The sequence below is a fragment of the Alloprevotella sp. Lung230 genome, from assembly GCF_014385435.1.
Lineage (GTDB): Bacteria > Bacteroidota > Bacteroidia > Bacteroidales > Bacteroidaceae > Alloprevotella.
The window spans coordinates 173015-230685 of record NZ_JACSUD010000001.1; the positions used below are offsets into that span (position 1 = coordinate 173015).

The window sequence follows — 57671 nt, forward strand, 5'->3', positions numbered from 1 at the left end:
GGCCTTGCAGCGCAGCTCCTTCGGTAGCATTGAAGGGACGACCCATACTGTAAAGGTCGGCACTTTCATTGGTTTTGACCACGTCGAAATTCAAACCAAGTTTTTGCGTAAGTAGTTCCGAGGCATCGGGAATCATACCGAAGATACCGATGGAGCCGGTCAGTGTGGCAGGTTCAGCAAAGATGTAGTTGGCCCCGCAGGCCATATAGTAACCGCCGGAAGCAGCCATTCCCCCCATCGAAACGACTACGGGCTTTTTCTTTTTCAGCAGTTGGACGGCACGCCACATTTGTTCACTGGCATAGGCGCTGCCGCCCCCCGAATTGATGCGCAGCACCACAGCCTTCACTTTTTTGTCGTTGGCCAAAGCATCCAGATCGCTCACCACCTTCGAACCGACAATCTCCTGCGAAGAGCCCATCATGGCGCCTGTGCCGGAGACATCGACAATCGACCCTTCGGCATAGTAGACGGCCACTTTGTCGTCGGCGCTCTTCGGTTGGGCCGTCAGGGCCAACTGGGTGGGCGTGACAAGTTTCGGAGCGACACCGCCCACGCGTTTACGCAGCACATCGCGCACTTGATCGACATAGAGCAAATCGTCCACCAAGCGTAGGCGCTTATAGTCCATAGCATCGGAGAAAGTGACATAACGGTCGGCATAAGCATTGAGGGAGTCGAGCGGCAAGCGACGAGATTGGCTCACTGCCGTGGCCACACCCTGCCAAATATCAGAGATAAAGGAGGATACCTGCGTGCGGTTGGCGTCGCTCATCCCTTTGAGGATGAAGGGTTCGACTGCACTCTTGTACGTGCCCACCTTAAACACCTGCATCTTCACACCGAGCTTTTCGAGAAGGCCCGTGTAGAAGATGGGCTGGCTCGCAATACCGTGCCAGTCGAGCATGCCCGCGGGGTTGAGATAGACCTTATCAGCCACGGAAGCCACATAATAACCGGCTTGCGTGTAGGAGTCGGCATAGGCCACGATGAACTTCTTCGATTTCTTAAACTCCACAAGGGCTTTGCGCAGCGCTTGGAGAGTTGCATAATCGGAGTCAAGCACACCGCTCTCTATATATATGCCATCGACATCGTCGTTGGTGGCCGCTTCGCGAATGGCGGTGAGGTAGTCGTCGAGGCCTTGCGAGGCGAGGGCGCTGTTGCCCATCAGTTCTGCGAGGGGATTTTCGGCATCGGCGCGGTCCTGAAGCGTACCGCTCAGATGGAGATGGAGCACACTGTGTGATTTGATGCTGCCGGGGTCGTCACTGAGCAGACCGACAGCCGTAATCATCACCATCGACATCACAAAAGTGAAAACACCGACCAACATTACGCCTACCATCGAGGCGAGGGTATATTTTATAAAGTCTTTCATATCAATCCTTGTCTTAATCTATGACCAATTCCACAGGGCAATGGTCGGAACCTAAAATTTCATTGTGAATGGCGGCCGAGCGCAGACGGTCGTTGAGGCGCTCTGAGGTTACAAAATAGTCGATGCGCCACCCTGTGTTGCGCTCGCGAGATTTGAAGCGGTAGCTCCACCAAGAGTAAGCGCCCTCCAAGTCGGGATGGAAAAAGCGGAACGTATCGGTAAATCCGCTTTGGAGCATCACCCCAAACTTCTCGCGCTCCTCGTCGGTAAATCCGGCGTTGCGGCGGTTGGTCTTGGGATTTTTTAAGTCGATTTCCTGATGCGCCACGTTCAGGTCGCCACAGAACACCACGGGCTTTCGGGCATCGAGGTCGAGGATGTAGCGGCGGAAGGCGTCGTCCCACGTCATGCGATAGTCCAAGCGCCGCAGTTCGTCCTGCGAGTTGGGGGTGTAGACGGTGACGAGATAAAGGTCGTCAAACTCAAGGGTGATGACGCGGCCTTCGTGGTCGTGCTCCTCCTGTCCAAGGCCGTAGGTCACGCTCAGCGGTCGAATGCGGGTGAAGATACAAGTGCCCGAATAGCCTTTCTTTTCGGCGTAATTCCAATAACTTTCGTAGCCGTCAAAGGCGATGTCTATTTGGCCTTCTTGCAACTTGGTTTCTTGCAGACAGAAGCAGTCGGCATCGAGCCGGGCAAAAGCTTCTTCAAAGCCTTTTTCGCGGCAAGCCCGCAAGCCGTTGACGTTCCAAGAGATGAATTTCATGCGATAGGGATAAAGGGAAAATCTATTTTTATTTTGTGCAAATATAGTGCTTTTCTCCGAAAGAAGGGCGGTTTTGCGCAAAAAGGTGCAGTTTTGCGCCCCTTCCGAAAGCAAAAAAGAGCGGACTACTTCTTGCGCGGCAGCAGGGCCGACTGCGGATTGCGCACACCGGCAGCACGATTCAGAAAAGCCTTGGCCGTGCCGAAACTCAGGTTCATGTCGAGGCGGATGGGCAGGTGGTTGGCATCGTCCGAGATGAAGAACTTCACGATTTCCTTCTCCTTGCCGTCCTCCTTTTCCATAAACGAGAAGACAAGGCAACGGTAGGTCTCACTCATCTTGTCGAGCTTCACGTTCTGCCGGCCGCGGAAGACGATGCTCTGGCGCGAAGTCCCGCCGCCGTCGGCAATGTTGAAATACTGCCGCGTACCGGGACGCCAGTCCGTCACGTCGTAGGAGCGCGCACGGAGCATCATCGACACCATGTCGTAGACACAGGTCGAGAAGGTGGCCTGCTTACGCTCGTTGCCGCGATAGTTCTTATTGACCGTCATGTCCACGGTGCACTTCCCACCGCTGTAGCTGTAGCGCACGTCGTCCACCCGATAGTACAACCCTTCGTGGGCGTGCTTGTTGAAAGCCAGCGGCACAAGCCCCGTGGTCGTATAGGCCGTGAGGGTGTCGCGCATCACGAAAAACTTGTCCGCGCGCCGATTGGTCGAGGTGATGAGATAAGTCCGATAGGCCGGTTTGCCGGCATAGGTCGTTTGCTTCACTTCCCACTTGGCCGTGCCCACCTTCACCCACACGAAACTCCAATTGAAGTAGAGATCGAAGTCGAGCGTTTCGCCGTCGGAGAAGGCGGTGTTCGTACCGCCGCACTGCGCCGAGGCCGCATTCCAGCCCAGGCAGAGAAGAAGAAAAGTCAGAAGGATTTGTTTCATAAGAAAGAGGATGAGATATGAATAAAGTCGGATGCACTACCCCCGAGAAGCGGCAGCGCGGGAGAGTTGATAGCTGTTCCACAGGTTGTGCCAAACGCTGTAGAAACCGCCCGCGATACTGCTCACGGGGTCGAAAAAGGTGTAGCCCGCCCAGATGAGAAACACCGTGTTCTTCTGCCCCAGCGCCTGACCGCCCGCAATGGGGTTGCCGTGGCTGCGGCCGATGCTCCGCCCAAGGGCAAACTGCACAATGCACGCTCCCAGGCTCACGGCTCCGATGGCCAGCAGCGTGCCCACGGCCGCTCTCGTGGTCATCAGCGCATGGGTGCTCACGGTGATGGCCAGCGCCAGGCTCACCGCCCAAAGGTAGAAGGCGAAATCCTTCAGCTCGAGGATGCGGCGGTGCACCCCTTTGAAAAGAAAGCGCACCAGCAGCGCGGCAAAGAAAGGGAGGATGAGCATCGGGAAAATCCGCCCCATGATGAGGAAAAACGAGGTGAAAAAGTCCAACTCCGGATGCGGTGCCACCCACGGCACAACGGCCGGCACACTGAGCGCCACGGCAAGGTTGATGAGGATGGTGTAGGTCGTGAGTCCCTCGATGTCGCCCCCGAGTTTGCCGGTCACGACCACCGCTGCCGTGGCCGTGGGACAGATGAAGCAAAGCATCGCCGCTTCGACCACGGGCGCAGGAACAAGCGCAGGAAAGGCACGCAGCAACGCGGCCGATGCCACAAACGCGCCACACTGCACCACAAGATGCACCGCGTGCCAACGGCGCGGCACGAGATGATGAGGGTCGACCTTGCAAAAGGTCACGAAGAGCATCGTGAAGATGAGCACAGGCTGCACCGCCTTCACCGCCCCCAGTGCCGACGGCAGCAGACGCGCACCAAAAGGCATCGCCATCCAAGCAAAATAGAGCGCGGCGCCCACCACGATGGCGATGGCGAGCATCCAGGTGCGAAGAAATCGTTTCATAGGGTCGGAAAAGAAAAATAGGACAAAAGGGCGAATTCCCTCCAAAGGCATCGGCAATCGGAATGCGGTTTCCTCGCATTCCGGCTACTTCCCTCGTGCATTGTGAAGCGCGCCTAGGCAAAACTCCATGCGCATGGCGTTCAAACGCCAATAGTATGGCGTTGCATCGCCAATAGTATGAAGTTTTGTTGACGACAACAACCTCGGTGTACAAAGTACTTATCGAGAATAGTCGTAAGTATCTATTTCTTCATCGAAAGTGAGAGGAGCAGTGTAGCCTCGCTCGCGAAATAGGGCAACAAGGCCCTCTTGCTCCTCCGGAGTAAGCCATCGTTTGCAATGCGCTGTGCGATAGTAGCTGCCTTCGCTGCCAAGAAATGACAACACAGCATTGCGCAGCCCTTGCGCATCGCAGTGTTTCACCTCATCGTAGAGGTGCGAAAATCCGCGCGCCAGATGTACCACGCGCGGCTCCACAAAGTGAGCGCATTTGTCCTGCTTGCGCGCGGTGGGAAAGACGGCCATCCCCATCGTGGGCGGTGGCTCCTTGGGGTCGGCCTCGATGAGCATCTGCCCTGTGAGATGGCGCAGACATTGTTCGCGCTGTGGACATTCAGGGTCAAAGCAATGTCCCCACATTTTGGGGATTTGCTGAAATAAAGGTGTGGTAGGCATTAGTAGGCATTAGTAGGATATAGATGACATTAGGTTGAAAATCAATCGCCGGCTTTACCCTTTTCCTCCTTCGAGCTTCAACATCTCGTCGCGGAGCTGGGCCGCGGTGACGAAATCGAGTTCGGCCGCGGCAGCCTTCATCGCATTGCGGAGGGTCTCAATGCGCGCCAGGCGGTCGGCCTCATCGAGGACGGGCGAGGGAGCGGCTTTGCCTTCGAGCCGGGAGGGGTGAAGCCGCTTTCCGCCATAGCCGGCAGCCGCTTCGGCCGCTTGCAGCACTGCTTCGGCCTGCGGGGTGTAGCCGCTCTTGGCAGTGCGGGGCGCAAGGTCGGTGGTGCGCGCTTCCACGCGGTCCTTGCCCAACTGCCCGAGTTGGCTGGGCGCACTCGCCTTTCGGATTTGGGTGGGCGTGATGCCGTGCTGCGCATTGTAGTCCATCTGCTTGATGCGGCGGCGGTTGGTCTCGTCGATGGTGAGCTGCATGGAGCGCGTGATGCGCTTGGCATACATGATGACGCGGCCGTTGACATTGCGCGCCGCGCGGCCGGCGGTCTGCGTCATCGAGCGACGATCGCGGAGAAATCCCTCTTTGTCGGCATCGAGGATGGCCACCAGCGCCACTTCGGGGAGGTCGAGCCCCTCGCGAAGGAGATTGACGCCCACCAGCACCTGATAGACACCGGCACGGAGGTCTTCCATGATTTGCACCCGTTCAAGGGTGTCGATGTCAGAATGGATGTAGGCCGTGGCGATACCGAAGGAGAGAAGGTATTCCGACAGTTCTTCGGCCATGCGCTTGGTGAGCGTGGTGACGAGGGTGCGCTCATCATGGGCGATGGCGATGCGGATTTCTTCGAGCAGGTCGTCGACGGGGAAGTCGGTGTCGCGCACCTCGATGGGCGGATCGAGCAGGCCCGTGGGGCGGATGACTTGGTCGACAAAGGTGCCGCCAGCCTGCGCGAGTTCGTAGTCGTCGGGGGTGGCACTGACATAGATGACCTGCCGCGCCAAGGATTGGAACTCTTCAAACTTCAGCGGACGATTGTCCAGCGCTGCGGGCAGGCGGAAGCCATAGCCCACGAGGGCCTCCTTGCGCGAGCGGTCGCCGCCGTACATGGCACGGATTTGCGGGATGGAGACGTGGCTCTCGTCGATGACGATGAGAAAGTCGTCCGGAAAGAAATCGAGCAGGCAGTACGGACGTGTGCCGGGGGAGCGTCCGTCGAAATAGCGCGAATAGTTTTCGATGCCCGAACAGTGGCCGAGTTCGCGTATCATCTCTATGTCGTAGTTCACACGCTCTTCGAGACGTTGGGCTTCGAGGTCTTTGTGTTGCTCCTTGAACCACTGCACCTGCTCCACGAGGTCGTCCTGGATTTGGCGGATGGCGAGTTCCTGCGTTTCTTTGGAGGTGAGGAAGAGGTTGGCGGGGTAGACTTTATATTCGTCAAACGCACCGATACGTTGCCCCGAAAGACTGTCGACCTCTTCGATGCTGTCGATTTCGTCGCCCCAGAAATTGACGCGCAGCACATCGTCGGAGTAGGCGAGGAAGATGTCCACTGTGTCGCCCTTCACGCGGAAGTTGCCGCGTTGCGGTGCCACGTCGTTGCGGGAGTAGAGGCTGTCCACCAAGCGGCGCAGGAGGACATTCATCGCGATGCGTTGGCCGGTGCGCAGGAGGATGACGTTTTCGTAGAATGCCGAGGGGTTACCCATACCGTAGATGCAGCTCACCGACGACACCACCACCACATCTTTGCGCCCCGAGAGCAAAGCCGAAGTAGCCGCCAGGCGGAGCTTGTCAAGGTCGTCGTTGATGGCGAGGTCCTTTTCGATATAAGTGTCGGTCGAGGCGATGTAGGCTTCGGGCTGATAGTAGTCATAGTAGGAGACGTAGTATTCCACCGCGTTGTGGGGGAAGAAACCTTTCATCTCGGTGTAGAGTTGGGCCGCCAACGTTTTATTGTGGGAAAGGATGAGGGTAGGTTTTCCGGCGTTGGCAATGACGTTGGCGATGGTGAAGGTTTTTCCCGAGCCTGTCACGCCGAGGAGCACTTGCGCCGGTTCGCCGGCCTTCACGCCTTCCGTGAGTTGGCGTATGGCTTCGGGCTGGTCGCCCATCGGGCTGTAAGGGGAGGTGAGTTGAAAAGCTGCCATAATGTTCTGTTGTGGGGAGCGGGTGAAGTGGGTGTTCAAAATGAATTGATACTATATTTGTTTCATTTTTTCGATGGTGTCAAGGTAGAGAATACCTTATGCAGAAGATAGTTACGATTAACTTTGAAGACCTACTTAATAGCGACAAAGTTACGAAAAAAAACAACGCCGCCCCGTTTTGGCTATAAGAAAAGCGGCGGCAGGCGCTCATTTGCACCTGCCGCCGCGTAGGCAGAGATTGAAGATGCCTTGTCGCATCGGGGCAGCACAGCCGCCCTTGATCAAGGCCTACAACTTACGCTTAAACACGACGTTCATAAACGTCTTCTCCGTCACATCGGGGGCTGCCGAAACGAGCTTGTAACTCAGGATACCGGTAGCCGTCATGGCTACGTTGGTAAACACCGCCTTGTCATAGTACGTCACGTAATACTCCAAGTCCGTCTTCGCCACCACCGGCAGACCGGTAGCCCCCGGGCTCTGCACCGCTGGCGCTGGCGGAGTGGGAATGCTCGAGGGGTTGAACTGGTCGGTGTAGAGTTTGTACAGATCAATGGTGAAAGTCTGCGTTCCCGAATTATAACTCGGGTCGGTCGTTTCGACGGGAAGCAGCACGCTGGGCATGTAGAAGAACAAGGGCCAAGCCGCGTTCATCACGCCCAACACGCCTTGTTCATTGGTGACGACCACCTTGTTGGGGGCGAAGTTGGTGCTCTTTCCGGCATCGTAACTGCCTGAGGTGTTCGTCGTCACGCCCTCCCCCGTTTTGGGGAGGGTCTGGATACGGACGGAGCCTTGCACATCAAGTTCTTCAGTCGGAGTGCGCGTGTTCACACCGACGCGTTCTGTTTGAGCGACCAGGCCCAGAGAGAAGGTGAGAAGCCCCAAGACAAGGGCTGATTTTCTGAGTTTCATATCAGTTGCTATTTTTGTGGTTTGTATGTGGAATGTGTGCTCGTTTCACCTTAGTTCTTGACACGCAAGCGGAGGTGAGGGTTAATCATGGGTGTGGAGGAAGAGAAACGCACTCTTATGTTGGGACTCATCACTGAGCAGTTACCCATGATGACCTTGCGGCGATAGAAGACCTGCTTTTGCGACTTGGGGAAAGTCGTAGTTTCTTCAAACTGACGGTCGGTGCTGACCGGTGTCCACCCCGATACGCCATCGTCACTGCGTTCCCATTGGTAGGTCACCCCCGTGCTCGGAACTACGCGGCCGGTGGGAAGGGTAAACTTCTTACCATTCCGTGTGCTCAAGCCCAGTTCCTTTGTGGTGAAGGTCTGTATAGGCGTTTCTTTCACTTCAATGATATTGACCGGAGTCTCTTTCGAACAGTTCTTATAGCTGTCCACACGCTTGATGTGCATTCTTCCCACAGTGTTTGCGGGATAGGTGTAGCTATCTGTTGTTTCACCGGTGATTTTGGTAAAGTTGATTCCATCGCGGCTGTGATACCACTGGTAAGTCACTGCACCCGGAGTTCCATTGCTATCAGCAGAACCCGCTCCGGGCGAAAGGGGGACGGGCGTTCCCTTGCAGACAATGGAATTGACAGCCGGAGTGGTGATGGGGGCTACGTGGTCGACACTCAACTCAAAAGTCATCTGAATGTTGACGGAACAGTCATTGGGCGAAATGTCCAACGTGTAGGTTCCGGCATCCGATGGCTGAATGTTGTTGAGAGTGAGGATGCGGCTACTCTTTTCAGCAGGTGTCAACACACGGGGGCTTCCTGCCGGAAGCGTCCAGTTGTAGATAGCCACAGGGAAAGATTGTCCCAAGAAGGTGACGGCTTCTCCCGAACAGGTTGTGATGTCTTGTTTGAGTCGCTGCATCAGGTTGGTCATACTCAACACCGTGGTTTCCTGGCTAATGGTCACATTGCCACAGGCATCTTTGACGTCAATGCGATAGGTTTTGCCATCCTCGCCCCAGTCAAACATGGCACCGGTCATCGAAGTTTGGGGATTGGGCGAAGTCGCGGTGCTGGGAATGGGAGACGCCGTGGGTCCCGTACCATCGTAGAAGGTATAGGTATAGGGTGGCGTTCCATTTTTAGCCTCGACATAGTGCTTACCCATATGATTAGCCGTGCAATAGAAAGAGAGACTCTTGGCCTTATCTATCGTGTGCTCCATACGATTGGGTCGATACACCGAGGTGAAGCCACAAGGGAGACCCTTCAGGGTGATGCCGAATTTTTGTCCTATAGGCACTTTCAAAACAGCTCCATCAAGGGTAGAACTGGCATACTTCACATTAGTCACAGGATTGGTATATTCATATCCTGTCACGGTGACTTCTTGTTTCTTATCATTCACCGTGTAGTAGGCCTTGCTGGGCACCACCAAGTCCCATCCGTCGCAGGTTTGTGTCCAGCCATCTAGAAGTTCCACCTTAAAGATTTTGTTAGGCTGTGTCACTCCCTGAAAGGGCTTCTCCGGACCGTCACAGACAGAGTAAGTGCCACTGATGGTTTCACCAAACTTAAAGGTGGGGCCATGAGCTCCAGCGTTTGTCGTGTTGTACCTGATCACTTTCCAGGTCACAGGGGCGTAGGACCATTCACCGACCGCAGGAAGCCAATAGGTATAATAAGACTTATGTGCGTAATTTGGATGCAATGTACCGACATAGGTCTTGTCTCCTTTTACAATAGTGAAGGTGGTGGGGGGAAGATAATACATGTTGGTTCTGGGAGCCAAAGGTGGAACTTTGAAGGCCACGGTCTGCATTTTATACTCATCGTCAGCATCGGTGGTATTATAACCACAGGCATTATAAATGCCGAATTCCGTGATGTGCGTATATCCCCCCGAATTTCCGGTGCTACTATATATCAGAACATTGTTGTGGTCATAGGCCTCAAAGGTGTAATCTTGGAAAAGAGGTCCTGTATAACGAGCTCTGGTTTCTAATTCCTTCGATTCGTAGACAGGCTGTGCCTCTTTGGCCGCCCCTATGCCCTTATAGATTTTGAAGTAAGCCTTACCACAACCACCATAGATATAACAGGAAACTTGCCTTGTATCACAGATATCGCTTGCGGCACCCCATGTCACTGTTCCAAAATTCTTGGGAGTCATGGTTTCCGTCCACAACGTTTTGTTGTTTTGGTTGAGTATCGTGAAGCGGAATCTGCGATTGCCCTGAGCCTTGTAATAACCATAGAAAGGACCGCGATGAAGAATCTGAGAACCCACAGGCGCATCTAAGTCCTCGACAAGGAGTATGCGCTGCTCACACGCGGTACCTTCATCCCCTGTCACTTCCGTATAATCACATTCTTGTCTGGTACCATAAGAGACTCCAATGCTCCAAGACCTGTCAGCTGCAGGAATACTCGGACAAATAGAAGTCACTTTCGTCGTATGTTCTTGAGGCTCAAACGGCAGTACTTTCCCCGCAAACTCAGAGAAGGGAGCAGGAGGCATCGTAACGCCGGAAGCAGAAGTTACGGAAAGGCGAAATAGGTCATCCCAATAGATATAATCATCATTACTATTATTTAGAGAGGCACCACCACCATAGATTCTGTAAACTCCATCTGTTTCGCACTGATAGCTTATCGCACCGTAACGATATGGATTCTCATCCCTTTCCAATAAGGTGTACTCAAACTCTAAGGTCTTACAATCATTCTTCACCTTAAATTTGTACTTTCCTGCCGGGAAATTCATTCGTTGAGAGAGATTATTGGTATTGGTATAGTAGGGACTTGTCCATGTGGTATTGCCACGTACCAATTTCATCGGAACAGAGATGCCGGAACCTACCGGAGCCTCTACAATAGAGAACTCATACTCTTCCCCTATCGTTTTAGGAGTATATTCATCGTCATCGACAAATTTGAACGCGAAATAGCCGGTAGCACAGCCTTTGAGAGCCGGCCTTGTACGCTTCGGGTCGATAACGATGTTCATCATCGGGCTGGTACCAGTGAGGGTGATGGTCTGCGTTTGCACCAATGGTGCTCCTCCTCCCATCAACTGAGCCTCTGCCCTCAAGGTATATTCACCCGGGGCCAGGTCGGGGAAAGTCATCGGCACCGCCGGGGTTGTGGTATTTTGAGATTCATTGTAGCTGTTGGCCGGACTTGTCAGGGTATAGGTCAGCATCTGAATGCCGGCTGCATCGCGTACTTCGGCTGTAATTTTGGCATTCAATTCGCAGGTAGCGTTGACCGCTGAAGTCATCAGTACGAAAGGAGTACTGCTCGTCACTGTGACATTAGTATAGTAATACTCTGTCTTCGCACAAGTGCCGTTTGCATAAGAATAAGCAATGCGATAGGTTCCTTCCGGCAGGTTGTCAAACGTCACAGGAGTCAGAGGTGAAGACGCAGTTTTGGTATAGGTTTCCCCTGTTCCGCTGTGCGTCAACTCCCAAGTGTGTGTACCGCCAAAAGGCATCGCATAAGATTTATAATAACGTGAATTAGGCGGCAGTACAGCAGTCACTGTTCCGAGTTTATAATCCACATTATTGTATTTCTGTGTAGGGGTTGAGGTCGCAGTAAGGTCGTAAAGATGAATCTGACGAGGTTTCTCCACTTCTTCACGATACACCTCATATCCGTCCATTTCCACCACAGCTTCATACAAGCTGTAATCGGTTCCGGACAGCACCCCTGGGAAATAGGTCCAAGTCTTTCCGGCTGTTTCCGTTTTGGAAGCTACTTGCGTGAAAGTCGAAGCACCAGGAGCCGTACGTTTGTAGAGTTTGAAAGTAAAGACCTTTCCTTTGAAATCTGCGTTTGCGGTCTCCAGCGCTACACCTAAGCCCAAGGGGCTGTTGCTTCCACACTCCATGTCCGGATAGTTATAGCCTTTGAGTCCCGGAGACGGCATCAGAAAGGTGATGGTCTTCTCACAATTTCGGCCGACAAAAGAAGCCTTCGCGGTGTACGTGCCTGCCGGCAAATTATAGAATTGAAAACTACTTCCGGCTGGTACAATTCTAGAATACGTTTTCCCATCGGTAGAAGTCAACGTAAGGGTGATAAGGTCTTTAATCTTCTCCGAGTAATACAGTGCCTTCGACCTTAGCTCTATACTAGCTCTTCCTAAGCCATTGAGCGTTGTGGGAGGAATAGTACTCACTTCAAATTTATATGCTTCTGACAAATCGGAAGTGGCACCTACAGTGAAATCATAAGTCGCTTCCGGATAGTTACATTGACTATTCATCACATAAGTCAGCCTATATTCACCGGCCAGCAACTGCCTGTAAATAGAGCTGCCGGTAATATGATTCTTATAAACCACTTGGTTGTCGGACTTACGAGTGAGGACAACATCATAGCTTTTAATGTCTGTGGTCGGGCGGGGAAGTGAGATATACACATCACTGAGAAGACTACCACAAGCGGGTTGGATGCTGACAGAATTAGAGGTCAGAGTTGGAACTTCAAGTTTACCTTTGACTTCCAGTTCTGTCGAGATGGACATCTCGGGTGCACAAGTGATGAAGACATTCAACGTGTAGCGAGCCGGAGGTAGCTCAGCAATGGATAACTGTTGACCGTACGCTGTGATTTGCCCACTTCGATAAAGAACGCCATCTTTCATCAATTCGTAGGAAAAATACCCTTCAAGTGAAGATATCTTCTCTGGAAGAGCATAGCCTTCTGTCATTCGTATACTGATGCTTCCGGTAGGGATACATCCCGAAGAGTCATAGGCTTTGGCTTCATAGAAAGAAAGCACCGGCTTTTTAACCTTAATATTGGGTACGGTCAAGACAACGGAAGGAGTACAGCGAGAGCGAACCACCAAACGATAATCGTCGCCTTCCTCAGTAACGGGCAAACCGGCCTCCGGAATGTCAGAATAATTGCCGGAAGAGAGCAGCGTTGTTCCCTTGTAAAGTTCATAAGTACCCTGCTTCATTTCCTCCAACATATCAAGAGCCGGAGGATACCCCGAAGTAGCTCTCGGGAATTCCAAAATCGGTTCTATGCGCATCTGTTGGTCGACACAGTAGCTCGTCATTCTCGCATAAACACTAAGGTTCATAGCATAAAGTGTACGAGGTTTCAATACAAATTTTGTTTCGGGAGTTGTTCCACATCCAAAATTAAGCTTTGCCGTAATCTGGCCGGCTGGAACTCCTGTAATGGTGCTGGATATCCAATTCCCATCTACATTTTCGCTGTGTATCAACACATCATTAGCATACACTTCGAGTTGTCCCTGCAAATTGCCGAAATAATATGAACCGCTATAGTTTGTGACTGTTATCGTGCCATCTGCAACACAAATGCTGGAAGGCCCGGTTTGTTCTTGTATCCGAGTTTCGGGATAAGAGTTCGTACGGATTCCGGTGGTCTCCTTTTTCCTTAGAGAGCAAACTTGTGCCTCTACCGTGTAGGCATCGTTATTGTTGGCATCTTCGTAGACAAAGATATTTTCAAACTTGACCTGTTCTCCTCCCTTGGCCGTTTTTGTCGCAAGAACAGTGCCTTTATGAGAAAGCACATACGTCACATCTAAATCATTGGACACATTGTAAAGCATGGCCTCAATACTACCATCAGAACAACCAATGTGTCCATAATCTCGATTGTTAAGGTACAGGCTAGGAGTACCATTGTTACGCGCATAAGTCTCCTTGCTTGAAGAGACACCGCAGGTTTTGGCATTCACTTTGTAGTAGACATAGGAACTACCATTGTCCGGCAACACGATATTGTTGAAAGTCACTTTTGCCGATCCTTGGCCTGTCTTCGTTTGAACAAGCGTGTTGCTGTCACGCTCTATCAGTTCATAGGTGATCGTTACATCATCGGGAACTCCGTAGACTTGAGCCGTAATGACTCCGTCCGGGCAGCCAACATTAGCACGTCCAACAGCTGTAACAGTGGGGGGATTCAACCCACTCTTGGCAAGATTCAAGGAGGTTTTCACCTTATTGCCGCAGCTGTTGCTGATGCCTGTCACCTCGTAGTTTCCAGCCGGAAGCTTCACTTTTACTTCAAAATTAGTAGGAGTAGAACTGGTTACCGTCTTAAAAACGGCGGTTTCTCCACTTTTTCTAATCTCATAGGTCATCGCGGTGGCAGTTCCGGTACCATACGCCGCGAGAGTGGCCTCTCCTTCACAATCTCCCATCGCAGCAGCAGACGCATTCGCAGAGACAGACATTTCTCCAGCGAGGGAGACTTCCTGCATATTGTAAACGAATTTATTGCCGTCCCAATCACCATAGCCGGTGTAATCATTTTCTTTGGTAGGGTTGCTACAATCCAGCACGGCAATGGGCTTAACGTTGTAAACAGCAGGAGCTGCAACAGTTACCTTTTCACCCAGATAAGGATTGGTCAAGGTGTGTGTCGTCAGAAGAGTTCCATCCTCTTTGTAAATCTCATAAATCATCTCCCTGATACCGGTCAACGGAGCGGTCGGTAGGCTGATTTCGCCAACACCAGAGCACTCTCCACCCACCATAGCACCAGAGATGGTATTAGGGCTACTATATACTATATCTGTCCGACCTCCGCTATAATCAGTATGATATAATTCTACTTCTTCAGGAGTCGAGCCTCCATACTCCGCTTGAACTTTAATATGAATACCACGTGTTTCTGGTTCTTTTGCCTCGGTAAAAGGGATAAGCAAAGTCTTTCCTAAATCAGTCGTAGCGGCTTTGATCGTAACATTCTGGTTGGTTCTATAGTCATAGACTACAACTTCGTAAGAGAGCTTGGTGAACCCTGCGACACGATTGGCATAGGTAATGCTTAGGATTCCAGGGGTATCACAATTCTGATTACCTACGATAAATGAGACTCCAAAATCCTCCTCCTTTAATTCAGGGTGTCCCTGAGCAAAGGCCGAAAGCCCCAGGGTCGAGAGGACCATGGAGAGCAAGAACGTCACCAAGAAGCGAGGAGGACCCTGTCTATGGCAAAAAAGTAAAGAAACGGACATAATTATTGGGTTTGTTTAGCTTATATCACATAAAAACACGCTTTAGGCGTGCAAAAGGGTAGAACGAAGCGACTGCTCGTGCCACCAGGGCATGGGTAGTCAGTTTGTTCATTGTGAAATCATTCACCTTTCGCTCAATTCCCGAGCAACAATCGGCCACCACAGACCGGTGGCTTCAATAAAAGTCTTTGCATAGTGTGTGAGAGTAGAATAAAATGAATGAGTAATCCTATCGATGTTATGGAGAGCTCTTGAAAAGTATCTCCAAAGATATAACTATTTCAGCACCTGAACAAATTCGCCCTTTAATAACTCTACCAGAAAGTACCGAGCCCCTCATTCTTGACATCCAGAGATTACATAAGTGAGCGTAAAATCATTATCGTTCTATGCTTTCTTCCTGATGTGTAAATGACCTCGATTTTGCATAAAAGAACTTTTATGCTATCACATGCAAAGAAAATGGTTTAGCCGTGCAAAGAAAACAATTTAGCAGAGAAGTGGGAGAAAATCGCCCCCGGTGCGCCGCCCGCTGTCCCCCGTCCTCGAGATGACGACAGCCCTCTGTACTGCTTCTCCGAAATCCCAATTCAGTTTAACAAGAACCTGGGGCCGAACTCAGGTCACTAGTTTTTTATTCAACAAGCAAAGTAACAAAATAGGCTGAAATCCTCTTGCAGGATTTCAGCCTTATTTTTCACACTAAAAAACTTTTACTGGACAGCAATAGTTATCAGTAAAACTGATTTTATCGAATATGTTTCTGACCGGCAGCATCAATAACGACTCCATGCTGAGTCGAAGAGGTCACGCGTCCTGACAAATCATAAGTTCTTCCCAATGTATCATTCTTGACAGAGGGGCGAGACAAAGCCGTGGAGACAGCAGTAGGCTCAAGTTTCCAAATATTATTCCACTGAGTGAGCGATTGTAAGGTTACTTGAGACGTAGACGTAGGAGTCAACGGTAAAGACCAACCATAGTTTGAGGCATCAGCAATGAGCAAAAAGCCTTTGACCTCTCCTTGTTTATGAGAACGTATCGTCCACGAGTAGGGCATTTTACTTTCTATGACGCGTCCTCCATAGGTCGCACTTTGTACTGCGGCGTACTTCTTATCGGCTTTATTTAAGAGATTGAAAGTACCATTTTCTTGACGAATCAATTGCCACAGAATCGTAGGGTCGGCATCCAAAGAAATTGGAGATTCTACTGATGTAGGTACGACATAGCCATTTTTGAGTTGAGCCACATAGTCCGTCAAATTGGGATGTGCGGAACGAATCACATAGTAGCGATCGGAAGAAATCGCCTCTACGGCTGTAGTCTTTGGCGCTTTCACGAATTTCTGATAAGCCTTTACATAAATCTCATATTGCTCTTGTGAGACAGGAGACTGTTTCGCTATCAAATCTCGAGCAGGTAGAAGTTCTTTTTGCAATTGTTTTATGGCAACTTGCGTGTACTGTCCTTCTTCATTGGGCAGGACATCCTCGACAATACGATCACAGCGTTGCAAAAGAGCAATGAGCATCTGGCGGAAATCTGCTTCTACAATATGCCATGTTCCAGGGTGGCATAAGGTGGGATTGTCCCAAGCCACAACTTTGTTTTCTGCCGGCACATCGTTGTTCCGGTCTCCACCAAAAGTTTTGATGTAGAGTCGGCTCACACGTCCGGTTGCCGTTGTGCTATATCCATCTACTTTCGATAAAACTACCGCCCCTGGTACATAATCATATTGTTGGGCAGCGACAGAAGCACGATCTATCCGAAGGGGAGTACCATTATTTTTAGTGAAGCGCAAGGGTTGATCATAAGCCCCTATAGTAACCTGTTGATCATTGCTGAGAGCCTTCAATATCCATCCATTCTGTGCAGGAACAAACGTAAAGAGTTCTTCCGGTTCTTGCTGATCGGTATAGTGCACTCTGAGCGCCTTCTTTTCATCGGCATAAAGCGTTGCACCGGCATATTTTGCCTTATAATAAGTAGAAGCAGAGAACAGACGATATACCTTTCCTGCAACGGGTTGCGTGATGGGAGCAGCCTTGAAGACCTCAAGTGCTTTTTTCAACGTCTCTGCTTGTTGTGCTTCATCGCCACCCTTCTGTTTCTTCACCGCTTCCACGGTATTTGCCAAGACTTCGCAAGTACTTTTTGAGGCATAGCCTACTTTATCGGCATGCGTGCCGGCCAATAAGGCCTCAGCTTCCTCAGTGAGTCGCAGGAGTTCTGATTTATCCTCCGGAAGGAAGAAATGCTTCGCATAGGTCATATTCCGACTTTCAAAAACCGCACGATGAGCTTGCAGACGATAGAAGAAACTCAACCACTCTTTCTTGTCATGTGGCAACCAGGCAATCTCAGAGAGTGCAAGCAAACGTGGCAGAAGTTGGTATTCCAGTTCAGCGTTGTTATTGGTGGTTTCTGTCCACATGTTGCCTTGTACCCCAAGTCCATATTCCACCTTACCAGCTTTGCGCAAGCGTTCTAATGGGTCAAACTTGTAAATCTTCTCCACACTGTTCACATTATTATCTCCCCATCCGCCGCGATAACCTTCATTAACATCGGCTTGGTCAGGTCCTACCTGCATCCAGTCGAGATAGAGCACGTTGTAGGGTACGATGACACTATGGAAACCCTTTGAAGCCGCCAAGACATCGGTCCAGTTTGTCCATCGGCCACTTCCATCAAGCCCTAGATTCCATGCCATAATAAGAGGAGAGACCTCTCCTTTATGACGCTTCCAATAATTATCAGTTTTAGTTTCTATCAGTTCATCCCAGGCAACAATCTCTTTGTTATACTTCTTCTTCAAATAAACGGCCAATTGATGTACTAACCAAGGTTGCAACTCGCCAACTCCATTTAGATTATTATCTTTAATGCGTTGCTGACAAAGAGCATTCTCTTTCCAACGATCAGTTGGACATTCATCTCCTCCAAGATGAATATAGCGTCCTGGGAAAACTTTGGCTACATTGTCCAACACCGTTTTCAAGAAGTCGATGACCTTGTCATCTCCAATATTCAGTACATCTTTTGAAATACCAGAATTGATGCGCACCTGATAAGTCCGTTCTGGATGACAACTGAACTCCGGATATGCTGCAAGAGCAGCCACCATGTGTCCGGGCATATCAATCTCCGGAATAATTTCAATATTTCTCTCAGCGGCATAGGCTACAATCTCTCGCAAATCGTCAAGAGTGTAATACATGCCTCGGCCATATTCCGTATCATCGAAAAAGCCGGGAGAAGTACCATCGCTCACGAATGAGCCTTTACGGCGACTTCCCACCTGAGTGAGTCGTGGATATTCAGGAATCTCAATGCGCCATCCCTGGTCGTCGGTGAGATGCCAGTGTAAGCGATTCATTTTGTAGAACGACATAATGTCGAGAATGCGCTTTACCTCGGTCTTGTCAAAGAAATGACGCGCTACGTCCAACATGTAGCCGCGATAGGTCAACTGCGGCTTATCTTTGATGTCTAACGCAGGAATATTTAAGGCCGTTTCAGACGAAGATGCAGTATAGAAGGCCTTTGACATGAGCTGGCGCAACGTCTGAAGTGCATAGAAGAAACCTGCCTGATGAGAGGCTTTTATCACAATTTGCTTAGGGGTAACCGTGAGCATATAGGCCTCTGCCTCTGAAATACTCTGGTCCGCTATCAAGGAAATCGAACCATCAGCAGGGAGTAGAGGAGAAGGCCGCAGCGAAAGAGGCAAAGATAGATGCTTTTTTAATTCCTCTGCAAAGTCTTGTACCATTCCTTTCAAAGAATCGTCAGGAAAAGTAATGACCTGCAAACTACGCAAATCAAGTTGTTTTTCTTTGTGAAGTGAAATCTCCTGTGGATAGGGGATTAAGGGAGGGAGATTTTTGTAGGCTTCAAGCACAGTTGTCGTCTCAAAAACGATTGCATTATTTCCCTCCTTATCTTTACTCGATGTCCAGAGCCCAACGGGATGTCCCACTCCGGCTCCGCCCCATTGATTGAAAGCGACTAATGCATTCGCCTTGGGATGGATTTCAAACGATGAAGTAAAATTGGTCGTTTTACACGGCAAGATTGAAAACTTATTGTTCGCGTGTTGCTTTGCAGCTTGAACCATACCTTTTTCTTGGGTATCAGTGACAAAAAGTTGCAACCCCATCTTATTGGTCAGCGTATAACCTGCAGTAGCAGTTCCTTCCACTTTCCAGAGTTGTGCACCAACACCGGTCATTGCCGCTAAATGTGCACCGGTATTGGCTTTGTTGGCTTCCAGAACCAAACCACTGTTAGTAAATTTCAGAAAATACCAATAAGTTTCCTGCGAGGTACTTACCTGAGGAAAAGAGGGTACGGCACGGCTCATCATGGAAACCAGCAACACCCAACATAAAAATAAAAGTTTTCGATACATGATATGATAAGGTTTTAAGATGTTGAGGTTGCAAATGTAGTGTTTTTTTTGTATTTCCCAAAGAGATATCCTAAAATATAGATAATAAAGTATCATATATAAACCTTTGAGGAAGAGACGGGTCGATATCCTGCATAAATTTCCAACAGAATTCATCCCATTGTGACGGTTTATCGACAACTTAATATTTGAGGCGATGAGTGTCCTCAATAAAAAAGCAAACCGGCTTGCGATGATGCAAACCGGCTTGTTGGAGTATTTTTTCGGGGTGGTCGTGGGGCAGGGTTGTTGCCCTCGCGATTTAGAACTCGCAATTGTTGGGAGTACGGGGGAAGGGGATGACGTCGCGGATGTTCTGCATGCCTGTGACGAAGAGAATGAGACGTTCGAAACCGAGCCCAAAACCACCGTGAGGGCAACTGCCGAAGCGGCGCGTGTCGAGATACCAGTCCATCTCCTTGGGTTTGATACCGAAGCGCCCCATGCCTTCTACAAGTTTGTCATAGTCGGCCTCACGGATGGAGCCGCCGATGATTTCGCCAATCTGTGGAAAGAGGACATCAGTGCCTTGCACAGTTTTTCCATCTTCGTTGAGTTTCATGTAGAATGCCTTGATCTCCTTGGGGTAGTCGGTCATGATGACAGGCTTCTTGAAGTGTTCTTCAACGAGGTAGCGCTCGTGTTCGGAAGCCAAATCACAACCCCAGTAGACGGGGAATTCAAACTTCTTGCCTTGGGCAACAGCTTCTTCGAGCAAACGAATACCTTCTGTATAAGTGAGGCGTACGAAATCGGTCGAAACAACGGAATTAAGACGTTCGAGGAGTGTGGAATCGACCATTTTGTTGAGAAACTCCAAGTCGTCTTGACAGTTATTCAAAGCCCAGCGTACACAGTATTTGATAAAATCTTCCTCAAGGTCCATCAAATCAGCTAGTTCGATGAAGGCCACTTCGGGTTCAATCATCCAGAACTCTGCTAAGTGGCGTGGGGTGTTGGAGTTCTCGGCACGGAAAGTCGGGCCGAAAGTATAGATGGCACCGAGGGCCATGGCGCCGAGTTCGCCTTCGAGTTGCCCAGAGACAGTGAGGCTGGTGGTCTTGCCGAAGAAGTCGTCGCTGTAGTCGATTTTGCCGTCCGGGCCTTTCTTCAAGTCGTAGAGGTTTTTCGTGGTGACTTGGAACATCTGACCGGCGCCTTCGCAGTCGCTGGCAGTGATGAGTGGCGTGTGAAAATAGAAGAAGCCGTGCTCGTGGAAATAGTTGTGCACGGCCATGGCCATGTTGTGGCGGATGCGGAAGACCGCGCCGAAAGTGTTGGTGCGCAGACGCAGGTGGGCGTGTTGGCGCATGTATTCAAAGGTTTGGCCTTTCTTCTGCATGGGGAAGTCGCTGCCGCACTCACCGAGCACCTCGATGGTTGTGGCTTGGATTTCAGCGGCTTGGCCTGCGCCCTGGCTTTCGACGAGGACGCCTTCAACGCTCAAGCAGGCACCGGTGGTGATGAGTTTGAGCATGTCGGCATCAAACTTCTCCACATCGGCCACCACTTGCACGTTCTTGATGGTGGAGCCATCGTTGAGCGCGATGAAGTTGACACTCTTACTGCCGCGGCGCGTACGCACCCATCCCTTCACGCACACAGTGGCGCCAAAGTCGGTGCGGCGCAGAAGGTCGTTGATTTTTGTTCTTTCCATATTCTTGTTGTTTGCCTTTTTATTGTTGTTTGTCGTGGTGGCTTCGCAGTGGGAGCATACCATTCAGCCGCGAAATTACGATTTTCCCCCTATCTGTGCAACATTTAGGTGGAACAATGTGGCGTTTGCGCCGTTTCGCCGACCACATTGAAAAATCTCTATGTCATAAGTCGGTGTTCAGCTTCTGCCTTTTTCGTCAAGGTAAGAATCTTTGAAACCGAGGAAGTAGAGCACGCCGTCCAACCCCATGGTCGAGATGCTTTGGCGCGCATTGGCCACCACGCGGGGTTTGGCATGGAAGGCGATGCCCAACCCGGCAGCCGAGAGCATCGGTAGGTCGTTGGCGCCGTCGCCCACGGCGATGGTCTGGGCGAGGTCTACCTTCTCGACTTGCGCCAGCAGACGGAGGAGTTCGGCCTTTCGCGTGCCGTCCACCACATCACCCACGAAGCGGCCGGTGAGCCGTCCATCGTCCCCCACTTCGAGTTCATTGGCATAGACATAGTCGATGCCGAAGCAGCGCGCCAGATAGTTGCCAAAGAAAGTGAAACCACCGCTGAGGATGGCTATCTTGTAGCCGCAACGCTTGAGCACGTACATCAGGCGCTCCACGCCTTCAGTGATGGGGAGGTGTTCGGCAATGTCCTGCATGACCGACACATCGAGCCCGCGGAGCAAGGCCACACGCTGCGTGAAACTCTCGCGGAAGTCAAGTTCGCCCCGCATGGCACGTTCGGTGATGGCACGCACCTCATCGCCCACACCGGCACGATCGGCCAGTTCGTCGATACACTCGGTCTGGATGAGTGTGGAGTCCATGTCGAAACAGATGAGCCGCCGCATGCGCCGAAACATATCATCCTTCTGCAGCGAACTGTCCATCTCCATCTCGCTGCTCAAGCGGAGCAGGCGGGCTTGAAACTCCTCACGGCTGCGCGGGGTGCCACGGAGGGAAAATTCCACACTGGCGCGCACCTTGTCGACACACTGGATGCGGGGCGGACGGCCGGTGAGGCGGCGGATGCCGTCGATGTTCATCCCCTCTTCGGCCACCAAGCGACTCACGGCCTCGATTTGTCGGGCAGTGAGGTGGGGCGCCATGAGGGTGAGGATGTAGCGGTTTTTGCCTTGCGCGTTCACCCAGTCGTCATATTCTTCGTTGTCGATGGGGTGAAAGCTCACGTGCACATTGAGTTCCGAGGCTTTGAAGAGCACGTCCTTCATGACGCGACCGCTGGCCTCCTCGTCGGTGCGGATGAGGATGCCAAGGGAGAGGGTCGAGTGGATGTCGGCCTGACCGATGTCGAGCACTTCGACGTCGTAGGCGGCCATAATGGCCATGAAGGAGGCGGTCAGTCCGGGGCGGTCTTCTCCGGTGATGCGGAGCAGGATGATTTCGGTTTTCATAAAGAGAGAAGTCTGTGTTGCAAAACGCCGTTCCACCAAGGGTTCGGCTTCGTGAATGGGACGGCGAAGTTAGAAAGATTTGTTCAGCCGTGCAAGGCTTTCTTACCTCTTTTCGGCAGAATAGTGACAGGAAGCAGAGAGTTTTTGCCGTTTTTTGCGTAACTTTGCGCAAAATTCCTAAGTAGGTGTTCAAATTCAATTGCTGCTAGATTTGTTTCAGTTTTTTTCGTCAGCTTGTCTTTGCGAAGAAGAAGGAGTGTAACGGGCTACCCGACTGACGAACAAAATCAAGGTGGAAGAAAAGGGAGACAGAGATAGCAGCAAAATAGAGAACATCCTACGACTAAATAAATTGAACACCTACTGACACTTATGCACATCGCCATAGCCGGCAACATCGGCAGCGGAAAAACCACGCTGACCACCTTGCTTGCCCAACATTACGGCTGGACGCCAAAGTTTGAATCGGTGGCGCAAAACCCCTATCTCGACGATTTCTATGAGAACATGCCTCGATGGTCGTTCAACCTCGAAGTGTTCTTTCTCAAAGAGCGGTTCAAGGATGTTTTGGCCATCGACCAGTCGGAAGAACACATTGTGCAAGATCGCAGCATCTTCGAAGGCGTCCACGTCTTTTCGGCCAACAATCGCGACATGGGCAACCTTGACGACCGCGATTTCAGCACTTATATGGAACTGTTTGAAACGATGACCGCCATGGTCAGTGCGCCCGACTTGATGGTCTACCTCCGCGCCTCGGTGCCCCACCTGGTGAACAACATCCAAAAGCGCGGACGCGACTACGAGCAGACAATGCCCATCGACTACCTCGAAAATCTCAACCGCCGCTACGACGAGTTTATCTTCGAAAAATACACCGGACGCGTCCTCGTCATCGAGGTTGATACCCTCGACTTTCAGCAAAACCCCGCCGACTTTGCGGGCATCGTGGACCGCATCGATGCCGAGCTCTTCGGCCTCTTCAACCACCCCTAACCTTCCTCCAAACTCAACCCCACCACCATGCATATTGCCATAGCCGGAAACATCGGCAGCGGAAAGACCACGCTGACCAAAATGCTCGCCAAGCACTACAACTGGTCGCCCCTCTTCGAACCGGTAGACTTCAATCCTTATCTCGAAGACTTCTATCAGGACATGAACCGATGGTCGTTCAACCTGCAAATCTATTTTCTCAACAAGCGTTTCAAAGACGTTGTGGCCATCGGTCGAAGCAGCGACACCATCATCCAAGACCGCACCATCTTTGAGGATGCCCGCATCTTTGCCCCCAATCTCCACAAGATGGGGATGATGAGCGACCGCGACTTCCAGAACTACACCGACTTGTTTGATCTCATGATGTCGCTCGTCAAGCTGCCCGATCTCATGATTTACATCAAATCCTCGATTCCGACTCTCGTCTCTCACATCGAAAAGCGCGGACGCGACTTTGAGAAGACCATGCGCATCGACTACCTCCAAGGGCTCAACGACCTCTACGAGCATTGGATAGCCTCTTATGAGGGGCGCCTCATCGTGGTGGAAGGCGATGAACTCCAGTTTGAAAGCAACCCCGCGCACTTCCGTCAAATCACCGAACGCATTGACAGCGAACTCTTCGGCCTCTTTTCGCCCCAACCTTGACGTCGCCCGCGTCCCACTCTACCGAATAGCCGTTTCCCCACGCAGCATTTGCTCTTGTTTCTCCTCGTGCAAATGCTGCGTGGTGCTTTCCATAAAGACGTTTCAACATCTGCCTCTCTACCCCTCTTCATACCTATGCTTCATCCGCTTCCTTCCTCGTGCGCCGACATTCCATCGCCCAAGCAGTTCACCTATCCCTTCCACTACACGCCCCATCCGCTCTGCCTGGCCGCAGCCGATGCCGTGCGCACCTATCTGCACACTCAGCCTCACTTGCTGGCCGATGCGAAGCGAGGAAAGATGCTGGGCGTGCTTGTCGTCGGAGTTCCACAGGCAGATGGCAGCGAAGGACGCGGTTTTCTGGCGGCATTTTCCGGTGAATTGAGTGGGAGCAACCGGCAACCCTATTTCGTGCCGCCCATCTACGATTTGCTTCATCCCGAAGGGCGATTTCAGCGCGAAGAACGGGCGGTCGTTGCCCTCACGCGGGCCATTCACACCCTGCGTCACCTTCCACAATTCCACGATGCAGCGACTGCCCTGCATCACTGCGAAGAGCAGGCTGCCCAAGAAGTGGCCGCGGCCAAAGCCTACTTGAAGCAAGCCAAATCCCGGCGCGACCAACTGCGCCACTCTCCGGCCTCCACAGTTTCATCGCAGGAAGCGCAACTTGTGGCCGAAAGTCGGCATCTCAAAGCCGAATTTCGCCGACTGAGACAACACCACGCGCAGCGCATCGCTGCGGCTGCGGCCCGCATCAGGACTTTCACCACAGCTGCCGAAGCGTTGATCCGCGAGCGTGCTCGACGATCTGCTGCCTTGCAGCACTGGCTCTTCAATCAATACCACTTGCACAATGCCTTGGGCGAAGTGGCAGCGCTGCCCACACTCTTCGAAGGCCTTCCTCCTTCGGGCAGTGGCGAATGTTGCGCCCCCAAACTCCTGCAAGCGGCCTTTCTCACCGGTTTTCATCCTCTGTGTATGGCCGAATTTTGGATGGGCGTTTCGCCACGCGATGAGGTGCGTTGCGAGGGAAACTTCTATCCCTCCTGCCGTCACAAGTGCCGCCCTTTGCTGCGCCATATGCTCCGTGGGCTTGATGTCGAGCCTAATCCGTTGCTGGAACGCAATCGGGCGATGGCGGCTCAACTTCGCATTTTATATGTCGACCAAAATTTCGTCGTCGTGAGCAAACCCTCCGGCATGCTCTCTGTGCCGGGCAATGACGATGTACCCTCTGTGCGCGATGAGGTGCGCCGCCGATTTCCTCAAGCCGAAGGTCCGATGATGGTGCACCGCCTGGACATGGACACCTCCGGTCTTATGGTCGTGGCTTTGACCGCTGAGGCTTACCGCCGCCTGCAAGTGCAGTTTGCCCGCCACACCATCGAAAAGTGCTATGTGGCACTCCTCGACTCCCCGACGGGCGATGCACACTCCCTGCCTTTTCCGCCCGAAGGCACAATCTGTCTACCCCTCTGTGCCAACCCCGACGATCGCCCGCGGCAGATGGTCTCTCAGCGCTATGGCCTTCCCGCCGAAACGCACTATCAAGTGGTCGGTCGTCAGCCCAGCCTCCGCCTGCACCTCCATCCCACAACCGGACGTACTCACCAACTGCGCCTCCACTGCGCCCATCCCGAAGGGCTGGGTGTCCCCATCGTGGGCGATGCCCTCTACGGCCGACCCGACACTCGTCTTTGTCTGCATGCCGAATCTCTCGCCTTCACCCATCCCACCACGGGAGAGCGCCTGACGTTCCACGATGCCGCGCCTTTCTGATGTCTCTTTCTCTACCCTCTTTCGATAAATGCTCCGATATCCCCTTGAAGTTGCCGAAATACAAACATCAAAAGGCTTCTCTGTGAAATGAGCTTAAATGCCGAGCTTTTTGCTTTTCCGAAATGTTGCTTTCTTATCAAAAGCATTATTTTTGCACGCACAATGTAGACATCATCCGTTCGTCCATCGTTGTTCAGTATCGAAAATCAAAAACCTTTAAGATCAATTATATGATGAAGAAAACCTTTACTGTCGCGCTGCTCTCCGCCTTGCTGAGCAACGGCATTGTGGCTGTGGCCGCTGAGAACGCCGCTGCCACCACCCTCTCCTCGCCGGCCTCAACCGCTCAGGTCAACACTGTTCCTCATCAGGCCATCGACCTGACCTATGCTGCCGAAAAGGCCACCAACTCCGTGGTCTACATCAAAGTGACCGGCACTGACCGAGGCTCCGAGCAAGTGCAGTATTTCGACCCCTTCGAAGACTTCTTCGGCGACTTTTTCGGCCGCGGACAGTCACCTCGTCAGCAACAACAACCCCGACAAGCACCCAAGCGCAGCGGAGCCGGTTCGGGTGTCATTCTCACCGCTGATGGCTACATCGTCACCAATAATCATGTGGTGCAGGATGCCGATGAGATTTTGGTCAAACTCAATGACAACCGCGAGTTCAAAGGCCGCATCATCGGTTTGGACAAGAACACCGACCTCGCCCTCATCAAGATAGAGGCCGACAAACTCACTCCCATCACCGTGGCTTCGAGCGACAACCTCAAAATCGGCGAATGGGTGCTGGCCATCGGCAACCCCTACGGCCTCACTTCCACTGTGACAGCAGGTATCGTCAGCGCCAAAGCACGCTCTCTCAATGCGGCCAACCCCGTGGAGAGTTTCATCCAAACCGATGCCGCCATCAACCCCGGCAACTCCGGCGGTGCCCTTGTCAATGCCAATGGTGAACTCGTCGGCATCAACGCCATGCTCTATTCGCAAACGGGAGCCTTCACCGGCTATGGTTTTGCCATCCCCACGACCATAATGAACAAAGTGGTCGAAGACCTCAAACAGTTTGGTGCTGTGCAACGCGCCCTCTTAGGCATCCAAGGTTCCGACCTCTCCTCTTATATTGACAGCGAAAAGGAAAAGGGCAAAGACGTCGACCTCGGTACGCTGAGCGGTGTCTATGTGGCCGAAGTCTCCGCCGATGGTGCTGCCGAAGCTGCCGGACTGGAAAAGGGCGATGTCATCACCGCCATCGACGACAAGAAGATTGAAAAGTTCGGAAACCTCCAAGAGGTGCTCACCACCCATCGTCCCGGCGATAAAATCAAGGTGACCTACTATCGCAAGAAGAAAGCCTACGTGACCACCCTCACCCTGCGCAACATCCAAGGCACAACGACCAACATCGAGAGTGTCGATACCGAGTCGATGGGCGCTGCCCTCCGTGCCCTCAACGAGTCCGAAAAGAAAGAACTCGGTTTGCGCAACGGCATCGTCGTGAGCAGCATCCGTGCCGGAAAAATGCAGGAAGCCGGCATCACCAAGGGCATCATCATCACCCAGGTCAACGACCGCACCATGAACAGCGTGGCCGACTTTGAAGAAGCCGTTAAGGCGGCTAATATGAGCCAAGACCGCGTCCTTTGGATTCGCGCCAAGACGCAGAGTGGCTTGAACCGCTCCTACACCATCGAACTGGGCGACGTTAAGGCCAAAGGCAAAAACAAGAAGTAAAAACATCCCTCTCTCCCGACTTTCTCGCCTCATCTCGGGGCTGACCTTCATTCAAATCAGGCAACCGCCATCATTGAGTTTTAGACTCTTTGATGGCGGTTACTTTAATCTCTCGAATTGCTGCACTGCGCACGAAGCGAGAAGAGAAAGCCGCCGCTCTCTTCCCTCCCCTCGCGCGTGCATCCCTACAATAGTGTTTGTATTTTGCCTTCACTCCTTCACCGTTCGCGATAAGTCACTAAGAAACAGCCGGTTGCGGGTGAAGGCAAAGGATCCATCTGCCTTCACCGCCTTCACGGGATTTTCCTTCACCAGCAAGTCGCTTATTTACAGCGGTTTAGGACTTTTGGTGAAGGCAATGAAGGCAAAAACAAGACTTTCATGTAGTGACGCGCGCGTACGCGCGAGGAAAAACGAATAGGAACAGAGGGAGATTTACCTCGGAGATAAATGCAACTACCTCAGAGGTAGAAAAAACTACCTCTGAGGTAAGTTCGTTTCATAATTGGTTCGGCTTTGCTACATCACGTGCTTTCTTCTGCAGATAAAAATAAAAAAACGCTCCAAAACAGATGTTTCGGAGCGTTTTGTGCACTTAATAAAACCTTTACTTTCAAGGTTTATGGCGGAAGGAGGGGGATTCGAACCCCCGGTACGGTTGCCCGTACGTCAGTTTAGCAAACTGGTGGTTTCAGCCACTCACCCATCCTTCCTTTCCTAATTGTGGGTGACGTCTTGTTTGTCAAACGCGGTGCAAAAGTAGGGATAATTTTTGAGATGCGCAAGAAAAGCCCGAGAAAAAGTGAAGAAAAGGTGAAGAAAAAAGGAGGAAAGAGGGAGTGGGAGGCGTTTTTTCAATGGAAATTCGTACTTTTGTAATCGAAAATCCCGCCTATGTCTCATTCTGCAAATCCTTCTGCAAACTCTTCTGTACACCCTGGTTCTGCCTACCAACTGCGCTGTGCGCCCATCCCCCTTGTACGCATCGGGCTCGTCGGGCTGGGACAGCGCGGGCTGCAAACCCTTCGTCGCTATGGCGATGTGGAGGGAGCGCAAATCTGTGCGCTGGCATCGCTGACGGCCGAGGAGGTGGAGCGGGGGAATGCACTGCTGGCGGAAAGCGGCCGACCGAGGGTGCGCACCTTTGTGGGCGAAGAGGCATGGCGCGAGATGTGTGCGCTGCACGACTTGGACGTCATCTACATCTGCACCGACTGGAAGAGCCACGCCCGAATGGCGGTGGAGGCGATGCGCTGCGGCAAACATGCGGCGGTGGAAGTGCCCGCGGCCACCACGGTGGACGAATGCCGGACCTTGGTGCGCACAGCCGAAGCGACACAGCGGCACTGTTTCATGACGGAAAACTGCTGCTACGACTGGTTTGCCCTCGCCACCCTGCACCTGCGGGATACGGGGTTCTTCGGCACCATCACCCACTGCGAAGGGGCTTATCTGCACGACTGGCGCGAACTCTTCTCCGAGGGGCACGAAAGTGCACGGACGTGGTATCGCCAAAGTTGTCGACACGGGGGCAACCCCTATCCGACACATGGCATCGGCCCTATCGCTCAACTGCTCCGCTTCCATCGGGGCAGGGAAATGGGCACGAAAACCGGGGACGACGCGAAAGCCGGCGACCGCATGCACCACCTCGTTTCGATGACGGGACAAGCCGACGGTCCCGACAGCCTGCTGGGGCACGCCAACCACACGCTCATCACCACCGAACGCGGTGTGACCATCCTCCTGCAATTCGACGGCACCACGCCGCGCCCTTACAGCCGCATCCAAAGCGTGAGCGGCACCGCAGGCTTCGTGCAGAAATATCCGCTCCCCACCGTCCATTCCGGCACATTGGCCCTGATGGGCGAGGCAGCCGAAAATCACCTCCTCCGGTCGATGACCGACCACGCTGCACGGCTGTGGCTCGAAGGGAAAGAAAAGGGCGTACCCAACGCGATGAACTACGCCATGGACCAGCGCTTCATCCACTGCCTGCGCCACGGACTTCCGCTTGACATCGATGTCTACGATGCGGCGGAGTGGTCGTGCCTGAGCGAACTCTCCCGCCGCTCGGCCCTCGAAGGCGGGGCACGCATGGACATCCCCGACTTCCTGCACCGCGAAGAATAAACCTCTCCTCAACGTTAAGTAGGTCTTCAAAATTAATCGTAACTATCTCCTGCGTAGGATGTTCGCTACTTTGACACCATCTTTGTTCCCCTTTTCCGCCATCTCGCCTTTGTTCATCAGTCGTGTAGCTCGCTACACTCCTTCTTCACAAAGACGACCTGACGGAAAATGGAAACAAATCTAGTATCAATTAATTTTGAACACCCACTTACTCACTCCAAAAACTTATCTATGATGAACAACCTCGTTTTTCTCGACAGTCACGCCCTCAACCCCGGCGACTTGAGCTGGGAAGCCCTCACCCGACAGGGCCGCCTCACCGTCTACGAACGCACCACCCCCGAAGAGGTGGTGGAGCGCAGTCGCGATGCCGACGTGATTATCCTCAACAAAGTGCGCCTCACCGCCGACCACTTTGCCGCCCTACCCCACCTGCGTCTCGTGCTCGTGGCCGCCACGGGCTACGATGTGGTGGACCTCGCTGCGGCGCGCCGCCACGGCGTGACGGTGTGCAACGTTCCGGCCTACAGCACACTGGCCGTGGCGCAGCACACCCTCGCCCTACTGCTGGAACACTGCAACCGCGTGGGCCACTATGCCGCGCAGTCGCAACAAGGCCGATGGGCCTCCTGCTCCGACTTCTGCTACTGGGACGAACCCGTGGTGGAACTTTCCGGCAAGCGCGTCTCGCTCGTGGGCTTCGGGCACATCGGGCAAAAGGTGGCGCAGCTCCTGCAAGTGCTCGAAGCTGAAGTGTGCGTCGTTTCGTCCAAAGCACAAGACCAACTTCCCGCTGGCATTCAGAAAATCACGCTCGAAGAAGCCTTCGCCTCGTCCGACGTCGTTTCACTCCACTGTCCTCTGACGCCCGACAACCGCGCCTTTGTCAACGCCGCGCTGCTCGCGAAGAGCCGTCCCGGACTGGTGCTCATCAACACGGCCCGCGGCGGGCTCATCGACGACGAAGCGGTGGCCGCTGCGCTCCGCAAAGGGCGATTGGGCAGCTATGCCTGCGACGTACTGAGCAGCGAACCGCCGGCGCCCGACCATCCGCTCCTCCACACGCCACGCACCTTCGTCACGCCCCACATCGCCTGGGCGAGCCGCGATGCCCGCACCCGCATCGTCGACATCATGGCCGACAATCTCCGCGCTTTCCTCAGCGGAACGCCCATCCACACGGTGTCGTAGACAAGCACCGCTGCGTTTTTTCTCCCTCAAAAAAAGAGAAGGGTCGAACTTCGTTGCTTTTCGCGAAGTTCGACCCTTCTCTTATCAAAAGGGACGTCCCTTTTGCCGAAACGCCGCTAAACGAGGGTTTCGACCAGCCGTTGCGCAACGGCGGTGCCCTGCCGGATGCGATCGGCCATTCCGATGCCGTCACGCAGGTTGCCGGCGAGGGTCAGTCCGGGATGAGCCGCTTCGAGGGCAGCCACGGCCGCCAGTCGACGTTCTGTCGAAGCTTCATATTGCGGGATGGCGCGACGGTGGCGGAAGATGTCGAGCCGGACGGGCTTGATCTCCGCCGGCAGACGCAGCATGCGGTGGAGCACATCGTCGATGATGTCGGCCACGGCCTCATCGCCCAGGTCGAGCAGTTCGGGATGGTGCACGCCGCCCATAAATACCGAAAAGACCGCCCCATCTTGTGGCGCACGCCCCGCGAAGCAAGAGGAGGGAAAGAGGATGCCCAGCACCGGTTGGGTTTCGGCCGAGGGGACAAGCCCACCGAAGGCTGCAAAGTCCCTTCCCGCGGTGTCGTCCAGACAGACCGCAGCCTGCACGATGGGGGCGTAGGTCAAGGAGGCGATGGCCTGCACCGCTTCGACATCGGCAAACGGCAAGAGTTCGGGCAGGGCATAGGCCGGACAGGTGGTCACCACGTGCTGCGCGGTGAGCGTGGCCGGTCGGCCGGCGTGATCAAAGTCGATGCGCCACAAACCCTCGGGCGTGGTGGGCGGTGTCAAGCGGGGGTGTTTGGCCTCGAGCACTATGCGGTCGCGCCCCACGCGGTCGGTCAGGGTTTCGATCAAACGCTCCATCCCGCCCTCGGCCGCAAACACCTGTTTAGTTGCACGGCGCTCGCGCTCCGTCTTGGGCTGGCGAGCCTTTTTCAGCGCACCGCGGATGAAACTCCCATAAGTCTGTTCCAAAGCGTAGAGCCGCGGTAGGGCAAAACGCGTGACAAGCCGCATCGGGTCGCCGGCGTAGACCCCCGAGAGGAAGGGATCGACAGCGTTGCGCAGGAACGACCGCCCCAAGCGGCGCACGGTGAGCGCGCCCACCGTCTCGTCGGGGTCGGTGCCGCGGCGGCGGAAGGGTTCGCCGAGCAGACGGAGCTTGTCGACCAGGGAAAACAGTGGTGTGGTCAGCCCCGCGAACAGGCTCGAAGGGAGCGCGTGGAAGCGGTCGCCCTTCCAAATCCAGCGGGATTTGGCCTCCGGGCGGGCGGTGACGAGGGGGCAGGCCGGAGCGAGGGCATCGAAGAGCTCGGCCACTTCGGGGTGGGACAGTGCTCCCGTGTTGGGGCCGCTTTCGTAGATGAAGCCGTCGCGGTGGAACGAGTGGATTTGTCCGCCCACGCGATCGGCTGTCTCCAGGATGCCGACGTCGATGCCGGCGCATTTCAGTCGGAAGGCGGTGGTCAGTCCCGTCAGGCCGGCGCCGACGATGAGCACTTGTCGGGTCGAGGAGTCAGATGGCGAAAGAGACATGGCGGGGCTGAAATCAGAGGTGAAGGATGAGGGATGTGCCCAGGCTGAGCGGACGGCCGAGCTGAGCAAAGTGGGTGGGCGCTTTGAAGGCGTAGACGTTGTAGTGGGTGTCGGTGAGGTTCTTGCCCCACACTTCCCAGGAGAGGTGGCCGAAGTCGGCGCTCACCTTGGCGTTGAGCAAAGCATAGAAGGGTTGCGCCACGGCATTGTCCTCAGCCCAGTAGATTTTGCCCACACCCGTCAGGCCGGCGCTGAGGGTGAGGCGTTTCAGCAGGCCGTCGTCGAAGAGGAGGGAGTAGGCCGCATTGAGGGCCAGCGTGTGGCGCGGCACGAGGGGCAGGAGGTGGTGGGAGAAGTCCTGCGCGGCGCTCTTCTTGTAGTCGATGAAGCGGGCGTAGGTGTAGCCATAGTTGGCGTGCAGCACGAGGGTGGGAATCGGACGCGCCGTGAGAGCAAGTTCCACGCCTTTGCTGTCGGAGTGTCCGGCGTTGAGGAGGATGTTGCCCTTGCCCGGCACGGTGTGGCTCACCTGTTGTCGGCGCCAGTCGATGTAGAACACGGCGAGGTCGGCCAGCAGGCGGCCGTCCAGCAGACGGAGCTTGCTGCCCAGTTCGTAGTTCCAGTTGAACTCGGGAGCATAAGTGCGCTCATCGTCCGTGCGGAACGTCTGGTTGAAGCCGCCGGCCTTGTAGCCGCGCGTCACCGAAACGTAGTAGAGATTGCGGTTGCGGGTGATGTACTGGAAGGCAAATTTGGGCGTGAGTTGATGGAAGCGGAGCCGACTGTCGAAGGTCGACACGGGTTTCCGCAGGCCGAGGGCCGAAAGGCGATAGGTCACCAGCGAGTAGTCGTCGCGAGCATGTTCGTAGTCGAAACGCAGACCGGCGGTGAGCGAAAGTCCGCGCCAGAGGTTGAAGCTCGACTGGTGGTAAAGGGCGAGGGCGGTGGTGGGGATTTCGTAGTGGGCCGGAAGGGCACGGTCTTGGACGATGTACTGCGTCTCAACGGTGTTGTCCACCCACTGCCGCATCCCGAACGCACCGACCACCCACTGGTAGCGCCCCGCGTGGTTGGACTTGAGCGTCAGTTCCTGGCTCAGCATCTTCTGCCCGAGGGTGTTGATGACGTAGTAGAGATCGGCCGGGGTGAAGTCCTGGTCGATAGTCTGGCGGTCGTCGACATACTGGAAGGCGGTCTGGCTGTTGAACGAAAGCGTTTCGTTCTCATAGCGTGCGCCGAAGCCCGACGAAGAGATGGTGCGGCGGTAGGTCGACGGGCGGTTGTAGTTCACCTCCGCTGTCCGTCCGCTGGCAGGGTCGTAGGCCGCATAGGGATAGCCCCCTTGGTCGGTGTGGTCGAGGAAGGAGTTGAGGCGCAGCGTCCATCCGGCCGCCGGTTTCCACACCAGAGCCAACCGTCCGAAACCCTCGTCGAGGGCATCGGCTTTGCGGTCGAGCGCTACATTGTGGAAACAGCCGCCGTTGTGGTGGTAGCCCCCCGAGAGGGAAAAACCGAAGTTGGGCGAAAGGCGGGCGTAGTGGGCCAACTGCACGCTGCGGTCGGCCTGAGTGCCGGCGCCCAACTTCAAGCGCGTGCCCTGATAGGCGATAGGCGAGAGGGAGTGAACGTTGATGGTGCCCCCGATAGCATTGCGACCAAAGAGAGTGCCCTGCGGTCCACGAAACACCTCGACGCTCCCCACCTCGGCCAGGTCGAGGTCGAAGGAGGAGTTTTCAAAGTGGGGCACGCCGTCCACGTTGAACGCCACCGTCGGGCCTTTGGCCTTGGCGCCGATGCCGCGGATGTAGATGGGGGAGTTTTGCTTCGATCCATAGTCGGGCATGTAGAAGTTGGGGAGCACGGCGGTGAGTTCCTTGATGTTGCCCACCTCCTGGTCGCGCAGGAAGTGGCGACCCAACACCGACACCGACGATGGAGCGAGGTTGCGCTTGTTGAGTTTGAACTCCACGACCTTGGCTTCTTCAAGGTCCACATTGTTTCGGGCCGTATCGACCGTCGTGTCATGTGCCGGCGCGAGAGTCGCGAGGCAAAGCAGGGTATTAAGCATAGGGTTTTCTGTTATGTCTGCCTGATGCGTTTCAGGCGGTGCAAAGGTACAGCATTTCTCAGGTTCTCGTAATCCTAAATTATAAGGATATTTTGCTCTTGGCGATCTCTCACGGCCGATGAGAGAGAGGAACTGTGCGAGGTTTTGCCTTCGGACTGCGGATATTCGCCCTCTCCGGGGATGAATATCGGCAGACGACAGCAGCAGAACAGGGAGAACACCGAGGTCACTCCTTTTCGGGCACACGAGGTGGATTTCGTCCGTCAATTCGTGGACGTTTCCCTTGCTCCCTTCGTGAGTTATTGCTATCTTTGCGGTGAGAAAAAATCGTCCCTTCGGGAAGAGACGAACGTCCCATCGCGAAGAAACGAATGTCCCTTCGCGAAGATACAAATGTTCCTTCGGGAAGAGACGATGACTATCCGGTCGCTGTCGACGACCACGACCCATTGCCATCTGCGCGAACGCCTCGCCCGTGGTGCGGCACAAACTCGACTCACAAAAGACTCCAACTCACCTTAAAACAAAAGCACTATGGCTGTACCCTACAAAATCCAAAAGACGACAGGAACATTTGCCGAAACGGACAAGTGGAAAGCCGTCGTAGACGAATACGAAACCATCGGTCTGGACTGGCTGAGCCGCCAAATCGTGCGGGGCACGTCGATGACCAGCGGCGACCTCATCGGCGCGCTCGTCTCCCTCAACAACGAAATGGCCGAGCAACTCATGGCCGGACGGCGCGTGCATCTGCCGGGACTGGGCTACTTCTCCCTCGCCGTGAAGGGCGACCTCTACGAAGACCCTAAAACGGGCAAGATGCGCCTGCGCAACGCTCAGGTGCGCACAGTGAAATTCCGTCCCGACAGGCAGATGATGGAGGCGCTCCGCGAGACAAAGTTTGAAAACGCGACCTACCGCGACGGCTTCTACGATGCGCCCACCGATGAGGAAATCGACGCTGCACTGGTGCGCCTCTTCGATGCGCAAGAGGTGGTGGTCACCTCGCGACTGCTCCGAGAATTGGGCGTGTCGCGCAGTGTGGGCTACCGCCTGGTGAAGCGCCTCGAAGCGGAGGGCAAACTGCGGAATGTGGGCACGCCTCATCGCAAAATCTTCATGCGAGGCACAAAACTGTGAGCCGCCCACGACAGTGCCCCCTTCGCCCGACCACGTGCACTGTGGGGCGGAAATCGCCCGTTTTATTTTGCTGGGTCGGGGGATTGCCGTACTTTTGCGTCAACTAAGACTGAAATCTTCTCAAGATGAATACTCAAAATCGCAGCTTCGGGGGCAAGCTTTTCCGCCCCTTCGCTTGGAGCGGCCGGCAAGTGTCGCGCTTCTGGCGCTGGTACAAAAGCCTCTATCGTCAAGCCCCTTGGTGGAAGAAGGCCGGAATCGGTGCGGCCTCCTTCGTGGCCTTCCTCGTGTTCTATTGTTTCGCCGTGCAGATCAATCTGTTCTGGCTCTTCGGCAAGTCGCCCTCGCTGAGCAGCATCATGCACCCCAAGAATGCAGCTGCCTCGGAGATTTACAGTGACGACGGCAAACTGCTGGGCAAGTTTTTCAACGAAAACCGCTCGCCCGTGCCCTACGACTCCATCGCACCGGCCTTTGTCGACGCCCTCATTTCGACCGAAGACGAACGCTTCTACAGCCACCACGGTGTGGACTTCTTCGGGATCTTCGCTGCCATGAAGGATGCAGCTCAAGGGCATGCCCGCGGAGCTTCGACCATCACGCAGCAATTGGTAAAAAACATGTTTCGCGTTCGCACAGAGTATTCCACCGGACTGCTCGGCTACATCCCCGGCGTGAAAATCCTCATCATGAAGAGCAAGGAGATGATCATCGCCACGGAGCTGGAACTCTTCTGTTCGAAGCAGGAAATCCTCACCATGTATGCCAACACCGTGGACTTCGGATCGAACGCCTACGGCATCAAGACGGCCGCCAAGACCTACTTCAAGACCACTCCCGCCGCCCTCAAAACGGAAGAGGCGGCCGTGCTCGTGGGACTGCTCAAAGCCACCTCGGCCTACAACCCCAAACTCCATCCGAAAAACTCCCTCCGGCGCCGCAACACCGTACTCGACAACATGCGCAACCACGGCAAACTTTCGGCCGAGGAGTGCGAACGCCTCAAAGAGAAGCCCATCGAACTGAAATTCGGCGTTGAGAGTGCCTACGACGGGCAGGCTCTCTATTTCCGCCAAGCCGTGGCCGAGGAGATGAAGACCCTCACACCCGAACTCGACCCCTATCGCGACGGACTGAAGATTTACACCACCCTCAACAGTCGCATGCAGCAGTATGCCGAGGAGGCCATGCGCCAGCAGATGCGCGTGGTGCAGCGCAACTTCGACAGCCACTGGGGACGTCAAGACCCATGGGTGGGCGAGGGCAACAAGCCGCTCCCCAACTTTGTGCAGGAGAAGATGCGGCAGACCGATGCCTACAAGATGCTTTCTGCCCGCTATCCCGACGACCCGGCCCAGGTGTGGCGCGTGCTCAACACGCCCCACAAGGTGCGCCTTTTCACCTACGACGGCCCGATTGAGCGAGAGATGACTTCCATCGACTCTCTACGCTATATGCTCCACTACATGCACGCCGGTTTCGTGGCCATCGAACCGCAGAACGGCTATGTCCGTGCCTATGTGGGCGACGTGGATTTCAACACGTGGCAGCACGACAACGTGAGCGCCGCCCATCAACCCGGATCTACCTTCAAACTCTTTGCCTACGCCACCGCCATCAAGCAGGGATGGTTGCCCTCCGATGCCCGCCTGAAAGACGAATATATCCAGATGGACGTGGTGGACAAGGACGGCAAGCCCTCCGTGTGGCGGCCGCACAACGCCAACGGCCGTTTCTCGGGTGCCAACATCCCCCTGCGCGCCGCCTTTGCCCAGAGCATCAACACGATTGCCATCAAGCTCGGACAGGAAGTGGGCATCGACAATGTCATCCGCACGGCACAGGACATGGGGGTGCAGTCGCGCCTTGAAAACGCTCCCTCTCTCGTGCTCGGCGCCAGCGATGCCACGGTGATGGAGATGGTGGGCGCTTATGCCGCCGTGGCCAACTCGGGCGAATACGTCAAGCCCACTCTCATCACGAAGATTGTTGATGCCGATGGCAAGGTGGTCTACGAAAGCCGCCGCGAAGCCCACACCGTGATGACGGCCAAGGAGGCCTTCTACATGCAGACGCTTCTCGCTGCCGGAGTGACCGATGCCGGCGGTACGTCCCAAAGCCTCGGTGCACAGCAGTATGCCGGCAAGTGGTTCTGGAACCGCACGCTCGACATGGGCGGCAAGACCGGCACGTCCAACTCCCACGCCGATGCATGGTTCATCGGTGTCACCCCCAACCTTGTGGGCGGTGCGTGGGTCGGCGGTGAATATCGCCAAATCCACTTCCGCACCGGTGCACTCGGACAGGGTTCGAAGACGGCCCTCCCCATCTTCGGCCTCTTCCTCAACAAGGTGCTGAGCGATGCTGCTCTGCGCGACCACTATTTAGCGAATTTCAACATCCCCGATGGTGTGAACCCGGCCGACCTCGAAGGCCGTATGCCGGCCCTGCCGACCGACACCCTCAGTGCCGACAGTACGCTCATAGACAACGACGACCTCATGGACGCCTCTGACGCTCCCACTCCCGAGAACGGCGAAGCTCCTGCTCCACCGGCAGAGCCTGCCCCTGCCCCCGCGGCTCCTACGGCTGCACCAGTTCCCGCATCGGCCGCTCCCTCCGCCCCTGCGGAAAAGGCAGAAAAGAAGCCGAAGGCCAAGCCCGCGAAGCCGGCCCGCAACAAGGACGATATGTTCAACTGATGCTGCGGCAGCAACAAATAAGCATGTTTAGAGAAACGAAGCTACGCTGCCACTCATAAGTTGGTCCCAAAATTAAATGTAGCTATCTTAATTGTAGAATATTCTCTACTTTGCCCCTATCTTTAGCTCCCTTTTCCGCCATTTCGCCTTTGTTCATCCCTCGTGTAGAAGGCCACACTCCTTCTTCACAAATTCTTCACAAAGACGACCTGACGGAAAAGGGAACAAAAACACCAAAGGTCATGTCGGTGTAAGAGAAATCCATGAGAGAGCAGATAACGTGACTGACAATCATTCAAAGATATCTGATAAGGTGACTGAAAGACGAAAGGTAATCGTGGAAAGAGTTGTAGCTAAAGCGTTAGGGAAAGGGACATATAAAAAACAACCGACCGGTTTCTTTCGCGAAACCGGTCGGTTGATGTTTTTATCGAAAAAGGGGAACGGCGGACTATTCCCACTCAATGGTTGAAGGTGGCTTGGAGGAAATGTCGTAACAAACGCGGTTGACACCCCGCACGTGGTTGATGATATCGTTGCTCACCTTGGCCATGAAGTCGTAGGGAAGATGTGCCCAGTCGGCTGTCATAGCATCGGTCGAAGTGACGGCACGGAGGGCCACGGCCTTCTCATAGGTGCGCTCATCGCCCATCACGCCGACACTCTTCACGGGGAGGAGCATCACGCCGGCCTGCCAAATCTGGTCGTAGAGCGAAACCTCGATTTCGCCCTCTTGGGGAGCATCGTTGGGCACACCGGCCGCCAAAAGGCGACGTGCTTCCACCACGTCCATCTTGACTTTGTAGTCGCGCAAGCCGCGGATGAAGATGTCGTCGGCATCCTGCAACACGCGCACCTTTTCGGGCGTGATGTCGCCCAGAATGCGCACGGCCAATCCGGGGCCGGGGAAGGGGTGACGATTCATCAGGTGTTCGGGCATACCCATCTGACGCCCCACGCGGCGCACTTCGTCTTTGAAGAGCCATTGGAGGGGTTCACAGATTTTCAGGTGCATCTTTTCAGGAAGACCGCCCACATTGTGGTGGCTTTTGATGACCTTGCCCGTGATGTTGAGACTCTCAATGCGGTCGGGATAGATGGTGCCTTGGGCGAGCCATTTAGCATCGGTGATTTTCATCGCTTCGGCATTGAAGACGTCGATGAAACCTGCACCGATGATTTTGCGCTTCTGTTCGGGCTCTTCCACTCCTGCCAGTTCTCGGAAGAACTTCTCGCTCGCATCCACTCCAATGACATTCAGGCCGAGGCATTTGTAGTCATCCATCACGCTTTGGAACTCATTCTTACGGAGCATGCCGTGGTCGACAAAGATGCAAGTAAGGCGGTCGCCGATGGCCTTGTTGAGCAGCACGGCCGCCACCGAGGAGTCTACGCCGCCCGAGAGGCCGAGAATGACGCGGTCGTTGCCGAGCTGGGCTTTGAGTTCGGCCACAGTGGTGTCGACAAAGGAAGCGGCACTCCAATCCTGGCGGCTGCCGCAGATGTCGACCACGAAGTTGCGCAGCAGTTGCGACCCTTGGAGCGAATGGAACACTTCGGGGTGGAACTGCACGCCCCAGAGCGGTTCGCCTTCGGCTTGATAAGCGGCATATTTCACCTTTTCGGTCGAAGCGATGCAACGGAAGTGATCAGGGATGGCGGTGATGGTGTCGCCATGGCTCATCCACACCTGTGAGTTCGCATGAAAACCTTTGAAAAGGGGATTGTCGAACTCGATGGTCGTGAGGTTGGCACGTCCATATTCGCGAGTAGCTGCCGGCTCCACCTTTCCGCCATAGATGTGCGACATGTACTGCGCACCATAGCAAATGCCCAAAATGGGGAGGCGGTGGCGGATGCCTTCCAGTTCGACCTTGAAAGCCTCAGGGTCGTAGACGGAGAAGGGCGATCCCGAGAGGATGACCCCAATGACAGAAGGGTCGTCGTGCGGGAACTTGTTGTACGGCAGGATTTCGCAGAACGTGTCCAACTCACGGACGCGGCGGCCGATGAGTTGCGTGGTTTGCGAACCGAAATCGAGGATGATGATTTTCTGTTGCATCGAAGGAAGAAGTAAAATGGAAATAAAATGTGACGCGAAGATAAAACATTTTCTTCGCGTCACAAAGTTTTCGAGATGATTATTGCTGTCGCTTCAGCAAATCGCGGATTTCAGTCAGCAACTCCTCTTGCGTAGGTCCGGCAGGTGTAGCAGGCTTTTCCTCGACAGGCCTCTCCCGTTTGAGGCGCATGATGGTGCGCACCAACAAGAAGACGCAGAAAGCAATGATGAAGAAGTTGAACACCGTTTGGATGAAGTTGCCATAGTTGATGGTCACGGCCGTTTGCCCTTCGATGAAAGCCGGGAGTTCGATTTTTAGTTCCTTGAAATCGACCCCGCCGATGAGCCATCCGATGGGTGGCATAATCAGATCTTCGACAATGGAGGTCACAATTTTGCCAAACGCTCCACCAATGATAACACCGACCGCCATGTCAATGGCATTGCCCTTGACAGCGAAGTCTTTGAATTCTTGTAAAAATGTAGATTTAGTCACTTTTCAATTTATTTTTTGTGGGGAAACACTGCAAATATAAAAAACTTTTCGTACTTTTGCCACATCAAAAAGGGGAAAAGTGGTGTTCGCTCCATCGTCTCCTCTCTTTTTGCTAAATCAACAAGTGTTTTACTCACAATAACTTCAATAACAAACATCTATTATGATCAAAGTAGGTATTAACGGTTTCGGTCGCATTGGCCGTTTCGTTTTCCGCGCCGCCATGGGCCGCAATGACATTCAGATTGTAGGTATCAATGACCTCTGCCCCGTTGACTACTTGGCTTACATGCTCAAGTACGACACGATGCACGGTCAATTCGATGGCACCATCGATTTCTGCACTGAAAAGAACCTCCTCATTGTCAACGGTCAGGAAATCCGCGTAACGGCTGAACGTAACCCCGCCGACCTCAAGTGGAACGAAGTAGAAGCTGAATACGTAGTAGAATCTACGGGTCTCTTCCTCTCCAAGGACAAGGCACAAGCTCACATCGAAGCCGGTGCAAAGTACGTGGTAATGTCTGCTCCCTCCAAGGACGACACGCCCATGTTCGTTTGCGGCGTAAACTTTGACAAGTACGTGAAGGGTACTCAGTTCGTTTCTAACGCTTCTTGCACCACCAACTGCTTGGCTCCTATCGCTAAGGTGCTCAACGACAAATGGGGTATCACTGATGGTCTCATGACTACCGTTCACTCTACTACTGCTACTCAGAAGACGGTCGATGGTCCTTCGCTCAAGGACTGGCGCGGTGGTCGTGCTGCTTCCGGCAACATCATCCCCTCGTCTACGGGTGCTGCTAAGGCTGTAGGTAAGGTTATCCCCGAACTCAACGGCAAGCTCACGGGTATGTCTATGCGCGTTCCTACGCTTGACGTATCGGTGGTTGACCTCACTGTCAACCTCGCTAAGCCCGCGAAGTACGAAGAAATCTGCGCTGCCATGAAAGAAGCTGCCGAAGGTGAACTCGCCGGCGTGCTCGGCTATACTGAAGATGCAGTCGTTTCTTCTGACTTCCTCGGTGATGTTCGCACTTCTATCTTCGATGCTAAGGCTGGTATCGCTCTTACCGACACCTTCGTGAAGGTTGTTTCTTGGTACGACAACGAAATCGGTTACTCGAACAAGGTGCTCGAACTCATTGCTCACATGAAGAAGGTGAACGGCTAATTTTTCGACAGCCTACCCCCATCTAACCACGGCCACGTTATGTTTTGCACATAGCGTGGCCGTTTTTTCATAGACAATCGTTGTCTTTTGACGGAAATTCAGTAACTTTGCAGTCCTTATTTATGGCGTGATTGCCGGAAAATCTTATTGACGGCACTCTCGCCACTCCATCACCTTCTTTCCCGATTATGGAATTAGCTACAAAATACGCCCCCGAAGCTGTGGAGGGCAAATGGTACAACTATTGGTTGAACCACAAACTTTTCAGTTCAAAACCCGATAGCCGCGAGCCTTATACCATCGTGATTCCGCCCCCTAATGTGACGGGAGTGCTCCACATGGGCCACATGCTCAACAACACCATTCAAGACATTCTTGTACGCCGCGCACGGATGGAAGGTAAAAACGCCTGCTGGGTGCCCGGCACCGACCACGCCTCGATTGCCACAGAGGCCAAAGTGGTGAACAAACTGGCACAGCAAGGCATCCGCAAGATGGATCTCACCCGCGAGGAGTTCTTGAAGCACGCGTGGGAATGGACGGAAGAGCACGGCGGTATCATCCTCAAGCAGCTTCGCCGGCTGGGCGCATCGTGCGACTGGGATCGCACGGCCTTCACCATGGACGAAACGCGTTCCAAGAGCGTGCTCAAGGTGTTTGTAGACCTCTATAACAAAGGGCTCATCTATCGTGGACTGCGCATGGTCAACTGGGACCCCAAAGCCCAAACGGCCCTCTCCAACGAGGAAGTCATTTATCGTGAAGAGAAGAGCAAACTCTACTACCTGAAATACTACGTTGCCGAAGACACCGGTGCAACCACGGGAGTGGAAGGCGAGGTGATTCACCAAGATGCCAAAGGACGCTATGCCGTCGTGGCCACCACACGTCCTGAAACCATCATGGGCGATACCGCGATGTGCATCAATCCCAAAGACCCCAAAAACGGTTGGTTGAAGGGACAGAAAGTGATAGTCCCCCTCGTAGGACGTGTGGTTCCTGTTATCGAAGACCGATACGTAGACATTGAGTTTGGAACGGGCTGTTTGAAAGTAACGCCAGCTCACGATGTCAACGACTACAATTTGGGCAGAACACACAACCTCGAAACCATCGACATCTTCAATGCCAATGGCACGCTGTCAGAGGCGGCTGGTATGTATGTGGGACAAGACCGCATGGAAGTGCGCAAACAGATTGCCATCGACCTCGAAGCCGCCGGTCTGCTCGAAAAAGTTGAAGACTACGACAACAAAGTGGGCTATTCAGAGCGAAATGCCGATACCGCCGTTGAGCCTCGTCTCTGCATGCAGTGGTATCTCTCGATGCAGCACTTTGCCGACATTGCGCTCCCTCCCGTGATGAACGACGAACTCAAATTCTACCCGGCCAAATACAAGAACACCTACAACAACTGGCTCAGCAACATCCAAGATTGGTGCATCAGCCGACAACTTTGGTGGGGACACCGCATTCCGGCCTACTACCTCAGCGCTCCCAACGCCGAAGTGGAAGAATTTGTCGTGGCTGAAACTGCCGAAGAAGCTCTTCGTTTAGCCAAAGAAAAGACGGGCAACGACAACCTGACCCTTGCCGACCTCCGACAAGACGAAGCCGCGCTCGACACTTGGTTCTCTTCGTGGCTCTGGCCGATTTCTCTTTTTGACGGCATCAACCATCCCGACAGCGAAGAGTTGGCCTACTACTACCCCACTTCCGACCTCGTAACGGGTCCCGACATTATTTTCTTCTGGGTGGCACGTATGATTATGGCCGGCTACGAGTACACCGGCAAGATGCCTTTCCGCAACGTCTACTTCACGGGAATTGTGCGTGACAAACTGGGTCGTAAGATGTCAAAGTCGCTCGGAAACTCTCCCGATCCCCTCGACCTCATCGACAAGTTCGGTGCCGACGGCGTGCGTATGGGTATGATGCTTTCTGCACCTGCCGGCAACGACATCCTTTTTGACGAAAGCCTGTGCGAACAAGGTCGCAACTTCTGCAACAAGATTTGGAATGCTTTCCGCTTGGTGCAAGGTTGGGAGGTGAGCGACACCCTTGCGCAACCCGAGACCTCGCGCCTCGCCATTGAGTGGTTTGGCGCACAACTTCGCAAGAGTGCAGCCGAAATGGCCGACCTCTTCTCCAAATATCGTTTGTCGGAAGCCCTGATGGAAGTGTATCGTCTGTTCTGGGATGAGTTCTCATCGTGGTATCTCGAAATGGTGAAGCCCGCCTATCAGCAGCCTATCGACCGCACCAGCTATGCCGCTACGATTGGTTTCTTCAACGACCTGCTCCACCTACTTCATCCTTTCATGCCCTTCATCTCCGAAGAACTCTGGCAGCACATCGAAGAGCGTAAAGAAGGCGAAAGCATCATGGTGTCGCCTCAAGACATCGCTGCACCTCGCTCCGAAGATGCCGCCCTCATCGCCGACATTGAGCGAGTGAAAGGGATTGTAACGGGTGTTCGTGCGGCTCGTGCGCAGAAGAACATTTCTCCCCGCGAAGCCCTGCCTCTGACCATCGTAGGCGAAAATGAACTCTCAGCCTACGACACCTTGGTGAAGAAGATGGCGACAATTAGCGAAATCGCGACGGCCACAGAAGCCAACGGAGCCGGCTACTCCACTTTCTTGGTGGGCACCACTCAATATGCTCTCTACTTAGGCGATGTCGTTGACCTCGAAGCTGAAAAGGAAGCCGCACGTGCCGAACTCGATCACCTGCGCAAGTTCCTCAAAAGCATCCAGGGCAAACTGGCCAACGAGCGCTTTGTGAGCGGTGCACCGGAATCCGTAGTCGCCATGGAGCGCAAAAAGGAAGCCGACACCTTGGCTAAAATTGCAGCCCTCGAAGCCAAACTCTAACTTCATCCGGCCTGTTCTTCAACCTTCTTTTTGAGAGAAAGAGGACTCAATTCGTACGCTTTTCAGTCCATAGCCCCATCAAAAAGCGGTTCAAAGCCGGAGAAGCAGTGACTTTTCTCTATTAAGAATTTTCTATTTCGCAAAAATAGTGTAACTTTGCAGTCGATATGTCCACGAACGACAGCCCTATTGTCAATCTTCGCCAAGTAGAGCGCGAGGATGCGCGTCTGCTTTTTCATCTGGATGATGCTTTCTTCGAGGCGTTAGACCAAGATGAAATTCTCGGTGGGTCGATAGAAGTCGAAGCCCTCGTGCGCTTCGGTGCAGCCGACACTTTTACTTTCTCTTACGCCCTCTCGGGGCGGGTGTCTGTCCCTTGCGACCGCTGTCTCGACCCGGTTTCGCTCCCCATCGAAGTGAAAGACCGCGTGAAAGTGGCTTATCGCGACAACGACGAAGCTATTGATGCCGACCTAACCGTCATTCCCTACTCTCAGCTCAATTATGACATGGCGTGGGACATCTACGAGCTAATCCTGCTCAATCTCCCGCTCCGGCGCATCCATTCCGAAGGCGAATGCAATGCCGACATGTTGAGCCGCTTCTCCATAGAGGAGGATTCCGACAGCGGTGAGTTCGATGCTTGAACAGGCTGGTGTGCAGCCCCTTTATTAGTTCCGGGGCATAGTTGGCACCTTTTGATGCGCGCTCCTGTTCGATAGTTCCCTCTCCTTATAAAGAATAACTCAAAAATAAGATAAAACAATGGCACATCCTAAAAGAAGACAGTCAAAGACTCGTACCCTCAAGCGTCGCACCCATGACAAGGCCGTAGCTCCTACGCTCGCCAAATGCTCCAACTGCGGTGCTTTCCACATCTACCACACCGTATGCCCCACTTGCGGCAACTATCGTGGTAAACTCGCTATCGTAAAAGAAGAAGTGGGCGAGTAATCCAAATTTCCCATAGATACTGCGATTTCGAGCCATCACCGATGGCTGGAAGTCGCATTATCTTTATGGGCAGGTGCCCCAGCTCCTCCCAGGGTCAATCCCGGGTACCCGCAACTACATCAGGCAGAAAGATTGAACGAACCGGCAAAGCCTCTTGGCCAACTTCTGCGGTTCGCGCATTAGCTCTTATTCGTGATGTAGAGACAAAACGCCGGGCAATATCACTTTTTTTTCCGAAACACCAATGGAGAAAATCAATGCAGTAATCACCGGAGTGGGTGGTTACGTTCCTGAGTACGTCCTCAACAACGAAGAACTGTCGCGCATGGTAGACACCAACGACGAGTGGATCATGACGCGCATCGGCATCAAAGAACGCCGCATTCTCAACGAAGAAGGCCTTGGCACCAGCTACATGGCTCGAAAAGCCGTCAAGCAGCTGCTCGAAAAGACGGGCACCGACCCCGAAGAAATCGAATGCCTCATCATGGCCACCACCACGCCCGACATGCCCATCCCCAGCACTGCGAGCATCGTGGTCGGACGCACCGGACTGAAAAACGCATTTTGCGTCGACCTCAACGCGGCCTGCTGTGGATTCCTTTATGCCATGGACATGGGCGCTTCCATGATACAAAGCGGTCGCTACAAGAAAATCATCGTTTGCGGTGGCGACAAGCTCTCCAGCATCGTCGACTACAATGACCGTGCCACCTGCCCCATCTTCGGCGACGGCGTAGGCGCAGTTTTGGTAGAAGGCACCACCGAAGACCTCGGTTGGAAAGACAGCTACCTCCGTGCCGACGGCAAGGGACTGCCCTATCTCTGCCTCAAAGGCGGCGGTTCTGCCTGCCCGGCCTCTTACTTCACCATCGACCACAACATGCACAAGATTCACCAGGAAGGCCGCACCGTCTACAAGTATGCCGTGACCTCCATGAGCGACTCTTGCGCCTTGATTGCCGAACGCAACAACCTCAACAAGGACAACATCACTTGGGTGCTTCCCCACCAAGCCAATGTGCGCATCATCGAAGCAGTCGCCAACCGCCTCGAAATGCCGATGGACAAAGTAATGCTCAACATCCAACGCTACGGCAACACCTCTGCCGGCACCATTCCCCTCGCCCTTTGGGACTACGAAAAGCAGCTCCGCAAAGGCGACAACATCATCCTCACCGCCTTTGGAGGAGGATTTACCTGGGGCGCAGCCTACATGAAATGGGGCTACGACGGCAACAAATAAACGCCCCTCTTTCTTCACAGCGGCCTTCGCTCCCCTATCGGCATCGAAGGCCGCTGTTTTTTATTTCCCCACCCTACAATTTCCGTAACTTCTATGCACAAAGCCGGTTTCGTCAACATCGTCGGCAATCCCAACGTCGGTAAATCAACGCTCATGAATCTCCTCGTGGGCGAACGCATCTCCATCGCCACTTTCAAAGCGCAAACCACACGCCACCGCATCATGGGCATCATCAACACCGACGATGCGCAAATCGTGTTCTCCGACACCCCCGGTGTGCTCAAGCCCAGCTACAAACTCCAAGAGTCTATGCTCGCCTTCTCCGAAGGTGCGCTTCAAGACGCCGATGTGCTGCTTTACGTTACCGATGTGGTGGAAAAGCCCGACAAAAATGCCGAGTTCATCCAAAAGGTACAGCAACTCAACGTACCCATCCTCCTGCTCATCAACAAAATCGACCTCTCCAATCAGAGCGACCTTGAGCAACTCGTATCCGCATGGCACGAGGTGCTGCCCACCGCCGAAATCTTTCCCATTTCCGCCCAGGCCAAGTTCAATGTAGACAACGTACTGCTCCGCATCAAAGAACTGCTTCCAGACTCTCCGCCCTATTTCGACAAAGACCAGTGGACGGACAAGCCCGCCCGCTTCTTCGTGACCGAAATCATGCGTGAAAAGATTCTCCTCTACTACGACAAAGAAATCCCTTACGCAGTCGAAGTAGCCGTCGAAGAATTCAAGGAAAGCGAAAAGAACATCCACATCCGCACCATTATCTACGTAGAACGCGACAGTCAAAAAGGCATCATCATCGGCCACAAAGGCGTTGCCCTCAAGAAGGTATCTACCGAAGCACGCAAAACCCTCGAAAAGTTCTTCCAAAAGAGCATCTATCTCGAAGTCTATGTCAAGGTCGACAAAGATTGGCGGCAAAACGAAAAGCGCCTTGAGGCCTATGGCTATCGCTTAGACTGAACCATTTTCCCCTTTATCCCCTCCGCACTTGCTGCATCTACGATAAGTGGGAGTGGGACATTTCATTGGCAAAGCATTTTTTATTACCCTTATATCTTACCTTTTATTTTATGCCAAAGAAAACCTTACTCTTCTGGTTCTGCCTCTTGTTCTTCTACGGGGCAGCAGCACAGACCGCCCACTACAAATTGCAGGAAAAGGGCGGCAATCTACTCATTCAAGAAGTAGAATCGGGCCTTTATCTTAACCTCTTCTTCTCCGGCGACCATCTCACGCTCTACAGCGGGACAGGCGATGCGTCGCAATGGAAATTGCTCAAGGCCGACAACCTCAGCGAGGTCAAGCAGCCCGTGCCTGATGCCGTCTATCTGCTACAAACACAGATGAACAGCCGCAAGGGGCAATTTGCCTACCTCGCGGACGACAAGGTGCTCAGCAAGGCAGAGCACGACAAGGCGTCTGAATTTGTGTTCGTCCGTACGGCAAAAGCCGATGTCTGGCAAATCCGGCACAAAGCCAGCGGCCGCTTTGCGCAAATGGGTACGCTCCACAAGCCCATCCTCTTTGCCGCCGATGGCGAAACGTCCACCACGCCCACCACACCCGGCGGAACGCTTGATCCGGCCAAAGTCTATCGCATCCGCTGGTCGCAAGCCGACAATCTCTTCATCAGCGAAAGGCAAGGCGGCGCCCTCGGCGTCGAGCCTAAGAGCCTCGCTGAGAAACAATACTGGAAGTTCATCCCCGTTGCCGGACAGACCAACACCTACACGGTGCAAAACACCGCTACCGGCCATTACATTCAGAGCTGCAACCTACCCCCTTCCTCGGCCTCAAAAATCAGTGCGGGAGAAACGGCCGTCCCCTACTATGTGGCGCAAAACCCTCGCGCCCAGGTGGCCAACGGTTGGTATCTCTCTTCCACCGACTGCCCCAATTATGCCGACCCCGCCCAGTCGCCCCGTGCGCTCAACAAGGATGGCGCTTCCACCAGCGTCATCACGTGGATGGCCGGTCATGCCAACAAGGGTTCCTACTGGTGGATTGAAGCCACCACCGATGAGTACGAGGCTCGCCCCTTCCTTCCGGGAAAACAACACAGTTATCTGCTCCTCCACCACGGACAGGCGCTCGAAAGCGATGCCGAGGGACACACCACGTGGCAGGCGCTGAACGAACTGCGCCCTCAAACTTGGTGGTTCGATGGGGAAAGCAACGCAGCCGGCGGCTACCGTATCGTCAGCCACCTCACAGGACTTCCGCTCAACGAGGGCGCGCGCTATCGTCTCCGCGAGGAAAACCTTCCCGGCGGCAACGGCAACTTCTCCTTTGTCGACACTCAGGGCAAAACATTGCATCTCGCCGGCGAACATCTCTTCTCCTTTCAGCGGGCACGCACATCCACCGCACGGCAACTGGGCATCTACAAGCTCCCTTGCGGAGCAAAAAACGGCCTCTATCTCCAGCACTTCAGCCTCGCCAAGAAGGATGCCGCTCCCGCCTTCACCTACTCCACCGAGACCAAAGGCACGCCCGGCGACTACTATGTCTCTCTCACCGGTCCTTCCGTTCCGGTGACGGCTCAAGAAGAGTGGCAACTCGCTTTCAGCCTCAACAAGCAGCCCAATGCCGAAACTCGCATCTTCCTCTATTTCGATTGGAATCAAGATGGGCTTTTTGAGCAAACCTACGAACTGGCCGGCGCGCGCGACATCACACATGCGCTCCTCATTCCACAGGGTCATCAGGAAGGCTTCTGTCGCTTCCGCCTGCGCATCACCGACAACGACCTCACCATGGCCGACGATGATGTGGAAGGAGAAATCGTAGACGGCACCTTCTCTTACACGCCCACCCCGACGCGCATTCTCCCTCCTCAGACTTCCGCACAAGGGCAGCACATCTATGACCTCCGAGGCATTCGTCACCCTGAGGCTCCTGAGGGCATTTTCATCGTCGATGGCACACTGCGTCTGCACCTCGGTAAGCCCTCGTTTTGAACACCTACTTATTTAATACCTCTCTCCATGAAAAAGCACTTTCTCCTCCCCACCGCGCTGTTGGCACTCGCGGCACAAGCTCAACAGCGCCCCAATATCATCTATATCATGTGCGACGACATGGGCTATGGCGACCTCGGCTGCTATGGCCAAAAACTCATCGCCACGCCCAACATCGACCGCATGGCCCGGCAAGGAATGCGCTTCACGCAGGCCTATGCCGGCAGCCCGGTGTCTGCCCCCTCACGCGCCACAATGATGACCGGCCAACACACCGGACACACCCACGTTCGCGGCAATCGAGAGTACTGGGGCGGACGCGACGTGCCCAACCTCTACGGCAACAATGCCGAGACCGCCGAGGGATGGGCCGGACAAGAACCCTACGCACCCGACCACCGCATTCTGCCCGAAATCTTCAAAGCCAACGGCTACACCACCGGCATGTTTGGCAAGTGGGCCGGGGGCTACGAAGGATCGAACTCCACCCCCGACCAGCGAGGCATCGATGAATACTACGGCTACATCTGCCAATACCAGGCTCACTCCTACTACCCCAACTTCCTCAACGCTTTCAGCCGTTCGGCCGGCGACACCAAGACCCATCGCGTGGTGCTCGAGCAAAACATCCGGCACGGAATGCCCGGTGCCGACGACTACCTCCAACGTCGACAGTACAGCGCCGACCTCATCCATCAAAAAGCCCTCGAATGGCTCGACCGTCAAGAAAGTGGGAAGCCTTTCCTGGGTATCTTCACCTACACTCTGCCCCACGCCGAACTGGCGCAACCGGACGACAGCCTCGTGGCGGCCTATCGTGGGATGTTCTGCACCGAACGCGCCTATACCCACTCTCACTCGCGCTATCACCCCACCCTCGAAGGACACACCCAGTTTGCCGCCATGATCACGCGCTTGGATGTGATGGTCGGTGAAATCCTCGACCGTCTCAAAGCCAAAGGGCTGGATGAAAACACGATGGTCATCTTCACCTCCGACAATGGCCCTCACGAAGAGGGCGGTGCCGACCCTGCCTTCTTCAATCGCGACGGCCTGTTGCGCGGCATCAAGCGTTCCACCCACGAAGGGGGAATCCGCATTCCCTTCATCGTGCGTTGGCCGGGTCAAGTAGCAGCCGGTAGTGTCAGCCACCATCAGTTTGCTTTCTATGATCTCCTCCCCACTTTCTGCGAAGTTGCCGGCATCCACGACTTCCCCGCAGCCTACCAAAGTAACGAAAACGACCGCTTCGATGGCATCTCCTTCTACCCCACCCTTCGTGGACGCGAAGAAGCCCAGACCAAGCACGATTTTCTCTACTGGGAGTTTCACGAAACGAATATGATCGGTGTGCGTCAAGGCGATTGGAAAATGGTGGTGGAACGGGGCAAACCTCGTCTTTACAACCTGAGCACCGACCTCCACGAAGACCACGACATCGCGGCACAGCACCCCGATGTGGTGCGCGCGCTCATCGACATCATCTACAAGCAGCACACCGACAGCCCGCTCTTCCCCATCACCCTGCCTCAACGTCCGTAAAGTCGCATCCCCGCCTTTTGCTCCCTCAGCCCAACACTATCCGGGAGCGATGGCGCACAATTCATCCTATCCGCAGCACCACTCACCAGGTGTTGCGGATATTTTTTCGGAAAGGCATAAGCCTACCTTTCCACAAAAGCCGAAAGAGGCCATGGCAACCACCCGTGTTGATGCCTCTCACACATTTTTTTATTATAATCGCTTCTCACACGATTGCATCAAACGGGGGCGCCATGGCCGAAGAAAAGCAGTGGGTCAGCACCGCTTAGGAGGAGTTTCTGCCCATCTTATCGCCGACGGAAGACGATGTTCATAAACGTCTTGTCCGTCACATCGGGCGAGGCGGGATTCACGAGGTTGTAACGCAGTTTGCCGTCATTGGTGATTTGCACACTCGTGAAGACAGTGTTGTCAAAGTAGGTCACAAAATAGTCTAAGTCGGCCTTCGCCACAACGGGGAGGTTCACCGTAGCAGCAGGGCTCTTGGCCGTGCTCGCCGGTGTGGTCACGTTAAACTGGTCGTAGTACATCTGATAGAGATCTATCTCGAAGTTCGTGCCGTTGTAGGCTGGGTCGCCCGTGTCGGTGGGCAACACGATGCAAGGCATGTAAAAGAAAAGCGGCCAGGCACCGTTCATCGCGCCCACTACACCTTGGGGATTGGTCACCAGCACTTGATTGGGCGCGTAGTTGTTGGACTTGCCCGCATCATAATTGCCAGAAGTGTCGGTCGTGATGCCTTCTCCCGTCTTGGGGAGTGTCTGGATGCGCAGGCTGCCGCTCACGTCCAGCGACTCGGTTGGGGTGCGGGTGTTCACGCCGACGCGTTCGGTTTGTGCCAAGGCTGTCAGAGAGAGAAGAAAGCCGCCAAGGAGGCTGAGGAGTTTGAGTTTCATCTTGAGTATAGGAATTTGGGTGAAACATATTGTTTGAAAACGACATCGTCTGAGCAAGCAGACCGATGGCCGAAAAAGGCATCGGCACTGCTCCTCATTCGATTGGATTATTCAGATTTAACGCGCGTTCTGATGTGGGGATTAACATAGGCCGCACGCATCTTCTTGAAGTTGACCGTAATGGTCGGCGTAGTGTGTGCACAAGTGCCGACGGTCGGTGTGACGGTGCGGCGATAGTAGACTTTCTCCAACTTAAACTTCTGCGTCTCTTTGTAGTTGGCGGTCGTGCCTACTGTTGTCCACGTGCTACCGTCCGTGCTACGTTCCCACTTGTAGGAAGCGATGGTCGTACCGTTGGTTTGCAACGAACCACCCGTCAGGGTGTAGCCCGTAGATCCCTTGCGCACCGTACGCTCCAATTCTGCAGGTGAAAGCGTCTGAATAGGACCGGGTGTTACCACAACTTTGGCTTCGTCGCTTGTATGCTCGCATCCCTTGTAAGTCGTCACGCGACGGAAAGTATAAGTGCCGGGATTGTCAGCTTGGAATGCATAATCGGCTAAGGTTGCTCCTGCAATATCACTGAAGTTCGTTCCATTGGAATCTTGCTTCTGCCATTGGTACTTAGGCGTTCCCGGTGTGTTGTCGGTGTAAGACTGTGCTGCACCGGGAGAGAGGGTAGCTGTAGTGCCTTGACAGATGGTCTGCACCGCCGGCGTCCAAGTAGGAGCACCGATGTCGTCGACCACAACAGTAATGGTAGCGTTGATGGGAGTAGTACAATCAGGTAGAGTAATCACCGCATGATAAGCTCCCGACATCACTCTGGTCGCCGCCCCCAAATCAAGTATGCGATTACTTTGATGTGTACCATTGGGTAGCGTCCAAGCATAGGTTGCCCCAGGGAAATTCGGCATCGTAAGTTTGAGATTATTTCCCACACATAGTTGTTGGGTTCTACTCAAACTAATGCCCAAGTCTGCGGTTGAGAGTACTGCAGTGACATAATGGATACGAAGACTACCACACTTGTCGTAGATATGAACGCGGTATTTCCGTCCCACATCACCGTATTCGAACATCACAGGACCATTCTCTTCTTTCGTTTGCACAACAGGATCACTTTCATTCTCTCCATTCAATAATTGATACTTATAAGGAGGAACACCATCTTGAGCTGTGACATAGATCTTTCCTTTATTGATTCCACCGCAAGAGTAAGCGACAGTTTCAAAGCGGTTGACCTCATGAGGCTTGTAGGTAAAGGGACCGGCTTCTACCACGATATCGCATATATTGTCTCCACGCAGTGTGAGACGGAATTTGCTCAACTTGCCCAGAGCAAAGGGAACATTGACATTTTTCCAAGGGCCACCACCAAGTCGGTACTCTTTACAGATGATGGTAGTTCTACTGCCATCCAGGTTTGTATAAGAGATGTGTCCACCAGGAGTGACATCCCATCCGGTACAAGTCTGTACCATGGTCATATTTTCGAGTTTAGTATCGCGGAAGTTGGTTTCTCTCTTCTCTGCTTTTCCTGTAATGGGTATAGAGAAGCCGCAATCAGGAACTGTAAGCGTTCCGTTTATAGTTTCTCCCCAGTCAAATATTGGTCCCTGAGAAGAATAAGTCAAACCATTCTGTACGATTGTCCACCCGAGTTTTTGTAGTCCCCCATTACCTCTAATATCTGATTTATAAGTAATTCCATCTTTTACGACTGTCAATGTACCATACCCATCATATTGGTTTGAGGGAAGAGGAGTATTAACATATAAATAGTTCAGCTGATAAAACATTTTACTCAGCTGCTTTCCATTTTGTGTAAAACTCTGAACTACCGTGTTGGTATATCGGTTGTCACAAGTATTCCCGAAATAAAAATTAGGCAGGGTGACAGTAGCGGCAGGGGGAAGTTGAATACTTTTGCTATCCAACAACGTACCTTCTGCAGTGTAAAGTTCAAAATCATACTTTGTATTTGGAGTATAGTTAGCAGGTAACTCTGTTTCATAGGTAGAGCCTATATGTGGATAAAGTAGTTCCTCAAGTAACGTATGAGTTCCATCTCCAGTATATACTTTAAGAATATATGGTCCATAGCAAGTGTTTACTTCTTCTGAAAGTCGTATTCTAATTCTTGATGTTTTACAATTTTTGGAAATCGGACTGGACAAAAACATTCTAGCATTGGGAGCAGGAATAGGTACAATCTGTGATTGATAAAGAAGAAAATTATCTGCAGTATAGAGACGTATCATATACGTTTTTCGATTGTTCCCCAAATGATAGACACCTGTCGGTTTTACCTGACGCAGCACTTGATTACCAATTACGGTACCATTCATCTCGTTCACCACAAGGGTTATGGTTTCAGGCATATCGGGATTAACCAAACGATTGGCATCAACGGTAGGTAAACCACAATAAGTTGTAGATGGGGTTTCACAAGGCTTTATCGTCCCTGTGGATACTTGAGCAGGAATAGACGAACACTTGAACTTAATCGTAATCTTATCTATACCCCAAGGTCGTACGGTAAGTTCTTTTCGTTCTCCATTGAAAGGAACATTCTTCATTTCATGTCCAAAAGTATCATGATAGTCTACTGTAATGATATCATCCCATAATAATCTGTCTCCTGCTATACTTTTGACGCCACCTAATATACCTAACAAAGGCGAGTAGTTAAAATAATACTTACTTTTATCATACGATATATATAAGCTGGAAGAAGCATCATAATTATATGGATAACGGAAGCAGCCTCCCCACCAAAATAAGTTATTAGGATTTGCTATACTCGTAATGTTGCAGTCAAGGAGGAGCGTTTTACAGTGATTTTCAATTTTTACTTTATACGCCCCTGCTGGAAGATTTCGGAAAGGTGTTATGGCTTCCAAATAACCAGATATATCCGTAAGATGTAGAGGTTTAAATCGAATGGGAACACTTACCCCTGATGGTGCTTCTGTAATAGTAAACTCATAATCATCATTGAAAGGAATGGAGATACCATTAGAATATCGATTATCCTGCTGGAATCGAAAAGCCAAGTATCCTGTGGAGCAACCATTAAATGAAGGACGTGTTGCTTGTGTATCTTGGATGATATTCATATCCGGAGACACCGTTTTGAGAGTAACAGCAACTTGATCGGAATAAGGCGTCAGGTCTTCTGCACTGAGACCTACAGCCTTGAGAGTATAGTTACCAGCAGGAAGATTTTCAAACACTAATTCCTCAGCTGCATCGTTAGTCGAGAGTTCTTTTTGCTTCTCAACGCCATCAACCATATAAGTAATCGTGTAGGTAACTTTCGCAAAAGCCGTGGGATTCTCCAATACCTTCACTTTAATTTTACAGTCGTCAAGACATTTGCCATCTACTCCTGTGGCTTGAATGCGTAGACGTACTGTAGGATGACTTGGTGCTAATACCTGAATTTGAGTACTATTTAGAAAATCTAAGGGACATCCTTTTTTCTGTATGTAGCAATATAATTGGTAATACCCAGAGGGTAACTTGTCAAATAAAACAGGAGAAAAGCAGTCTGTTTTCTTCTTCTGACTATAGTTTCCGTCAGTGCTCGTCAACGTCCAAAGCAAATTGTCACGAAGACTGATAGGAGGAGTTAGCATCGGGGAGGAAGGATTACCGTTGCTGTAGGGATTCTGAAGGGATAGTTTTGCTGTGATTGAACCCAATGGGTGTGCAGGCGTACCATCCGTCTTAGAGGTCGTCACCCAAGGTGTTGGGATATAGACTCCTTGATAATAGAGAGCCAGAGTAGAGTACACCTCTTTACCATTGGTCTCGATTGTAAATTTATAGGGTGCACGTGGAGAGTAGTTATCGTTTAGGATGCGAGGTGCCGAGCTACCGGTATATTCAGTGACATCCACCATAGCCGTCAGTTGCCCTGGTGTCCCAGTTAGACTATGCGAGAGTACATAGTCTGATGCAACATCGTCCCAGACATAAGTCTTAAATGTATAGACGACCGTAGAGAGCGAAGAATGTGTCCCCGAGACACGGAATGAGGCATGAGGATTGCGTTCATTACATCTTGGCGAAAGGTGAGCTGATGCTGTCCAATCTTCTCCTTGAAGACTTTCTATCCTCACACTTCGTTCTGGAATACAACTATTGCCATCAATCGTAGCACTCACGATGTAGGTGTCTGCTGGAAGATTCTCGAACTTCACGTTCTTTTCCAGTCCGTTAACAGTGAGCGTTTTATTAAAACTACCATGAGCAGAACGAACAGTGATAAGAACAGGAAAAGTCTCTTCAGAGAAAGAGTACATCCAGGCATTCATCGGATTTTTATATACTCCTACAGTGATGGTTCCATTATTGGCCAAATAAGAGGCATGCGTCATCTTTATCGGTACAAGATCGGGCTGTATACCATAAGACAGTTTATCCGAGCCCAAAAGAAGATGATTTTGAAGATCATTGGGTACGGTAAAATTGTAGGTATAGTTCGGAATACCGCCACACAGCAAACTAGGAGTTGTTATGACCATACGATAATTACCACTGGGAAGCTTATCTTCGAATTTATTATTGTAAGACTCTAATTTCCCTTCTTTATAGAGTACACCGCTATCTGCATTATAGAGATGATAAGGATATCCCTCGTATATTTTATTGAAACTAGAGAAACTCATTGAAGTCTTCCCCAAAACTTTTGTCCCACATGCACCTGACGTAGAGAAGTCTGTTACTGTTAGCTCAGATTTCAGTTCAAATGTTTTCTCTAATTTTATCGTGGGATCGCATTGCAAATAGGACGTAAATTTATAATTCCCTGGTGGAAGATTTTGTAAGACAGAACCAAACTTACCATTGCGATAGGGCAGTCCATCCTTTTCTAAAGTCCATAGGCATTCATCTGGTGAGAGGCCTATATATGCACCTCCATTCCCAGATGTTCGTGGATTCATTCCACTGATATCGACTTCTCCATTATCATAACAAGGTAGAGGAGATTTAGTAACTCTTATTTGAGCATAAGCTGAGTTCCAAAAAGAAGCTTGGGTAAGCTCCGACACCGTTACATTTTTCTTCTTGGTATATATTCCACAAGAGGGACGTGCAATGACCAAATAATTTCCGGCAGCTGGAACAGAAACTCGCATAAAGCCTTGATTAC

Annotated in this window: 33 protein-coding genes and 1 tRNA gene (2 of these 34 running past the window's edge); 16 read left to right on the forward strand and 18 right to left on the reverse strand. The window is 53.1% G+C overall.

Annotated elements, in window-relative coordinates:
* From sppA to serB, 11 genes are all read right to left on the reverse strand, one after another.
* On the reverse strand, positions 1-1381 hold the 5' portion of the coding sequence (gene sppA, locus H8527_RS00695; RefSeq protein WP_187544766.1) for a signal peptide peptidase SppA. 404 nt of this gene lie to the left of the window's left edge; 1381 of the gene's 1785 nt are visible here — the first part of the coding sequence; its start codon is at positions 1379-1381; the stop codon falls past the left edge of the window.
* A gap of 13 nt (positions 1382-1394) precedes the next feature.
* On the reverse strand, positions 1395-2147 hold the full coding sequence (locus H8527_RS00700) for an exodeoxyribonuclease III (protein WP_187544768.1): 753 nt from the start codon (positions 2145-2147) through the stop codon (positions 1395-1397).
* Between the two features lie 125 nt (positions 2148-2272).
* A complete protein-coding gene (locus H8527_RS00705; protein WP_187544770.1) occupies positions 2273-3091 on the reverse strand; it encodes a DUF3108 domain-containing protein in 819 nt (272 codons plus the stop codon).
* Between the two features lie 36 nt (positions 3092-3127).
* On the reverse strand, positions 3128-4072 hold the full coding sequence (locus H8527_RS00710) for a transporter (RefSeq protein WP_187544771.1): 945 nt from the start codon (positions 4070-4072) through the stop codon (positions 3128-3130).
* Positions 4073-4291: 219 nt separating this feature from the next.
* Positions 4292-4747, reverse strand: coding sequence for a DUF6078 family protein (locus H8527_RS00715; RefSeq protein ID WP_187544773.1), 456 nt, complete (start codon positions 4745-4747; stop codon positions 4292-4294).
* Between the two features lie 54 nt (positions 4748-4801).
* Positions 4802-6907: an excinuclease ABC subunit UvrB gene (gene uvrB, locus H8527_RS00720; RefSeq protein ID WP_187544775.1), complete on the reverse strand. Its 2106-nt coding sequence runs from the start codon at positions 6905-6907 to the stop codon at positions 4802-4804.
* Between the two features lie 288 nt (positions 6908-7195).
* A complete protein-coding gene (locus H8527_RS00725; RefSeq protein WP_187544776.1) occupies positions 7196-7822 on the reverse strand; it encodes a hypothetical protein in 627 nt (208 codons plus the stop codon).
* Positions 7823-7872: 50 nt separating this feature from the next.
* Complete coding sequence (locus tag H8527_RS00730; RefSeq protein ID WP_187544778.1) at positions 7873-14841, reverse strand: immunoglobulin domain-containing protein; 6969 nt, start codon at positions 14839-14841, stop codon at positions 7873-7875.
* Positions 14842-15589: 748 nt separating this feature from the next.
* Positions 15590-19357 (reverse strand): family 20 glycosylhydrolase, encoded by a 3768-nt coding sequence (locus tag H8527_RS00735; protein ID WP_222935068.1) that lies wholly within the window; start codon positions 19355-19357, stop codon positions 15590-15592.
* Between the two features lie 205 nt (positions 19358-19562).
* Entirely contained in the window at positions 19563-20957 is a 1395-nt protein-coding gene (gene asnS, locus H8527_RS00740; protein ID WP_187544782.1) for an asparagine--tRNA ligase, read from the reverse strand.
* 177 nt (positions 20958-21134) lie between these two features.
* Positions 21135-22364: a phosphoserine phosphatase SerB gene (serB, locus tag H8527_RS00745; RefSeq protein WP_187544784.1), complete on the reverse strand. Its 1230-nt coding sequence runs from the start codon at positions 22362-22364 to the stop codon at positions 21135-21137.
* 372 nt (positions 22365-22736) lie between these two features.
* On the opposite strand from serB, the gene H8527_RS00750 reads away from it, so the two are divergent.
* From H8527_RS00750 to H8527_RS00765, 4 genes are all read left to right on the forward strand, one after another.
* Positions 22737-23360 (forward strand): deoxynucleoside kinase, encoded by a 624-nt coding sequence (locus H8527_RS00750; protein WP_187544786.1) that lies wholly within the window; start codon positions 22737-22739, stop codon positions 23358-23360.
* A 27-nt stretch (positions 23361-23387) separates the two neighbouring features.
* Entirely contained in the window at positions 23388-24011 is a 624-nt protein-coding gene (locus H8527_RS00755) for a deoxynucleoside kinase (protein ID WP_187544788.1), read from the forward strand.
* Positions 24012-24146: 135 nt separating this feature from the next.
* Positions 24147-25793, forward strand: coding sequence for an RluA family pseudouridine synthase (locus H8527_RS00760; protein ID WP_187544790.1), 1647 nt, complete (start codon positions 24147-24149; stop codon positions 25791-25793).
* Positions 25794-26023: 230 nt separating this feature from the next.
* Positions 26024-27529, forward strand: coding sequence for a Do family serine endopeptidase (locus H8527_RS00765; RefSeq protein WP_255498479.1), 1506 nt, complete (start codon positions 26024-26026; stop codon positions 27527-27529).
* 623 nt (positions 27530-28152) lie between these two features.
* Here H8527_RS00765 and H8527_RS00770 read toward each other — a convergent pair.
* A tRNA-Ser gene (locus H8527_RS00770) sits at positions 28153-28242 on the reverse strand.
* A 181-nt stretch (positions 28243-28423) separates the two neighbouring features.
* On the opposite strand from H8527_RS00770, the gene H8527_RS00775 reads away from it, so the two are divergent.
* Positions 28424-29662, forward strand: a complete 1239-nt coding sequence (locus H8527_RS00775; protein WP_187544791.1) for a Gfo/Idh/MocA family protein — start codon at positions 28424-28426, stop codon at positions 29660-29662.
* 234 nt (positions 29663-29896) lie between these two features.
* On the forward strand, positions 29897-30853 hold the full coding sequence (locus tag H8527_RS00780; RefSeq protein WP_187544793.1) for a D-2-hydroxyacid dehydrogenase: 957 nt from the start codon (positions 29897-29899) through the stop codon (positions 30851-30853).
* 116 nt (positions 30854-30969) lie between these two features.
* Here H8527_RS00780 and hemG read toward each other — a convergent pair whose 3' ends face one another.
* Positions 30970-32376: a protoporphyrinogen oxidase gene (gene hemG / locus H8527_RS00785; RefSeq protein WP_187544795.1), complete on the reverse strand. Its 1407-nt coding sequence runs from the start codon at positions 32374-32376 to the stop codon at positions 30970-30972.
* 13 nt (positions 32377-32389) lie between these two features.
* Positions 32390-34444 (reverse strand): TonB-dependent receptor, encoded by a 2055-nt coding sequence (locus tag H8527_RS00790; RefSeq protein WP_187544796.1) that lies wholly within the window; start codon positions 34442-34444, stop codon positions 32390-32392.
* A gap of 534 nt (positions 34445-34978) precedes the next feature.
* On the opposite strand from H8527_RS00790, the gene H8527_RS00795 reads away from it, so the two are divergent.
* Both H8527_RS00795 and H8527_RS00800 read left to right on the forward strand, forming a co-directional pair.
* Positions 34979-35584: an HU family DNA-binding protein gene (locus H8527_RS00795; protein ID WP_187544798.1), complete on the forward strand. Its 606-nt coding sequence runs from the start codon at positions 34979-34981 to the stop codon at positions 35582-35584.
* 125 nt (positions 35585-35709) lie between these two features.
* Positions 35710-38286 (forward strand): transglycosylase domain-containing protein, encoded by a 2577-nt coding sequence (locus H8527_RS00800; protein WP_187544800.1) that lies wholly within the window; start codon positions 35710-35712, stop codon positions 38284-38286.
* Between the two features lie 451 nt (positions 38287-38737).
* On the opposite strand, the gene guaA is transcribed toward H8527_RS00800, so the two are convergent.
* A complete protein-coding gene (gene guaA / locus H8527_RS00805) occupies positions 38738-40348 on the reverse strand; it encodes a glutamine-hydrolyzing GMP synthase (RefSeq protein ID WP_187544801.1) in 1611 nt (536 codons plus the stop codon).
* 79 nt (positions 40349-40427) lie between these two features.
* Complete coding sequence (mscL, locus tag H8527_RS00810) at positions 40428-40844, reverse strand: large-conductance mechanosensitive channel protein MscL (RefSeq protein WP_187544803.1); 417 nt, start codon at positions 40842-40844, stop codon at positions 40428-40430.
* A gap of 163 nt (positions 40845-41007) precedes the next feature.
* On the opposite strand from mscL, the gene gap reads away from it, so the two are divergent.
* The 8 genes from gap (at position 41008) to H8527_RS00850 (ending at position 51611) form a co-directional block, all read left to right on the forward strand.
* Complete coding sequence (gap, locus tag H8527_RS00815; RefSeq protein ID WP_187544805.1) at positions 41008-42018, forward strand: type I glyceraldehyde-3-phosphate dehydrogenase; 1011 nt, start codon at positions 41008-41010, stop codon at positions 42016-42018.
* Positions 42019-42206: 188 nt separating this feature from the next.
* Positions 42207-44894 carry a valine--tRNA ligase gene (locus H8527_RS00820; RefSeq protein WP_187544807.1) on the forward strand — a complete coding sequence of 896 codons (2688 nt, stop codon included), beginning with the start codon at positions 42207-42209 and terminating at the stop codon, positions 44892-44894.
* 167 nt (positions 44895-45061) lie between these two features.
* Entirely contained in the window at positions 45062-45541 is a 480-nt protein-coding gene (locus H8527_RS00825; protein ID WP_187544808.1) for a DUF177 domain-containing protein, read from the forward strand.
* A gap of 118 nt (positions 45542-45659) precedes the next feature.
* A complete protein-coding gene (gene rpmF, locus H8527_RS00830) occupies positions 45660-45848 on the forward strand; it encodes a 50S ribosomal protein L32 (RefSeq protein WP_187544810.1) in 189 nt (62 codons plus the stop codon).
* A gap of 244 nt (positions 45849-46092) precedes the next feature.
* Positions 46093-47094, forward strand: a complete 1002-nt coding sequence (locus tag H8527_RS00835; protein WP_187544811.1) for a beta-ketoacyl-ACP synthase III — start codon at positions 46093-46095, stop codon at positions 47092-47094.
* Positions 47095-47187: 93 nt separating this feature from the next.
* On the forward strand, positions 47188-48069 hold the full coding sequence (era, locus tag H8527_RS00840) for a GTPase Era (RefSeq protein WP_187544813.1): 882 nt from the start codon (positions 47188-47190) through the stop codon (positions 48067-48069).
* A 110-nt stretch (positions 48070-48179) separates the two neighbouring features.
* Entirely contained in the window at positions 48180-50069 is a 1890-nt protein-coding gene (locus tag H8527_RS00845) for a hypothetical protein (RefSeq protein ID WP_187544814.1), read from the forward strand.
* A gap of 27 nt (positions 50070-50096) precedes the next feature.
* The gene (locus H8527_RS00850; protein ID WP_187544816.1) at positions 50097-51611 is read left to right on the forward strand and encodes an arylsulfatase; all 1515 of its coding nucleotides are present in this window, start codon (positions 50097-50099) and stop codon (positions 51609-51611) included.
* Positions 51612-51898: 287 nt separating this feature from the next.
* Here H8527_RS00850 and H8527_RS00855 read toward each other — a convergent pair whose 3' ends face one another.
* The gene (locus tag H8527_RS00855; protein ID WP_187544818.1) at positions 51899-52507 is read right to left on the reverse strand and encodes a hypothetical protein; all 609 of its coding nucleotides are present in this window, start codon (positions 52505-52507) and stop codon (positions 51899-51901) included.
* Between the two features lie 107 nt (positions 52508-52614).
* Positions 52615-57671, reverse strand: the 3' portion of a protein-coding gene (locus tag H8527_RS00860; RefSeq protein WP_187544820.1) for a hypothetical protein. The gene runs 1819 nt beyond the window's last position; the window shows 5057 of its 6876 coding nt (coding positions 1820-6876); its start codon lies beyond the right edge, outside the window; the stop codon is at positions 52615-52617.

Excerpts from the sequence above, each read along its gene's own strand:
- H8527_RS00700 (WP_187544768.1), bottom strand. The coding sequence starts at position 2,147 with ATGAAATTCATCTCTTGGAACGTCAACGGCTTGCGGGCTTGCCGCGAA.
- H8527_RS00705 (WP_187544770.1), bottom strand. The coding sequence starts at position 3,091 with ATGAAACAAATCCTTCTGACTTTTCTTCTTCTCTGCCTGGGCTGGAAT.
- H8527_RS00710 (WP_187544771.1), bottom strand. The coding sequence starts at position 4,072 with ATGAAACGATTTCTTCGCACCTGGATGCTCGCCATCGCCATCGTGGTG.
- H8527_RS00715 (WP_187544773.1), bottom strand. The coding sequence starts at position 4,747 with ATGCCTACCACACCTTTATTTCAGCAAATCCCCAAAATGTGGGGACAT.
- uvrB (WP_187544775.1), bottom strand. The coding sequence starts at position 6,907 with ATGGCAGCTTTTCAACTCACCTCCCCTTACAGCCCGATGGGCGACCAG.
- H8527_RS00725 (WP_187544776.1), bottom strand. The coding sequence starts at position 7,822 with ATGAAACTCAGAAAATCAGCCCTTGTCTTGGGGCTTCTCACCTTCTCT.
- H8527_RS00730 (WP_187544778.1), bottom strand. The coding sequence starts at position 14,841 with ATGTCCGTTTCTTTACTTTTTTGCCATAGACAGGGTCCTCCTCGCTTC.
- H8527_RS00735 (WP_222935068.1), bottom strand. The coding sequence starts at position 19,357 with ATGATACTTTATTATCTATATTTTAGGATATCTCTTTGGGAAATACAA.
- asnS (WP_187544782.1), bottom strand. The coding sequence starts at position 20,957 with ATGGAAAGAACAAAAATCAACGACCTTCTGCGCCGCACCGACTTTGGC.
- serB (WP_187544784.1), bottom strand. The coding sequence starts at position 22,364 with ATGAAAACCGAAATCATCCTGCTCCGCATCACCGGAGAAGACCGCCCC.
- H8527_RS00750 (WP_187544786.1), top strand. The coding sequence starts at position 22,737 with ATGCACATCGCCATAGCCGGCAACATCGGCAGCGGAAAAACCACGCTG.
- H8527_RS00755 (WP_187544788.1), top strand. The coding sequence starts at position 23,388 with ATGCATATTGCCATAGCCGGAAACATCGGCAGCGGAAAGACCACGCTG.
- H8527_RS00760 (WP_187544790.1), top strand. The coding sequence starts at position 24,147 with ATGCTTCATCCGCTTCCTTCCTCGTGCGCCGACATTCCATCGCCCAAG.
- H8527_RS00765 (WP_255498479.1), top strand. The coding sequence starts at position 26,024 with ATGATGAAGAAAACCTTTACTGTCGCGCTGCTCTCCGCCTTGCTGAGC.
- H8527_RS00775 (WP_187544791.1), top strand. The coding sequence starts at position 28,424 with ATGTCTCATTCTGCAAATCCTTCTGCAAACTCTTCTGTACACCCTGGT.
- H8527_RS00780 (WP_187544793.1), top strand. The coding sequence starts at position 29,897 with ATGAACAACCTCGTTTTTCTCGACAGTCACGCCCTCAACCCCGGCGAC.
- hemG (WP_187544795.1), bottom strand. The coding sequence starts at position 32,376 with ATGTCTCTTTCGCCATCTGACTCCTCGACCCGACAAGTGCTCATCGTC.
- H8527_RS00790 (WP_187544796.1), bottom strand. The coding sequence starts at position 34,444 with ATGCTTAATACCCTGCTTTGCCTCGCGACTCTCGCGCCGGCACATGAC.
- H8527_RS00795 (WP_187544798.1), top strand. The coding sequence starts at position 34,979 with ATGGCTGTACCCTACAAAATCCAAAAGACGACAGGAACATTTGCCGAA.
- H8527_RS00800 (WP_187544800.1), top strand. The coding sequence starts at position 35,710 with ATGAATACTCAAAATCGCAGCTTCGGGGGCAAGCTTTTCCGCCCCTTC.
- guaA (WP_187544801.1), bottom strand. The coding sequence starts at position 40,348 with ATGCAACAGAAAATCATCATCCTCGATTTCGGTTCGCAAACCACGCAA.
- gap (WP_187544805.1), top strand. The coding sequence starts at position 41,008 with ATGATCAAAGTAGGTATTAACGGTTTCGGTCGCATTGGCCGTTTCGTT.
- H8527_RS00820 (WP_187544807.1), top strand. The coding sequence starts at position 42,207 with ATGGAATTAGCTACAAAATACGCCCCCGAAGCTGTGGAGGGCAAATGG.
- H8527_RS00825 (WP_187544808.1), top strand. The coding sequence starts at position 45,062 with ATGTCCACGAACGACAGCCCTATTGTCAATCTTCGCCAAGTAGAGCGC.
- rpmF (WP_187544810.1), top strand. The coding sequence starts at position 45,660 with ATGGCACATCCTAAAAGAAGACAGTCAAAGACTCGTACCCTCAAGCGT.
- H8527_RS00835 (WP_187544811.1), top strand. The coding sequence starts at position 46,093 with ATGGAGAAAATCAATGCAGTAATCACCGGAGTGGGTGGTTACGTTCCT.
- era (WP_187544813.1), top strand. The coding sequence starts at position 47,188 with ATGCACAAAGCCGGTTTCGTCAACATCGTCGGCAATCCCAACGTCGGT.
- H8527_RS00845 (WP_187544814.1), top strand. The coding sequence starts at position 48,180 with ATGCCAAAGAAAACCTTACTCTTCTGGTTCTGCCTCTTGTTCTTCTAC.
- H8527_RS00850 (WP_187544816.1), top strand. The coding sequence starts at position 50,097 with ATGAAAAAGCACTTTCTCCTCCCCACCGCGCTGTTGGCACTCGCGGCA.
- H8527_RS00855 (WP_187544818.1), bottom strand. The coding sequence starts at position 52,507 with ATGAAACTCAAACTCCTCAGCCTCCTTGGCGGCTTTCTTCTCTCTCTG.